The organism is Microbacterium sp. NPDC057944 (assembly GCF_042887445.1).
Classification (GTDB): domain Bacteria; phylum Actinomycetota; class Actinomycetes; order Actinomycetales; family Microbacteriaceae; genus Microbacterium; species Microbacterium natoriense.
Window position 1 is genome coordinate 788,452 of record NZ_JBHVPJ010000001.1, and the last position, 55,442, is coordinate 843,893.

Annotated in this window: 57 protein-coding genes and 1 tRNA gene (2 of these 58 only partly in view); 23 read left to right on the forward strand and 35 right to left on the reverse strand. The window is 69.5% G+C overall.

Annotated features, from left to right (window positions below):
- The 3 genes from ACFVRO_RS03505 to ACFVRO_RS03515 all read left to right on the forward strand — a co-directional run.
- Nucleotides 1-1,468, forward strand: partial view of a substrate-binding domain-containing protein gene (locus ACFVRO_RS03505; protein ID WP_386949305.1) — the 3' portion only. Its footprint begins 377 nt before the window's first position; 1,468 of the gene's 1,845 nt are visible here — the last part of the coding sequence; the start codon falls outside the window, past its left edge; it ends in the stop codon at nt 1,466-1,468.
- Between the two features lie 7 nt (nt 1,469-1,475).
- The gene (locus ACFVRO_RS03510; protein ID WP_386949308.1) at nt 1,476-2,480 is read left to right on the forward strand and encodes a hypothetical protein; all 1,005 of its coding nucleotides are present in this window, start codon (nt 1,476-1,478) and stop codon (nt 2,478-2,480) included.
- A gap of 73 nt (nt 2,481-2,553) precedes the next feature.
- A complete protein-coding gene (locus tag ACFVRO_RS03515; protein ID WP_386949311.1) occupies nt 2,554-2,943 on the forward strand; it encodes a hypothetical protein in 390 nt (129 codons plus the stop codon).
- 1 nt (nt 2,944) lies between these two features.
- Here ACFVRO_RS03515 and ACFVRO_RS03520 read toward each other — a convergent pair whose 3' ends face one another.
- The 3 genes from ACFVRO_RS03520 to ACFVRO_RS03530 form a co-directional block, all read right to left on the reverse strand.
- Nucleotides 2,945-3,379 carry a DUF3995 domain-containing protein gene (locus tag ACFVRO_RS03520; RefSeq protein ID WP_386949313.1) on the reverse strand — a complete coding sequence of 145 codons (435 nt, stop codon included), beginning with the start codon at nt 3,377-3,379 and terminating at the stop codon, nt 2,945-2,947.
- Nucleotides 3,376-4,056, reverse strand: a complete 681-nt coding sequence (locus ACFVRO_RS03525) for a YoaK family protein (RefSeq protein ID WP_386949315.1) — start codon at nt 4,054-4,056, stop codon at nt 3,376-3,378. Before ACFVRO_RS03525 ends, ACFVRO_RS03520 begins: the two co-directional genes overlap by 4 nt.
- Before the next feature lie 95 nt (nt 4,057-4,151).
- Nucleotides 4,152-4,991 (reverse strand): SGNH/GDSL hydrolase family protein, encoded by an 840-nt coding sequence (locus ACFVRO_RS03530; RefSeq protein WP_386949318.1) that lies wholly within the window; start codon nt 4,989-4,991, stop codon nt 4,152-4,154.
- 73 nt (nt 4,992-5,064) lie between these two features.
- Here ACFVRO_RS03530 and ACFVRO_RS03535 point away from each other — a divergent pair, with 73 nt between their 5' ends.
- Nucleotides 5,065-5,412, forward strand: a complete 348-nt coding sequence (locus ACFVRO_RS03535) for an iron chaperone (RefSeq protein ID WP_386949321.1) — start codon at nt 5,065-5,067, stop codon at nt 5,410-5,412.
- Here the strand turns inward: ACFVRO_RS03535 and ACFVRO_RS03540 are convergent.
- The 4 genes from ACFVRO_RS03540 to ACFVRO_RS03555 all read right to left on the reverse strand — a co-directional run bounded on the left by ACFVRO_RS03540 (nt 5,394) and on the right by ACFVRO_RS03555 (nt 9,659).
- Nucleotides 5,394-6,596 (reverse strand): Fic family protein, encoded by a 1,203-nt coding sequence (locus ACFVRO_RS03540; protein WP_386949323.1) that lies wholly within the window; start codon nt 6,594-6,596, stop codon nt 5,394-5,396. The genes ACFVRO_RS03535 and ACFVRO_RS03540 overlap by 19 nt on opposite strands.
- A 187-nt stretch (nt 6,597-6,783) precedes the next feature.
- On the reverse strand, nt 6,784-8,139 hold the full coding sequence (locus ACFVRO_RS03545) for a sensor histidine kinase (protein WP_386949326.1): 1,356 nt from the start codon (nt 8,137-8,139) through the stop codon (nt 6,784-6,786).
- Nucleotides 8,136-8,816, reverse strand: a complete 681-nt coding sequence (locus tag ACFVRO_RS03550) for a response regulator transcription factor (protein WP_386949328.1) — start codon at nt 8,814-8,816, stop codon at nt 8,136-8,138. The genes ACFVRO_RS03545 and ACFVRO_RS03550 overlap by 4 nt, the downstream gene beginning before the upstream one ends.
- 24 nt (nt 8,817-8,840) lie before the next feature.
- Entirely contained in the window at nt 8,841-9,659 is an 819-nt protein-coding gene (locus ACFVRO_RS03555) for a hypothetical protein (RefSeq protein WP_386949331.1), read from the reverse strand.
- Nucleotides 9,660-9,823: 164 nt separating this feature from the next.
- Between ACFVRO_RS03555 and ACFVRO_RS03560 the strand changes: the two genes are divergently transcribed.
- Complete coding sequence (locus ACFVRO_RS03560) at nt 9,824-10,498, forward strand: phosphatase PAP2 family protein (RefSeq protein WP_386949334.1); 675 nt, start codon at nt 9,824-9,826, stop codon at nt 10,496-10,498.
- Between the two features lie 56 nt (nt 10,499-10,554).
- On the opposite strand, the gene ACFVRO_RS03565 is transcribed toward ACFVRO_RS03560, so the two are convergent.
- From ACFVRO_RS03565 to ACFVRO_RS03605, 9 genes are all read right to left on the reverse strand, one after another.
- Nucleotides 10,555-10,812 carry a hypothetical protein gene (locus ACFVRO_RS03565; protein ID WP_386949337.1) on the reverse strand — a complete coding sequence of 86 codons (258 nt, stop codon included), beginning with the start codon at nt 10,810-10,812 and terminating at the stop codon, nt 10,555-10,557.
- A gap of 13 nt (nt 10,813-10,825) precedes the next feature.
- Nucleotides 10,826-11,581 (reverse strand): sensor histidine kinase, encoded by a 756-nt coding sequence (locus tag ACFVRO_RS03570; protein WP_386949339.1) that lies wholly within the window; start codon nt 11,579-11,581, stop codon nt 10,826-10,828.
- A 212-nt stretch (nt 11,582-11,793) separates the two neighbouring features.
- A complete protein-coding gene (locus ACFVRO_RS03575) occupies nt 11,794-12,459 on the reverse strand; it encodes a response regulator transcription factor (RefSeq protein WP_386949342.1) in 666 nt (221 codons plus the stop codon).
- A 132-nt stretch (nt 12,460-12,591) separates the two neighbouring features.
- Nucleotides 12,592-12,879, reverse strand: a complete 288-nt coding sequence (locus ACFVRO_RS03580; RefSeq protein ID WP_105673443.1) for a transcriptional regulator — start codon at nt 12,877-12,879, stop codon at nt 12,592-12,594.
- Nucleotides 12,879-13,433, reverse strand: coding sequence for a hypothetical protein (locus ACFVRO_RS03585; protein ID WP_105673442.1), 555 nt, complete (start codon nt 13,431-13,433; stop codon nt 12,879-12,881). The genes ACFVRO_RS03580 and ACFVRO_RS03585 overlap by 1 nt, the downstream gene beginning before the upstream one ends.
- 73 nt (nt 13,434-13,506) lie before the next feature.
- The gene (locus ACFVRO_RS03590) at nt 13,507-14,415 is read right to left on the reverse strand and encodes a carbohydrate ABC transporter permease (RefSeq protein ID WP_386949346.1); all 909 of its coding nucleotides are present in this window, start codon (nt 14,413-14,415) and stop codon (nt 13,507-13,509) included.
- Nucleotides 14,412-15,350: a sugar ABC transporter permease gene (locus tag ACFVRO_RS03595; RefSeq protein ID WP_341940751.1), complete on the reverse strand. Its 939-nt coding sequence runs from the start codon at nt 15,348-15,350 to the stop codon at nt 14,412-14,414. The genes ACFVRO_RS03590 and ACFVRO_RS03595 overlap by 4 nt, the downstream gene beginning before the upstream one ends.
- Nucleotides 15,347-16,636, reverse strand: coding sequence for an ABC transporter substrate-binding protein (locus ACFVRO_RS03600; protein WP_386949349.1), 1,290 nt, complete (start codon nt 16,634-16,636; stop codon nt 15,347-15,349). Before ACFVRO_RS03600 ends, ACFVRO_RS03595 begins: the two co-directional genes overlap by 4 nt.
- Nucleotides 16,637-16,679: 43 nt before the next feature.
- Complete coding sequence (locus ACFVRO_RS03605; RefSeq protein ID WP_386949352.1) at nt 16,680-18,848, reverse strand: alpha-galactosidase; 2,169 nt, start codon at nt 18,846-18,848, stop codon at nt 16,680-16,682.
- Nucleotides 18,849-18,945: 97 nt separating this feature from the next.
- On the opposite strand from ACFVRO_RS03605, the gene ACFVRO_RS03610 reads away from it, so the two are divergent.
- The gene (locus ACFVRO_RS03610; protein ID WP_386949355.1) at nt 18,946-20,049 is read left to right on the forward strand and encodes an ROK family protein; all 1,104 of its coding nucleotides are present in this window, start codon (nt 18,946-18,948) and stop codon (nt 20,047-20,049) included.
- 64 nt (nt 20,050-20,113) lie between these two features.
- Here ACFVRO_RS03610 and ACFVRO_RS03615 read toward each other — a convergent pair whose 3' ends face one another.
- A complete protein-coding gene (locus ACFVRO_RS03615) occupies nt 20,114-20,716 on the reverse strand; it encodes a TetR/AcrR family transcriptional regulator (protein WP_386949358.1) in 603 nt (200 codons plus the stop codon).
- Between the two features lie 98 nt (nt 20,717-20,814).
- On the opposite strand from ACFVRO_RS03615, the gene ACFVRO_RS03620 reads away from it, so the two are divergent.
- Nucleotides 20,815-21,615, forward strand: a complete 801-nt coding sequence (locus ACFVRO_RS03620) for an SDR family NAD(P)-dependent oxidoreductase (RefSeq protein ID WP_386949360.1) — start codon at nt 20,815-20,817, stop codon at nt 21,613-21,615.
- Nucleotides 21,616-21,715: 100 nt separating this feature from the next.
- Here the strand turns inward: ACFVRO_RS03620 and ACFVRO_RS03625 are convergent, their stop codons facing one another.
- The 4 genes from ACFVRO_RS03625 to ACFVRO_RS03640 all read right to left on the reverse strand — a co-directional run bounded on the left by ACFVRO_RS03625 (nt 21,716) and on the right by ACFVRO_RS03640 (nt 26,401).
- On the reverse strand, nt 21,716-23,257 hold the full coding sequence (locus ACFVRO_RS03625; protein ID WP_386949363.1) for a carboxylesterase/lipase family protein: 1,542 nt from the start codon (nt 23,255-23,257) through the stop codon (nt 21,716-21,718).
- 77 nt (nt 23,258-23,334) lie between these two features.
- The gene (locus ACFVRO_RS03630) at nt 23,335-24,006 is read right to left on the reverse strand and encodes a GAP family protein (RefSeq protein WP_386949366.1); all 672 of its coding nucleotides are present in this window, start codon (nt 24,004-24,006) and stop codon (nt 23,335-23,337) included.
- 32 nt (nt 24,007-24,038) lie between these two features.
- Nucleotides 24,039-25,763, reverse strand: coding sequence for a hypothetical protein (locus ACFVRO_RS03635; protein ID WP_386949368.1), 1,725 nt, complete (start codon nt 25,761-25,763; stop codon nt 24,039-24,041).
- Nucleotides 25,760-26,401, reverse strand: a complete 642-nt coding sequence (locus tag ACFVRO_RS03640) for a response regulator (RefSeq protein WP_386949371.1) — start codon at nt 26,399-26,401, stop codon at nt 25,760-25,762. Before ACFVRO_RS03640 ends, ACFVRO_RS03635 begins: the two co-directional genes overlap by 4 nt.
- Before the next feature lie 207 nt (nt 26,402-26,608).
- Here ACFVRO_RS03640 and ACFVRO_RS03645 point away from each other — a divergent pair, with 207 nt between their 5' ends.
- On the forward strand, nt 26,609-28,480 hold the full coding sequence (locus ACFVRO_RS03645) for a hypothetical protein (protein ID WP_386949374.1): 1,872 nt from the start codon (nt 26,609-26,611) through the stop codon (nt 28,478-28,480).
- A 101-nt stretch (nt 28,481-28,581) separates the two neighbouring features.
- On the opposite strand, the gene ACFVRO_RS03650 is transcribed toward ACFVRO_RS03645, so the two are convergent.
- The 4 genes from ACFVRO_RS03650 to ACFVRO_RS03665 all read right to left on the reverse strand — a co-directional run bounded on the left by ACFVRO_RS03650 (nt 28,582) and on the right by ACFVRO_RS03665 (nt 31,695).
- Nucleotides 28,582-29,808: a Dyp-type peroxidase gene (locus tag ACFVRO_RS03650; RefSeq protein ID WP_386949377.1), complete on the reverse strand. Its 1,227-nt coding sequence runs from the start codon at nt 29,806-29,808 to the stop codon at nt 28,582-28,584.
- Nucleotides 29,808-30,344 (reverse strand): copper chaperone PCu(A)C, encoded by a 537-nt coding sequence (locus ACFVRO_RS03655; protein WP_386949379.1) that lies wholly within the window; start codon nt 30,342-30,344, stop codon nt 29,808-29,810. The genes ACFVRO_RS03650 and ACFVRO_RS03655 overlap by 1 nt, the downstream gene beginning before the upstream one ends.
- An 11-nt stretch (nt 30,345-30,355) precedes the next feature.
- On the reverse strand, nt 30,356-30,967 hold the full coding sequence (locus ACFVRO_RS03660) for a copper resistance protein CopC (protein ID WP_386949382.1): 612 nt from the start codon (nt 30,965-30,967) through the stop codon (nt 30,356-30,358).
- 122 nt (nt 30,968-31,089) lie between these two features.
- Complete coding sequence (locus tag ACFVRO_RS03665) at nt 31,090-31,695, reverse strand: hypothetical protein (protein WP_386949384.1); 606 nt, start codon at nt 31,693-31,695, stop codon at nt 31,090-31,092.
- Nucleotides 31,696-31,913: 218 nt separating this feature from the next.
- Here ACFVRO_RS03665 and ACFVRO_RS03670 point away from each other — a divergent pair, with 218 nt between their 5' ends.
- Complete coding sequence (locus ACFVRO_RS03670; RefSeq protein ID WP_386949387.1) at nt 31,914-33,137, forward strand: peptidoglycan DD-metalloendopeptidase family protein; 1,224 nt, start codon at nt 31,914-31,916, stop codon at nt 33,135-33,137.
- A gap of 76 nt (nt 33,138-33,213) precedes the next feature.
- Nucleotides 33,214-33,771 (forward strand): dihydrofolate reductase family protein, encoded by a 558-nt coding sequence (locus tag ACFVRO_RS03675; RefSeq protein ID WP_386949390.1) that lies wholly within the window; start codon nt 33,214-33,216, stop codon nt 33,769-33,771.
- 12 nt (nt 33,772-33,783) lie between these two features.
- Here the strand turns inward: ACFVRO_RS03675 and ACFVRO_RS03680 are convergent, their stop codons facing one another.
- Together ACFVRO_RS03680 and ACFVRO_RS03685 are read right to left on the reverse strand one after the other, a co-directional pair.
- A complete protein-coding gene (locus ACFVRO_RS03680) occupies nt 33,784-34,485 on the reverse strand; it encodes a 4'-phosphopantetheinyl transferase (protein WP_386949393.1) in 702 nt (233 codons plus the stop codon).
- 96 nt (nt 34,486-34,581) lie between these two features.
- Nucleotides 34,582-34,664, reverse strand: a tRNA-Leu gene (locus ACFVRO_RS03685).
- Between the two features lie 343 nt (nt 34,665-35,007).
- Between ACFVRO_RS03685 and ACFVRO_RS03690 the strand changes: the two genes are divergently transcribed.
- From ACFVRO_RS03690 to pknB, 7 genes are read left to right on the forward strand one after another with little or no spacing between them, the layout of a single operon-like run.
- Nucleotides 35,008-35,736: an FhaA domain-containing protein gene (locus ACFVRO_RS03690; protein WP_386949396.1), complete on the forward strand. Its 729-nt coding sequence runs from the start codon at nt 35,008-35,010 to the stop codon at nt 35,734-35,736.
- A gap of 31 nt (nt 35,737-35,767) precedes the next feature.
- Nucleotides 35,768-36,283 carry an FHA domain-containing protein gene (locus tag ACFVRO_RS03695; protein ID WP_105673428.1) on the forward strand — a complete coding sequence of 172 codons (516 nt, stop codon included), beginning with the start codon at nt 35,768-35,770 and terminating at the stop codon, nt 36,281-36,283.
- Nucleotides 36,284-36,290: 7 nt separating this feature from the next.
- On the forward strand, nt 36,291-37,583 hold the full coding sequence (locus tag ACFVRO_RS03700) for a PP2C family protein-serine/threonine phosphatase (protein WP_386949399.1): 1,293 nt from the start codon (nt 36,291-36,293) through the stop codon (nt 37,581-37,583).
- Complete coding sequence (locus ACFVRO_RS03705) at nt 37,580-38,965, forward strand: FtsW/RodA/SpoVE family cell cycle protein (RefSeq protein WP_105673426.1); 1,386 nt, start codon at nt 37,580-37,582, stop codon at nt 38,963-38,965. The genes ACFVRO_RS03700 and ACFVRO_RS03705 overlap by 4 nt, the downstream gene beginning before the upstream one ends.
- Nucleotides 38,962-40,419 (forward strand): peptidoglycan D,D-transpeptidase FtsI family protein, encoded by a 1,458-nt coding sequence (locus ACFVRO_RS03710; RefSeq protein ID WP_386949402.1) that lies wholly within the window; start codon nt 38,962-38,964, stop codon nt 40,417-40,419. The genes ACFVRO_RS03705 and ACFVRO_RS03710 overlap by 4 nt, the downstream gene beginning before the upstream one ends.
- Nucleotides 40,416-42,155, forward strand: coding sequence for a protein kinase (locus tag ACFVRO_RS03715; protein WP_386949405.1), 1,740 nt, complete (start codon nt 40,416-40,418; stop codon nt 42,153-42,155). The genes ACFVRO_RS03710 and ACFVRO_RS03715 overlap by 4 nt, the downstream gene beginning before the upstream one ends.
- Nucleotides 42,156-42,213: 58 nt before the next feature.
- Nucleotides 42,214-43,905 carry a Stk1 family PASTA domain-containing Ser/Thr kinase gene (gene pknB, locus ACFVRO_RS03720; protein ID WP_341940769.1) on the forward strand — a complete coding sequence of 564 codons (1,692 nt, stop codon included), beginning with the start codon at nt 42,214-42,216 and terminating at the stop codon, nt 43,903-43,905.
- 50 nt (nt 43,906-43,955) lie between these two features.
- Here the strand turns inward: pknB and ACFVRO_RS03725 are convergent, their stop codons facing one another.
- Genes ACFVRO_RS03725 through ACFVRO_RS03735 form a run of 3 tightly spaced genes read right to left on the reverse strand, consistent with a single transcriptional unit; the run spans nt 43,956 to nt 45,553 of the window.
- Nucleotides 43,956-44,591, reverse strand: a complete 636-nt coding sequence (locus ACFVRO_RS03725) for an anthranilate synthase component II (protein WP_386949408.1) — start codon at nt 44,589-44,591, stop codon at nt 43,956-43,958.
- Entirely contained in the window at nt 44,588-44,743 is a 156-nt protein-coding gene (locus ACFVRO_RS03730) for a DUF4175 domain-containing protein (protein ID WP_146114275.1), read from the reverse strand. Before ACFVRO_RS03730 ends, ACFVRO_RS03725 begins: the two co-directional genes overlap by 4 nt.
- A gap of 15 nt (nt 44,744-44,758) precedes the next feature.
- Nucleotides 44,759-45,553, reverse strand: coding sequence for a class E sortase (locus ACFVRO_RS03735; protein WP_386949410.1), 795 nt, complete (start codon nt 45,551-45,553; stop codon nt 44,759-44,761).
- Between the two features lie 92 nt (nt 45,554-45,645).
- Between ACFVRO_RS03735 and ACFVRO_RS03740 the strand changes: the two genes are divergently transcribed.
- Nucleotides 45,646-45,885 (forward strand): cell division protein CrgA, encoded by a 240-nt coding sequence (locus tag ACFVRO_RS03740; RefSeq protein WP_105673420.1) that lies wholly within the window; start codon nt 45,646-45,648, stop codon nt 45,883-45,885.
- Nucleotides 45,886-46,235: 350 nt separating this feature from the next.
- Here ACFVRO_RS03740 and ACFVRO_RS03745 read toward each other — a convergent pair whose 3' ends face one another.
- Nucleotides 46,236-47,129 (reverse strand): rhomboid family intramembrane serine protease, encoded by an 894-nt coding sequence (locus ACFVRO_RS03745; protein ID WP_105673419.1) that lies wholly within the window; start codon nt 47,127-47,129, stop codon nt 46,236-46,238.
- A gap of 20 nt (nt 47,130-47,149) precedes the next feature.
- Nucleotides 47,150-47,707 (reverse strand): peptidylprolyl isomerase, encoded by a 558-nt coding sequence (locus ACFVRO_RS03750; RefSeq protein ID WP_105673418.1) that lies wholly within the window; start codon nt 47,705-47,707, stop codon nt 47,150-47,152.
- A gap of 106 nt (nt 47,708-47,813) precedes the next feature.
- Between ACFVRO_RS03750 and ACFVRO_RS03755 the strand changes: the two genes are divergently transcribed.
- The gene (locus ACFVRO_RS03755) at nt 47,814-48,317 is read left to right on the forward strand and encodes a DNA helicase (RefSeq protein ID WP_386949413.1); all 504 of its coding nucleotides are present in this window, start codon (nt 47,814-47,816) and stop codon (nt 48,315-48,317) included.
- A gap of 61 nt (nt 48,318-48,378) precedes the next feature.
- Complete coding sequence (locus tag ACFVRO_RS03760; protein ID WP_386951586.1) at nt 48,379-48,840, forward strand: aminoacyl-tRNA deacylase; 462 nt, start codon at nt 48,379-48,381, stop codon at nt 48,838-48,840.
- Between the two features lie 144 nt (nt 48,841-48,984).
- On the opposite strand, the gene ACFVRO_RS03765 is transcribed toward ACFVRO_RS03760, so the two are convergent.
- The gene (locus tag ACFVRO_RS03765; protein WP_105673417.1) at nt 48,985-49,407 is read right to left on the reverse strand and encodes an NUDIX hydrolase; all 423 of its coding nucleotides are present in this window, start codon (nt 49,405-49,407) and stop codon (nt 48,985-48,987) included.
- 187 nt (nt 49,408-49,594) lie between these two features.
- Here ACFVRO_RS03765 and ACFVRO_RS03770 point away from each other — a divergent pair, with 187 nt between their 5' ends.
- Together ACFVRO_RS03770 and ACFVRO_RS03775 are read left to right on the forward strand one after the other, a co-directional pair.
- The gene (locus ACFVRO_RS03770; protein WP_386949416.1) at nt 49,595-50,041 is read left to right on the forward strand and encodes a hypothetical protein; all 447 of its coding nucleotides are present in this window, start codon (nt 49,595-49,597) and stop codon (nt 50,039-50,041) included.
- A 191-nt stretch (nt 50,042-50,232) separates the two neighbouring features.
- Entirely contained in the window at nt 50,233-51,306 is a 1,074-nt protein-coding gene (locus tag ACFVRO_RS03775) for a 3-deoxy-7-phosphoheptulonate synthase (protein ID WP_386949419.1), read from the forward strand.
- 105 nt (nt 51,307-51,411) lie between these two features.
- Here the strand turns inward: ACFVRO_RS03775 and ACFVRO_RS03780 are convergent, their stop codons facing one another.
- Nucleotides 51,412-51,687, reverse strand: coding sequence for a hypothetical protein (locus tag ACFVRO_RS03780; protein ID WP_386949422.1), 276 nt, complete (start codon nt 51,685-51,687; stop codon nt 51,412-51,414).
- 88 nt (nt 51,688-51,775) lie between these two features.
- Nucleotides 51,776-53,845: an LPXTG cell wall anchor domain-containing protein gene (locus ACFVRO_RS03785; RefSeq protein ID WP_386949425.1), complete on the reverse strand. Its 2,070-nt coding sequence runs from the start codon at nt 53,843-53,845 to the stop codon at nt 51,776-51,778.
- A gap of 168 nt (nt 53,846-54,013) precedes the next feature.
- Here ACFVRO_RS03785 and ACFVRO_RS03790 point away from each other — a divergent pair, with 168 nt between their 5' ends.
- A protein-coding gene (locus tag ACFVRO_RS03790; RefSeq protein ID WP_386949427.1) for an AAA family ATPase crosses the window boundary here: on the forward strand, nt 54,014-55,442 show its 5' portion. 1,112 nt of this gene lie beyond the right edge of the window; the window shows 1,429 of its 2,541 coding nt (coding positions 1-1,429); its start codon is at nt 54,014-54,016; the stop codon falls past the right edge of the window.

A 55,442-nucleotide genomic window follows, 5' to 3' on the forward strand; every position in this document is an offset into this window, starting at 1 on the left:
ATCCACGGTGTGGACCGACCGCGTCGCCGCGGCCGCCTCCGCCAACCTCGTCGGCGACCCGAAGTCCTTCACGCGCACGCCCGTCGTGTTCGGCATGCCGGAGCCGATGGCCAAGGCGCTCGGCTGGCCGAACACGCCCATCAGCATCACCGACCTGTCGAAGCTCTGCCAGGATCCGGACGGCTGGGGCAGCGTCGGCAAGGACATCTGGGGCGCCTTCAAGATCTCCAAGACCAACCCGAACACCTCGACCACGGGGCTCTCGACGATCCTGATGCAGTCGTACGAGGCGTCCGGCAAGTCCGCCGACCTGACGTCCGCCGACGTGGATGCTGCGGCCGACTTCTCGCGCGTGTTCGAGGAGTGCGTGATCCACTACGGCGACACCACCGGCAACGTGCTGTCGACCCTCTATGACGAGACGCAGAACGGCTCCAACGGATCCGCCTATGTCTCGGCCGTCGCCCTCGAGGAGACGTCGCTGCTCAACTACAACCAGGGCAACCCCGACTCGCACACGGTGCAGCCCGGTGAGACCCTGGTCCCGCCGAAGACCAAGCTCGTCGCGGTCTACCCGGCCGGGGGCTCGATGTGGTCGGACAACCCGGTGACCGTGCTCGGCGCGGACTGGGTGACTCCGGAGCAGCGCACCGCGGGCGAGGCGTTCGCGGCGTTCCTGCAGACCACGGAGGCTCAGAAGATCCTGCCGACGTACGGCTTCCGCCCGCTCGACGAGTCGGTGCCGCTGGGCAAGCTCTTCACCGCCAACTACGGCGTCGACCCCGACCAGCCCGCGGTGACCCTCCCCAAGCCCGACGTCGACGTGATCTCCACCGCCATCGATCAGTGGACTCAGGTACGCAAGCCCTCGTCCGTCCTGGAGCTCATCGACATCTCGGGCTCGATGGACGATCCGATCGGCGACGGCCGCTCGCGGCTCGACGGCGCCATCCAGGGCGCGCAGACCACCCTCGACCACTTCCGTCCGACCGACGAGGTCGGCGTGTGGGCGTTCACGACCGGGGTCTCATCGGATGCCGGTGATGACATACAGGTGCTGCGCGACGTGATGGCTCTCGGTTCCGACGGCGAGAAGCTCGACTCCTCACTGGATGACCTGCACTACGCCCAGCGCAACGGCACCCCGCTGTACGACGCGATCCTCACGGCGTACGAGGCGATGAGCAAGCGCGCAGAACCCGGTCGCATCAACGCGATCGTCGTGCTCTCCGACGGCGAGGACACCGACTCCACCACGTCGCTCGACTCCCTGATCGCGAAGATCGGGAAGAGCACGAAGGAGGGCGGATCCGACGCTCCGGTTCGTATATTCCCGATCGCGTATGGAGAGGGCGCCGACACCTCTGCTCTGCAGCGGATCGCGGATGCCACGGGCGGACAGCTCTTCGACGCGTCGAACGCCGAGCGCATCGACCTCGTGTTCGCGTCCGTCATCAACAACTTCTGAGGTCGAGATGCACCAGCTCAGTGCGACCGGCAACCCCTGGCTCGACCCCGCGATCGATGCCATCGGATCGACGAACGTGTACGTCGACCACCAGGTGAAGGGCTGGCAGAGCCTGCAGGAGGAGCTCTCCGGTTCGGTGCCGTCGAACGTCGTGGTCGTGGTTCTCCCGGATGCAGCGCGCGAGAACATTCCGTATGACTCATACATCGTGGACAAGCTGTCGGACGCTGCGTCGCAGCCGACGGTGATCGTCGCGGTCGGCAAGGACCTCGCCGCGAAGTCCTCGGTCGTGGACGATGCGCTGAAGATCGCCAACGAGAACGATGCCAAAGCGGCCACCGACCTCAAGGGCGGCTTGCTCGAGACCGTGCAGGAGATCTCCGCAGAGATCCCGGCCGGAGGGGGCTCCCCCGGCACAGGCGGCGCCGACGTCCTCATGCCGGTCGTCATCGGGGGCGTCGTGCTGATCGCCGCCGCGGGGACGGCCATCGGGCTCCTCGCCCGCCGGCGGCGCCGCGCACCCGCATCGCCTCCGGTGAACACGGACCCCGTGCCCGCCGGCATCCGGCTGCGGGTGAGCCGCCTGCGCGAGCTCGCTCCTTCGTATGCGGCGGTCCCCGGCAATCCGGTCGCAGCGGAGACGGCTGCGAGCATCGACGCCCTCGCCTCGCACATCGAGCAGCTGTTCGCCCGCCTCGACGCCAAGGCCGGTGAGGACCAGAGCGCGATGGCGGAGGCCGAGTACTCCGACAAGCTCGCGCGACTGGTCGCTGCACTCGACCGGGACTACCTGCTCGACCTGCTCACCCGTCCCGATCTGTGGGACGACCCGGAGGAGCGCATCGGGGAGGTCCGCGAGGCGCTGAACGCCGTCACCACGCAGATCGTCGACAACATCAAGCAGGTCAACGCCCGCAAGGGTCTGCTCTTCCAGGTGTCGCTGGACTCGCTGATCGGCCGCAGCGAGCTGCGCGACTGGGAGCGTCAGTTCAAGCAGAGCTCTGGCGACTGACCTGCAAGAATGTGTCGGCGAGATCGTTCGAGCGACCTCGCCGATCCCGGACATGCAACGAGAGAGGACGGGCATGGACCTCAGTGCCGTCGCCGACGACCCCACCTTCTTCGCCATCGTGGGCGGTCACCTGCTGGTGCTCGTCCTCGCCGTGCTCTTCACGGTGCTGCGCAAGTACTCCGTCGGCGGCTTCTTCGCCTGGATCGCGACGGTCGTCTCGCTGCTCTTCGGGGTCTTCTGGTTCCTCGTGCTCGGCGGAGGCCGCGGCAACTCGCGGGCGAACGAGTCGGTGCAGTTCGCTCTCGACCCGCAGGGCGGCCTCTGGGTCACGCTGTACATCGTCGCCGCTCTGGTCATCGCCTACGTGCTGACCTGGATCTGCAAGAGGGGCAAGGCGCGCTCGTACGCGTCGACGGGCCCGTTGCCGCGACGCGACACGACGGACACCCCCGCCGCGGGCTGAGTCAGCGCCGCGACCGGCGAGAGCCGATCAGCGTCGCGATGCCGAGGACGGCGCAGAGCGGACGGTAGTACCGCTTGTCGAGCTCCCGGAACCGCTTGTCGGCGGGAGGAAGACCGAGCGCCTTCAGGGCGACCTCGCCTCCGACGATGGCGCGCGCGAGCAGAGCCGTCGCGATCAGCCGACGCACGACGACCGCCATGCGCCCCTCGCCCAGCGCTCCGGCCGAGACGGCACCGCCGGCGAGCGCGGCGCCTGCGACGACAGCCGTCGCGGCGGCATCCGGCATCGCGGCCGCGTTGCCGACGGTGGCGGAGGCGAGCCGTCTGCGGTTCTTCGCCGGCCAGCTCGATCCCGACGCCCAGATGAGATGCAGACCGCCGACCGCCGTCAATCCGGTCCAGCTCACGAGTCGTGCGGCACCCCTGATAACGCTCACCCGTCGAGCGTATCGCCGGGGGTGCTCAGAGGGCGGACGGACCGTTCCCTGACGGCTCCCACCGCGACGGCGAGGATGCCGAGAGCACCGGCCGCGACGAGGAGCGCCCACCCGTGGAGCAGTCGCTCCACGCCCGCGCCCACGACGGCGCCGGCGGCGAGGGAGCCCCACAGCAGGAGAGGCCGTCGCCATGCGGTCCGTGAACGCCCCGTGATCAGGTCGGCGAGTGCTACGCCGAGGCTGACGAGGGTGCCCGTGGCGTAGGTGATGGCGATGCGTGCACGGCCCTCCGACAGATACAGCGTGTTCAGCGCGCCCATGGCGGCGGCGAGCAGCGCGAACCTCCAGAAGGCGTCGGGCTGCAGGAGACCCACGATGCCGCAGATCGCCACGGCGCCCGCCGCCCCCGCGATCACGCGCCACCGCCTCGTGCGGACCGGTCCTCGTGACAGAGCTCCCGCCGCGACCCCGATGATGAACGCCGCGACGAGCCCGAGCGGCAGCAGTGCACTCGCTGCACCCTGCGCCCACAGCTCGGCGCCGGCCTGGGTCGAGTTGCCGCTCATGAATGAGACGAACAGCCCGCCGGTCTCGATGAAGCCGATCGCGTCGATGTACCCCGCGATGAGTCCGAGCAGCAGCGTGAGCGCCAGGCCGCGCCGCGAGACATCCTTCACCGACCGTCCCTCCGCCCTGCTGACCTCCTCATAGTGCTCACGATCATCGGTCGAGAGCAAGCCGGGCGGCCGAGTGCAGCAGAAGGAGGCCTCGGTCAGAGCCGCGGCGCCCCTCCCGCACCGAGCGTCCGCAGGACGTGCACGGCGATCTCGAACTGACCACCGGCGCTGGGGTGCACGCCGTCGTCGAGGAGGGCGATCGGCTGCTCGGCATCCGCCGGGTCGATCACCGGGTCGGATGCGGCGACGTCCGCGATCGCGCGGGCGGTGTCGCTCCTGTCGTGCTCGGTCCAGTGGATCCCCGCCCCGCCGAAGTACGGGTAGCGGGCGATCGCGTCCTCATCGACCGGGACGGGCGCCAGCCACACCCGCGGCGTTCCCGCAGCGGCATCGCGGATCAACGCGAGGTTGCGTCGGGTCTCCTCGGCGCTGACCAGGCGAGCAGCGTGGGAGCCTCCCGTGCGGCGGGCGTCGTTGGCGCCGATCATGCAGAACACGATCGACGGGTCCACCCGGCGGAGCATGCCGAGGCCGCCGAGGAGCTGGGTCGTCGTCGAGCCCGACACCGCGAGGTTCACGAAGCGGAGACCGAGATCGGGGCGCTCGGCGCCGAACAGTGCCCCGATCAGCTCGAACCACGACTCGCGGTCGGCCGTCGTGCTCTCGCCGATCGCGACGACGGTCTGCCCCGCGGCGAACGGAGGGTCGGCGAGGATCTCCCGCACGTCATCCCGCTGCGCGAGGCGCTGGACCGCAGCGTCGCGCCGCTGGGCGAGCTCCCCGACCGCCGTGTCGTACTCGTCGAGGGTCGCGCCGAAGACGGCGGCTCTGGTGGCGGCATCCATCCCGCCCGCATAGGGGAGGGACAGCTCGGGGCGCTCGAAGCGGACGAGCTTCGCGAGCACGGCGGCGCGGGAGGTGTGAGTCTGTGTCATGAATCATTCATAGCACAGAACTAATTACGGCGCTCATCCACCGGCCGCTCTGCCGGGGTGCCATCATGTGTCGATGGGAACCATCGACGACTACCTCGCGACCCTCGCCGACGCCGACAGGTCGGCGATCGCCCGGGTCTACCGCATCGCGACGGATGCCGTGCCCGACGCCGAGCAGGGCAGCGGATACCGGATGCCCGCGCTGCTGCTCGACGGCAAGGCGCTGCTCTCGGTGATGCGCACGAAGACCCACCTGGGCGTGTATCCCTTCAGCGCGGATGCCGTGGCCGCCGTGCGACCGCGACTGGACGGCTTCGACGTCAGCACCGGCACGATCCGCTTCACGCTCGAGCATCCTCTCCCCGACGACGTCGTTCGCGACCTCGTGCTGTTCCGACGCGATCAGATCATCCGACGCTGAATCCGACGGTCGAGATCGTCGAGCTCGGCGAGCAGATCCGCAGCGCCCCATACCCTGTCACGCTTGCGTCCCGTGATCTCTCGGATGACACCTGCCTCGGCGAGGCGATCGATCGCGGCGTATGCCTGCGCGGTCTTGGCGCCGGAGAGCCGCTCGATCTCGGCCGCGTTCAGGACCGGGTTGTCGAAGAACGCCAGCAAGAGTGTCGCAGCAGCAGACCCTCTTCGCGGCCTCACCCCGGCGCTCCACTCCTCCGGGAACGACTGGATCCTCTCGACAGATGCCGCCGTCTCTATGGCAGCCGCGTGCGCCGACCGGACGAACAGAGCGATGAGAGGCGCCGGATCTCCGCTGCGATACTCCCCGAGTGCGGCGAAATAGTCACCCTGCCTGGCAAGGATTCCTGAGGCCATGGGGATCACTCCGTTGCGAATAGCCCCTCGCCGCCGCAATGATGCCGAGACCAGCGCTCTCCCGATGCGTCCGTTCCCGTCAGTGAACGGGTGGATCGACTCGAACTGTGCATGGGCGATCGACGCCTGCACGAGGACCGGGACATCGTCGCGATTCAGATAAGCGAGAAGGTCGTCGAGCAGCGCGGAGACTCTCTCCGGCGCGGGCGGGATGTGCAGTGCGTCTCTGGGCGAGTGATCGGAACCGCCGACCCAGTTCTGCATGTCGCGAACTCGTCCGGCGTACCTCGCCTCGAGAGGATCATCCTGCATCAGCGAGTGGTGAGCATCGAGGAGGTCACCACTCTCGAAGACACCGCGCTCGCCCACCGCCGTCACCATCTGATGCAGCGCTCTGCTCGCTGCGACCATGCTCACGGCGGACGAGTTGCCCCGGTTTCCGGCGATGGCTCGTGCGAAATCCTCAGCGCTGGCAGTGATCCTCTCGATCTTGGACGACGCAACGGACTCTGTGCGGATCAGGAACCTGCTCAGGGCGGATGAACGTCTGGATGCTCCCGCGTCCGCTTGCGCGACGGCGAGGAGGGCCTCTTCCGAGGCCGTGATGATCTCGAGTGCCGGCTCGTAGTCGACGTCAGCGATGAGCGGAGGGACGGTGGCGTCCACGGTCTGCAGCATCCGGTCCTCGCGAGTCCCCCCTCGCATCTGCTGCCGCCACGGCAGGGTCTCGACGCCATGGGGTGGCCACCCACCGTCCGGAAAGAGGATCACGTCAGAATTGTCCGCTCACTACTCCGGTTTTGCAAGTGAAAACCGGAATAGTGATCCCGCTATTCCGGTTTATATGCAGTCTCGCGCTCGACACCGCCAGCTCTCCCCGACGATGTCGTGCGCGACCTCGTGCTGTTCCGACGCGATCAGATCATCCGACGCTGAATCCGGCGGTCGAGTCGAGCCGTCAGTGCCGCGGCGCCGCGTCGTGGGCCAGCGCCAGGTGCACGTCGACCCGCAGACCCTCACCAGGCGTGTTGACGAGAGACACCCGGCCTGAGGCGTTCGCCGCGATCCCAGCCACGATCGAGAGGCCGAGACCCGCCCCGCCTCGGGTGCGGGCGTCGCTCTGCCGGGCGAAGCGGTCGAGGGCAGACGGAGCGAACCCCGCATCCATGCCGCCGCCGTCGTCGGACACCGAGAGGACGACCCCGCCGCCGTCGTCCGAGAGGACCAGTTCGATGGCCCCTTCGCGCCCGATCGCGTTCACGGCGTTTCCGATGAGGTTGTCGCACAGGCGCCCGAAGTCCTCGACGCTCACCGCGACGAGCGCCGTGGGGCGCGCGGTCTCGTCCGCGTAGTCGACGCGGATGGCGCGGTCGGCCACCCGGAGGCGCCAGCGATCAGCGGCATCCGCCATCTCCTCCGCCAGGCGATCGACGCTCGCACTGCCCGCCGTCTGCTGCGCATCGATGCGGGAGAGCTCCAGAAGCGAGGTCGCGAGAGACGTGAGCCTCGCCACCGTCTGCTGCGCGGCGGCGACGTCGCGCCTCATGTCCTCCAGGCTCGTCGCCTCGCGCTGCGCGAGCTCCAGTCTCGTCTGGATGATCGCCAGCGGGGTGCGGAACTCGTGACTCGCGTCGGACACGATCTGCCGCTCCCGCTCGGCCGACGATCGCAGCTGCACGACCAGTTCGTTCAGCGTCTCGGCGAGCTCAGCGATCTCGTCTCTCGCGGGCCCGACGGGCAGCAGGTCGGCGCCGGGTTCGGCGATGAGCGCCGCCGCGCTGCGCCTCAGACGGGAGACCGGGCTGAGTGCCGCGGAGCCGATCAGCCAGGATGCCGCTCCGAAGGCGATGTTGATGACGGCGATGCTGGCGATGAGCAGCGCGGCCACCTCGTTCAGCACCTGCGCATTGCTGTCCGTCGCGGTGATGACGTGCCACTCGCCGGCCCCGGCGGTCACGGTGGTCGCGCGCACGACGTAGCTGCCGACGGTCGTGTGGCCATCCGGCCCTGCCGCGAACTCCTCCGCTCGACCGGAGAGCCCGTCGGGCAGGGTGTCGACTCCGACCGCCCCGGACGGGTCGATGACGGCGACGAACTGACCGGGCCCCGGGAGATCCATCTCCTCCGTGTCGCCCGTGGTGATGGCGGTGACGTACTGGCCCTCGACGCCCTCCAGCAGACGCACCTGACCCTCGCCGACGATCCGTGCGACCTGGGAGTAGACGATGATCCCGGCGACGACGGAGATGAGGATCGCGATCAGCAGACTGCCGCCGGTGATCCGGACGCGGATCGTCAGCCGTGAGAGGTTCACGTCTCACCCGCGATCAGCTGGAACCCGACGCCGCGCGCCGTCGCGATGCGCACGGGCGCACCGACCGCATCGAGCTTGCGGCGGATGTAGCTGACGTACTGATCGACGATGTTGGGATCGATGTAGTCGGTCGATCCCCAGATCGAGTCGAGGATCGCGGCCCGCGGCATCACCGCCCCGACGTTCGCGGCGAGCAGTCGGAGGAGGTCGAACTCGGTCCGGCTCAGGCTCAGCTCTCCCTGCTCCGTCGAGATCCGATGCCTCGTCATGTCGATGTGCAGGCCGCCGACCTCCATCCGGGTCGCCCCGATCGCGTCGCGACGGCGGAGCGCCCGCAGCCGAGCGGCCAGCTCGACGAACTCGAACGGCTTGGTGAGGTAGTCGTCGGCCCCGGCATCCAGCCCCTTCACCCTGTCGTCGACCGCGTCGCGCGCGGTGAGGAGGATGATCGCCAGTCCCTCATGCTGGCGACGCAGCCAACGGCACAGCTCGAAACCCGACATGCCGGGCAGCATCACATCGAGGATCGCGATGTCGTAACCGGCATCCTTCGCGAGGGCCATCGCGTGCACCCCGTCTTCGGCGACGTCGACGACGTATCCCTCGCCGCGGAGTCCGCGGGCGATGAGATCCGCCATCTCCGGTTCGTCTTCGACCGTGAGGATGCGCAGTGCCACCAGCTCGACCTCCCTGCGGCGATCCTATGCCGCGTCGACGAGCCGGGCGTCCTCGATCAGCGCGGTCGCCTCCCGCCGCTGCCGGTTCACCGTGCTGCCGAGATAGGCCGCGACCGCGACGATGACCGCCAGGAAGACGACGCTCGTGATCGTGGTGCCCACCCCCATGCCCCCGTCGGCCGGGGCCTGCGAGAGGAGATCGCCGATGGACGCGCCGAGCGGGCGGGTGAGGATGTACGCGGCCCAGAAGCAGAACACCACGTTGGCCTTGAACGCGAACCGCGCGATCGCGATGACGCCGATCAGGGCGCTGAACAGGATCGTCCCGAACAGGTAGCCGAGCCCCAGCCCCTCGGAGATGAGGTCGCCGGCGGCGGTGCCCAGCGCGAAGGTGAAGAGGATCGCGATCCAGTAGAAGGCCTCGCGGCGACGCGTGAAGATCGTGTGGATCGACAGCGTGTGCTCGCGGGCGAACCAGATGCCGAAGGTGATCCCGAGCACGAGGGTGAAGATGAGAGTGCTGACCCACAGCTCGACACCGAGGACATCGGTGAGGTTGTCGGTGAGCAGCGTGCCGACGATGCTGATCAGCACGACGACCGTCCAGTACACGCCGGAGTTGTAGCGCTTCGTGGCGAACTGGGCGATCAACGCCGCGACGAGCAGCGCGCCCATCACGGCCGTCGTGAGGCTGAGCCCCCACCCGAGATCGGCGTTGAGGTAGTCGGCGAAGGTCTCGCCTGTCGTGGTCGAGAGGATCTTGATCACCCAGAAGGCGAACGTGACCTCCGGCACCCTGTTGAACAGGATGGTGCGGACGTGCTCGGGGAGTGGATTCGTCATGGCCACAGACTCTCGGCGGATCCTTGACGTTCACCCCCTTGGAGAACACCGCGGGGTGAGCGTTCTTTCAGAGAAGGTGCGGACCTCGGTGATCCTGAGAGCATTTTCACGCGCTGACGGCCGATACCGGGATCGCTCGGATGTCGGGGGGCCAGTGTGAGGGGATGCTCCGCACCACAGATAACCCGCCGTCACCGACGCGGGCGACCTCCATCCGCAACCTCGGACTGCTGGGTCTGCTCGGCATCGCCGGGGTGCTCGCGCTGGGGATCGTCATCCGCAGCTCCGGCAACGGCCCATCTCCGCTCGACTCCTGGTGGCACGACCTCCAACGAGGCTGGCGGACGGATGCCGGGATCCGCGTCGCCGAGGCATTCGATCTCATCGGCGGCGTCGGCATCGTGATCGGGGTCACCGTCGTGCTCATCACCGCCCTCCTGATCGCCCGGCGGTTCCGCAGCGCGATCACTCTCGCGGTCGCGATGGCGGTCTCCGAGACCGTCACCGCAGCGATCAAGGTCGTGATCGCGCGTCCCCGCCCCGCGGACTCGCTCTCCGATGTCGACGTCACCTCGTTCCCCTCCGGGCACACCGCCGCGGCGGCCACGCTCGCCGTGACGCTCGCCCTCCTGATCGGACATCGGTTCTGGGCGCCCGCGATCACCTGGATCGTGCTGATGGCATGGAGCCGCACGTTCCTCGAGGCGCACTGGCTCAGCGACGTCATCGCCGGCGGGATCCTCGGCGCCTCGGTCGCCCTGCTCGCGCGATGGCTGGTGGTGACCGCGGAGGGCCGACTGCAGAAACGAAGAGAGGCACGCCTCCTTCCCGTCCACTGACACGGCTGGGTCGGAGAGCTCCGACCCAGCCGTGTCGGAGCTCTCCGCGCACGACGTCAGTCGTCGGCCGTCTCGCCGTCGTTCGTGCCGTCTTCGACACCCTGGTCGTCGGCCGTCTCGCCGTCGTTCGTGCCGTCTTCGACACCCTGGTCGTCGGCCGTCTCACCGTCGTTCGTCGCGACCTGTGTGGTGCCCCCGCTCGGTGACGGAGTCGACGCCTGCGCAAGAGCGGGCACGCCCACTCCGAGTGCTGCGGCGAGCGCGAGCACCGCGAGCCCTCCGCCGACGGTCATCTTGAGCTTCTTCTTCTCCATGTCCTGTTTCCTTTCACGTGGGGACTTCGGTCTCGCCGACGTTACGGAGGTCCGCGTGAGATGAGCGTGAGAGCGGAAGGCGCACTCGCACGTTCGTTCCCACGTCGGGCACCGACGTCAGGGACACACGCCCGCCCAGGGAGGTGACGATCTCTCTGACGATCGACAGGCCCAATCCGCTGCCCTCGCCCGCGCGCGAGGGATCCGCTTGCCAGAACCGGTCGAAAGCCCGACGCACCTGCGCGCGCGTCATGCCCTTCCCTGCATCCCGGACCACGACCTCGCCCCACCCGCCGGCAGCGCGAATGCGCACGTCGACATCCGTATCCGAGTACTTCTCCGCGTTGACCAGAAGGTTCAGCAGGACCCGCTCGACGGTCGACGGCAGACCCGCGACCACCACGCGGCGCTGTTGCGTCACCACGACTCGGTCAGGAGCCGCAAGAAGTCCTCGCACCCGGTGAAGCGCATCTCCCAGCTCAACGACGGCATCAGCCGTGCGATCATGACCGCCGTCTGCGGCGAGGATCAGATCGTCGGCGATGGACGCCAGCGAGTGCGCGGCCTCCAGCGCGGTCGCACACGCCTCCCGGTACTCGCTCACCGTCCGCGGTCGAGTGAGGATCAGCTCAAGCTGTCCCTGGATGGCGGTCAGGGGTGTGCGCAGTTCATGGGACGCGTCGTCGACGAAGCGTCGTTGCGCAGCCAGTGTCGATGCCACGGGCCGCATCGCGAGACCCGCGAGTAGCCAGCTCGTGAACGGCGCCACCACACACAGTCCGCTGAAAGCGACGATCAGAGCCGTCCGGAGCGTGGCGAAACCCGCCTCAGCCGTAGATGTCCCTCCCCCGTCTGCGACGCCGTCGAAATCGAACGCCGTGATCGCGAAGGCGTACACGCCCCAGGCGAACAGGGCGAAGGTGAGCAGCTGAACGGTGGTGAAGCCGATGGTGAGCCGCCATCGGGCCCTTCTGACGATCATCAGACGTCGCTCGGAACGCAGTAGCCTGCGCCACGGTGCGTGACGATCGGGTCGGGCGCGCCCTGCACCGCGAGCTTGCGACGCAGATACCGGATGTAGGTGGGCACCACGTTGCTGTAGCCCTCGTAGTTGCGGTCCCACGCGTGATCGATGAGCTCGCCGGTCGACACGATCGCGTCGGGGCGCCGCATCAGATACTCCAGGACCGAGAACTCCTTGGGGGTGAGGGGGATCGTGCGCCCGAGCCGCTCCACCGAATGCCGACTGGGGTCGAGGATCAGCGAGCCCACGCGCACCTGCGGGGGAAGCGCCGTGGGGGCGCGTCGCAGGAGCGCGCGGACCCGCGCGAGGAGCTCGTCGACGTGGAACGGCTTGACCAGGTAGTCGTCCGCACCCGCATCGAGGCATTCGACGATCGTCGCTCGAGCGGCGATCGCCGTGAGCATGAGGATCGGCACCTCTGTGGAGAGCGATCGGATGCTGCGGCACAACTCGACCCCGCCCCCGGCCAACCCGGGCAGCCGCACGTCGAGGATCGCCGCATCCACCGGTTCAAGTTCGAACGCGATGAGGCCGGCCGCGCCATCCGACTCGAGGTCGACTGCGTAGCCGGCCTCGCGCAGCAGCTGTACGACCGTACGACCGACGCGTTCGTCATCTTCCACGACCAGGATCCTCATCGCCACCTCCGTGTCGATGATCGCGGGTCTCTCTGGACACATCGCGGTCAGCCGGGCCCCGATCTCTGAGAGTCCCTTCAGTGTCGTCGGACCGATCGGCTCCGACGACGACCGCCGCTACTCGACTCCGGCGATCAGCTCCCGCAGCGCGGCGACATGCGCGCTCAGCGCCTTCCGCCCCTCCGTCGTGAGGGAGATCCAGGTGGTGCGGCGACTGTCGAGGACAGCCTTGCGGCTCTTCACGTACCTCTCGGCGGCGAGCGCGCTGATGTGCTTGGAGAGCACGGAGTCGCTCACGTCCAGGTGGTCCCGCAGCGTCACGAACTCGATCTCGCTCACGCCGGTGAGCATGGTCGTCAGCTTCAGTCGGATCGGCGACTGCAGCGCCGGGTTCAGCTCGACCATCAGTGGTTGAGGAAGAGGAGGGCGATGCCGCACGCTGCGAGGACGCCGAGGACGAGAAGGAACGCGACGGATTCGCCGCGGGCGTGCTCTGCGGGGTCGGCGCGGTACATGCGCACCCAGCGCGCCCCGCTGAGCGCGAAGCCGACGCCCCCGGCGAGCGCGCACACCGGCACCAGCCACCAGACTCCGGCGAATCCTGCCCACATCGCTCCGGCCAGCGCCAGGAGGTACGACATCGTCGCCTCGGTGGCCGTGCCTCCGACGACCCTGCTGGCGAAGCCGCCGACGGTCACGCCGTTCACCCGGCGGAAGCGGCGGAGCTGCAGGAGCGCGACGGCCACGTAGAGCAGCGCTCCGGCGATCGTGAACCAGTAGCCCCTGCTCGTCCACACCACGGCGGTCGAGGCGATCTGCACGGCGATCGCCGAACCGAGGGCGAGGAGGAGGAACGGGGGGAGCACGAGGCGGTTCGCCAACGCGGTGCGGGATGCCTCGGCATCCGCCAGCTGTCCGAGGGCCTGTTCCGGCGTCGGGTCGTCGCTTTTGCTTTCCATATTGGAAAGTATGCTCCGAACTTTCCATATCGTCAAGTAGTGGGCGCCCTCCCCCGCGGAGGGCGCCCGTCCGTCACTTGATCGATCCCCGCGTGACCCCGGAGATCACCCAGCGCTGCGAGAAGATGTACACGATCAGCAGCGGGGCCATCGCCATCAGATACGACGCGAACGCCACGGTGTAGTCGGTGTTGTACTGCCCCTGCAGCACGTACTGCGCGAGCGGCAGCGTGCGGGCGCCCGGGTCGGTGAGCACGACGAGCGGCAGGATGAAGTCGTTCCACGCCCACACGCAGGTGAGGATGCCGACCGTGGCGTTCATCGGAGTGAGCAGAGGGAAGATGACCTGCCAGAACACGCGCCAGGTCGACGCGCCGTCCATGCGGGCGGCCTCCTCGAGCTCGATCGGGATCGAGCGGATGTACGCCGAGTAGATGAACACGTTCAGCGACAGCCCGTAGACCGTGTAGAGGATGATGACGCCGACCTGGTTGTCGAGCCCGAACATCGCCGTCTGCTTCACGAGCGGCAGCATGATGATCGGGAACGGGATGAACAGAGCCGCGAGCAGGTAGTAGAACACGCCCTTGAAGAAGGGCCGGTGCATGTTGCGGGCCAGCGCATAGGCGACGACCGAGCTCGTGAACATCGTGAAGACGACCGAACCGACCGTGATCAGCGCGGTGTTCAGGAGCGCCTGCGGGAACTGCGTGCGCTCCCAGGCCTCGGCGAAGTTCTCCCAGCGCACCGGGTTCGGCCATTCGAAGCCGGTTCCGCTGACGAGCTGATCGGGCGTCTTCACCGCGACGACCACGGCAAGGTAGAGCGGGATCAGAACGGTCAGAGCGCACACGGCGATGACGGCGGTGGCCCACCAGTTGGTGCGGCGGGTGTCATCCTCCCGATCCGCGTCGCCTCGACGGCGTCCGCCGCCCGTGACGATGGACGTGGTGGATGTGGTGGGGGCTGCGACAGACATCATGCATCCACCTCTCGGCGCTGAAGGACTCGGAACTGCAGGAGGGAGACGATCGTGATCACGATGAAGAAGACCACCGCGTTGGCCGTCTGGTAGGCGAACTCGCCACCGCCGTAGCCGCCCTTGAAGATGAGCATCGTCACGGACTCGGTGGAGGTGCCGGGGCCGCCGTTGGTGAGGGCGACGATCGGGTCGAACACCTGCAGGTACCCCTTGAGGCTCAGCACCACGTTGATGGTGAAGAAGGCGCTGATCAGGGGGAACGTGATCGCCCAGAACTGCCGCCAGCTCGAGGCGCCGTCGAGCGACGCCGCCTCGTAGAGCTCCGACGGGATCGTCTGCAGACCGGACAGGTAGATGATGATCGTGAACGCGCAGCCCTGCCAGACCGCGAGGGAGACGATCGCCAGCCAGGCCCAGTCGGGATTCGACAGGATGTTGTCGGCGATCAGCGGGATGCCGGGGAAGAGCTTCGGCAGCGAGTTCGTGAACAGGTACTGGAAGACGTAGCCGATCACCAGCATCGCGAGCACGTAGGGCACGAAGTAGACGCCGCGGAAGAAGTTGCGCGCCTTGATCTTCGCGTTCAGCCCCATCGCGATCGCGAGCGAGATCGCGTTCGTGAGGATGGTCGCGACGATCGCGAACAGGAAGGAGAACCCGTACGCGCCCCAGACCCGGTCGTCCTTGAACAGGTTGAGGTAGTTCGAGATCCCGACGAAGTTCCAGTCGCCGTAGCCCGCGTAGTTCGTGAAGCTGAAGAACACGCCCACGAGCATGGGGACGGTGTGGAACAGAGCGAAGGCGATGACGGCCGGCCAGACCATCCAGTAATAGGCCGAGAGCGCACGCGGCGACGAGGAGCGGATGCGGTCGGCCCGCCCGCTGCGGGAGCCGCCGGATGCCGACGACCTGACCGCTTCGGTGAGTGTGCTCATGATCGGTCCTCCGTCACGGGGATGGTGCGGGCGGCGATCTTGCGCCACTCGTTGTCGAGGGTGGCGAGCGCGGCCCCCGCGTCGCCGGTGAAGATCGACTCCTGCACGAACTCCGCGAGCGGGATGCCCGGCGGGATCTGGTGATCGAGGAAGCCGGTGATGCGCCCGTCGTCGAAGAACGGCTTGACCGACTGCAGCGCGAGATCATCGCTGAGCTCGGCGCCCTCGACCGAGGGGATCATGTTCTGCGAGGCCGCGAACTCCTCGATGACGTCGGGGCGGAACATGAACTCGATGAACCGCAGCGCCTCCTCGCGATGCGGGCTGTTGCGGCCCATCGTCACCGTCACGTCGACGCCCGAGACGATCACGCGGTCCTTCTCGGCATCCGTCGGGTACGGGAAGATCGCCGCGTTGATGTCGGGGTTCACCTGTTTGATGCCGTTGACGGCCCAGATGCCCTGGAGCAGCATCGCGGCCTCGCCGCGAGCGAAGGCGGCGTTGCCCTCGTCGTAGGTCGCGCCCCGGTAGCCCTCCTGCGCGTAGCCGTACAGCTGCAGCTCGCGGTCGAGCGGCTCGGCGAAGTCCTGCTCGAACGAGGCCTTCGAGTCGGGGCCCACGTTCTCGCCCTCCGCGCGCATCTCGTCGAAGAAGCCGTCCTGCACCGCGTAGGCGCCGAGGCCGTTGAACGAGGGGACAGAGGTCCACGAGTCGGCGAGGGTGGCGTAGATCGGCTGGATGCCGGCATCCTTCAGCTTCTCGCAGGCGGCGATGAGCTCGTCCCACGTCTCGGGCACCTCGATGCCCTGCTCGGCGAAGATGTCGGCGTTGTAGATGATGCCGTTGGCGTTGTTGACGTAGCCGAGGCTGTTCACCTCGCCGTCCTTGTTGCCGAGGTCGGCGAGGATGTCCTGCACCGCGGGGTTGATCGTGTCGAGCACCGGCTCGTCGGAGAAGTCGTAGAAGACCCCTGCCTGTGCAAGACGGCCGAAGTTGCCGTTGCCGTTCAGGGTGATGACGTCGGGCGCCTTGTCCTTCACGAGCAGCGTGCGGATGATGGTGTCGGCATCCGCCACCTGGTTCTGCACGACGTGGATGTCGGGGTTCTCGGCCTCGAACTTCTCGATGATCCTGTCGAAGTCCTCGCGGGCCTCGCCCTTGAACTGGAAGAAGTTGAGCGTGGTGACGCCGGGGTCGGCTCCGGAGGAGCAGCCTCCCAGCGTTCCGGCGAGCGCGACGACGACGACGGCCGCCGCCGCTCCGCGGAGCGGATGGATCGATCTCATATCTGCGCCTCCTTGCGCGAGGGATCGGCGATGCCGATCAGGATCAGTGCTGTGCGGTGAGCTCCACGAGGGTCGTTCGCCCGGGATGCTGCACGGGGGGACGGATGCCGGTCGTCGCCAACTGTCGGCCGGTGAGGATGACCCCGTCCTGGATCCAGCGGAGCGGGGACTGCCCTGCATCCTCGTGGGCGCCACCGGGCGTCACGACGCGGAGACGGTACTCGCGCTCCGGGTCGAGTCCGGGGAACCGCACGCGCCCTGCGGGATAGGCGACCGAGGTCGCGGCCTGCGTGATCGTGAAGACGGCGCCGGCACGATCGGCCGAGACCATGCCGCGCACGTCGATGCCCGGTTCCACGCCGTCGACGTTCACGACGCGGCCGGTCGCGACGAGAGGACGCAGCGTCTTCGCGAGCGCCACCCAGGCGCGGATGCGCGCGAGGTCGGCCTCGGAATCTCCGCTGATGTCCCGCTCGATGCCGAAGTGCCCGAAGAGGGCGATCGCGGCGCTCAGGTCGAGGTCCGTCGCCCTGCCCGTCGAGTGGACGACGGCGCTGGTGAGGTGCGCGCCCATGAGCTCGGGCGGCACGACCAGGCCGGTGTAGCGCTGGATGTCGAGCCGTTCGAGCGGGTCGATGCAGTCGCTCGTCCAGATGCGATCGGTGCGATCCAGGATGCCGAGGTCGACCCGGGCACCGCCCGATGCGCAGCTCTCGATCTCGAGCCCCGGATGCTGCGCCTTGAGCTCGTCGAGAAGACGGTAGACGGCGAGGGTGTGCGCGTGCACGTGGGAGCCGCCGCCCGGGCCCGAGCCCGCGTCGACGAGATCGCGGTTGTGGTCCCACTTCAGATAGGCGATCGGATACTCGTCGAGCAGCGCGTGCAGGCGCGACGCGATGTACGCATACGCGTCGGGATGCGCGAGGTCGAGCACCTGCTGCTGCCGGGCGGCGGGCGGCAGATCGAGTCGAGAGCGCAGGATCCAGTCGGGATGCTCACGGGCGAGCTCGCTGTCGGGGTTCACCATCTCTGGCTCGACCCACAGCCCGAACTCCATGCCGCGCGAGCGCACGCGGTCGACGAGCGGGTGCAGCCCCTGCGTCCACACCTCCGTGTCCACCTGCCAGTCGCCGAGTCCGGCGGTGTCGTCGCGCCGACCGAGGAACCAGCCGTCGTCGAGCACGAACCGCTCGACGCCCGCATCGGCCGCGGCATCCGCGAGCGCGGTGAGCCGTTCGAGGTCGTGGTCGAAGTACACCGCCTCCCAGGTGTTGAGGGTGATGGGGCGGGGCCGATGCGGATGCTGCGGGCGCGCGCGGAGCTCGTCGTGGAACCGCGCCGAGAGCTCGTCGAGGCCGTCGCCCCAGGAGCCGATGACCCAGGGAGTGGTCACGGTCTCACCGGAGTCGAGGATGATCTCGCCGGGTCCGTACAGCTCTCCAGCCGCGAGGAAGGCCTCCCCGGCGATGGTCCGCTCGGCCAGGACGCTGTGGCTGCCGCTCCAGGCGACGTGGATGCCGTGCACCCGCCCCGACTCGAACCCGAACCCGGGGCGGCCGGCGCAGAGCAGCAGCGTGGCATCGGCGCCCGGACGCCCACGGCGGCTCTCCCGCACCGAGGTCCCGACGGTGAAGGCACGGCGCTGCGGCGAGCGCTCACGCAGATGACGACCCGTGGTGTCGAGGATCTCGGTCGCGTCCCACGGAACGGGGAAAGACGGCGCGAGACGTTGCACCGTGTACGCGCCCGTTCCGCTGTTGCGGAGCGTGATGCGCTGTCGGAGGAGACCCGCGACGCCGAGTTCGAGTTCGACGGTGGCGGCGAGACGCGACTCCTCGTCGACGAGCGAGATGCGGGCGCGCTGGGCGGTGGCGTCGACTCCAGCCAGGTGCCAGCGGACGCTGATGCCGTGCCCTGCCCTGTGCCCTTCGAGCCCCGGCGTGCCGAGCCAGCCGTGCGCGGGCGTCGGCAGGATGCTGAGGACGGGGGTGACGTCGAGTCCGCCCGAGACGCGCTGGGGCGCCGCGGCCAGTGCGAGGCCGCCGAGGGCCTGCGGCGAGAGGTGTCCGAGGTCTTCGCCCCAGTGCACGATGGCGGGCGGCGTCGACATCTCGACGACCACGCTGGTGCCGCCTCTGCGGAGGTGCAGAACCTCCGGGGAGAGCCCCTCGTCGATGGCGGACGCTTCGCTGCTCACATCACTGGAATGCATGAATTAGTTTTAGCATGAAAATAATCCAGACGTCAACGGCGTGATCTCGCCGGCCCGCCGCGCCTTTATATGCCAAGATGAAATCAATGGAGGAGTCATGAGCACGGAGGCCACCGTCGCGCGCACGGTCCTCATCCACGGCCCGATCTCCCGATCAGCCCTGGCCGTGCGGATGCGGATGTCTCCGGCGAGCCTGACCCGCCTCACGAAGCCGTTCGTCGACCGCGGCATCCTCGTCGAGCTCGACGACGTGGTCGACGGCGTCGGCCGCCCCTCTCGCCCCCTCGACGTCTCGCCCGCCGTCGGCACCTTCCTGGGAGTGAAGCTCACGGGCGGCGACGCCCACTGCGTGCTCACCGACGTCCGGGCGCAGCTGCTCGGCGAGGTGGTGCTGCCGCTGCGGTCGCACGCGCCCTCCGACGTGGTCGACACCATCGTCGATGCCATGACGCGGCTCGTCGGCGACAGCGACGCCCCCGTCGGCGTCGGCATCAGCGTCGGCGGGATCACCGACGGCAGCACCGTGGTCTGGGGGCCGTTCCTCGACTGGGAGGACGTTCCTCTCGGCGAGCTCGTCACCGCGGCCACCGGCCTGCCAACGCGCATCGAGAACGATCTGATCGCCCTGACCGAGGCCGAGCGCTGGTTCGGCGTCGTCCGCGGGCTCGACGGCTTCGCGGTGATCACGATCGGCGCCGGCGTCGGGTACGAGGTCGTCTCCGGCGGCGAGGTCGTGCGCAACGTGGACTCGGGGATCAGCCTCGCCGCTCACGTGCCGCTCGAACCGCACGGCCCCCTGTGCTCCGAAGGGCACCGGGGCTGCGCGCAGGCGATGCTCGGCTCAGCATCCATCGCCGCACAGGCGACGACCGCCCTCCAGCGACCGGTGGGCTACGACGAGGTCCTCGCTCTCGCCGCCGACGGCGACCCCGCGGCCGCGGCCATCGTCGACGCCAGCGCCCGAGCGCTCGGACGCCTCGTCGCCCTGGCCGCCAACCTCACGACCCACGCGGACATCGTTCTCGCCGGAGAGGGCATGGGGCTGTTCGCCGTGGCCGAGGGTGCCGTGCGCGCCGAGATCGCCGCTGGTCGTGACCCGCGGGCCTCACCGGTGCGGCTGCACGTGGACGACAGCGGTTTCACCGCGTGGGCGCGCGGAGCGGCAGCCGTCGCCGTGCAGGCGGCGTTCGAGCGGTTGTAGGACGCGGATCAGTCGGCGGAGGGGCCGCCGCCCTGACGCCGCAGCGCAGGGATCTCGCCGTGCCTCACTCCGCGCGGATGCCGGTCCACAGCAGGTCGCGCGCGTCGGCGACCAGCTCGGCGGCCTGTACGCCGTCGAGGAGCCCCCCGGAGGCGAGGGTCGCGATGCCGTGGAACGTCGCGAACGCCGTGAGCGCGATGCGATGGGGATCCCCCGCGCGGATGACCCCGCTCTCCTGCGCCGCGATCACGACCCGCACGGTGACCTCCATCGACGCCTGACCAGCCGCGATGAGCTCTGCACGAGCGTCGGGCGCGTGCTTCATCCCGAACATCAGGCCGAGCAGGATCGGCTGCTCGAGGGCGAAGTCGACGTAGGCCGCGGTGAGAGCGTCGAACCGGCCCCGCACGCTCTCCCCCGTCGTCGCCTCCATGCCGGCGGCCTCGTCCAGCACCGCCACGAGTCGGGTGAACCCGTCTTCGGCGAGGGCGTCGAGCAGGGCCTGCTTGTCACGGAAGTGCCGGCTGGGAGCCGCATGGCTGACCCCGGCCTCACGGGCGAGTTGCCGCAGCGACAGGGCCTCGACGCCGTCGCTCTCGATGCTCGACCTGGCGGCCTCGAGGAGCGTGCGGCGGAGATCGCCGTGGTGATAGGGCTGCGGGGGCACCCGTCGATCCTATCTCGATGTAGGCATTGACAACAAGAGAGAGCGCGTGCACAATGATGTCACTGCCTACATTGTCGACACGACCGAAGGACTGCACCATGACACTCGACCTCCGCGGTGGAACCACCCTCATCACCGGCGCCAGCGCCGGCCTCGGGGTCGAATTCGCCCGCCGATTCGCCTCCCGCGGCTCGAACCTCGTCCTCGTCGCCCGCCGCGTCGACCGCCTCGAGGCCCTCGCCGCCGAGCTGCGCGCATCCGCCGGAGTCGCGGTCGAGGTCGTCGCCGCCGACCTCGGCATCGCCGGAGCGGCAGCCGCCCTGCACGCGGAGCTCGACCGCCGCGGCATCCGCATCACCTCGCTGGTCAACAACGCCGGCTTCGGCACCCACGGCGCCTTCGACACGGTCGACCCCGAGCGGATGACGAGCGAGATCCAGCTGAACGTCGGCACGCTGGTCGAGCTCTCCCGCCTCTTCATGCCCCAGCTGCTCCGGGGCCGGGGCGCCCTCGTCACCGTCGCGAGCACCGCGGCGTACCAGCCGACGCCGGGCATGGCCGTGTACGGCGCGACCAAGGCCTTCGTGCTGAGCTTCACCGAGGCGCTCTGGGCCGAAGCACGGGGCACCGGACTGCGCGTCCTCGCGGTGAGCCCCGGATCGACGAAGACCGAGTTCTTCGACGTGGTCGGCACCGACGCCGCCTCCGTCGGCCGACAGCAGACCGCCGAGCAGGTGATCGACACCGCGTTCCGCGAGCTCGATCGCAGCAACGGCCGGCCCAGCGTCATCTCCGGCCGCATCAACCACCTCATGGCACTCGGCATCCGCCTGCTGTCCCGGCGGGCCACCGCGCTGACGAGCGCACGCGTGCTGCACGACGTCAGGATGCCGGGCTGACCCTCGCTCGGTGACGCGCGCACCGCGACGACATTCGCTGCGCGTCGACAGCCCGGGTCGAGGGACGCGGGACACGCGTCCCTCGCGAGCGGACGGATGCTCAGGGGAAGGCGAGCACGCGATCCCCCCACCCTGCTCGCAGTGCCGCATCGAGATCGGCGACGCAGCGGTCCTGCCTGTCGATCGCCAGCGTCTCCCGCCGCTCGGGGTCGTACGGCTCCCAGACCGCCGCCCCTTCGGCATCCGGCGCGAGGCCCCTCGCGAACGCCGTCCACCGTCGCTGCATGCGCGCCGAGATCCTGCGGGCGACCTTCCGGCCCCCGAGCCGGAAGGTCGGATCCTTGGGACCGCCGTCGAGGTTCCCCCAGAGGTACGGCAGCTCGGTCGCATGCGTCGCGCCCAGCCCGATGAGACGCAGGAAGGGGCTGGCGTGGTCGAAGCGGTAGAACCAGACCGGGGCGATGCGACTGTGCCCCTCAGCGACCCACAGACTCGGCATCCGGAACCCGATGTCTCGCGCGATGCCTAGCCCCAGAGCACGCTCGCGCGCCCCCTCGTAGGCCCCCAGCACCTGGTCGGGCGACGGCATCCGCGTCTCCGGAGCCTGCGCGTGCATGTCGGCGAACATCCGGTCGATCCGGTCGCGGGTGATCGGGATGAGCGGCGACTTCATGAAACGGAAGAGCGATGCCTCGTCGTGGTTCGTCCCGATGATGAGGGGCACCGCCAGCCCGCGCCCCTCATGGAGCACCGTGATCGGCGACTCGGGCACGAGAACACCGTCCACCACCGGAGCGAAGGCGAGCGTCCCCGGCGCCTCCCCCGGGACCGCCGCGTAGACGGCCATGCCCGCACGCACGATCTCGTCGACGGGAAGCACTCTCAGCCGCTCCGGATCGCCCTCCGGCACACCCACCTCCGCGAGGAACATCTCCGCCACCGTGCGGGCTCGCGACGCCCCGTAGACGCTGGACGCCGGTGACGACTGCGCGATGGCCCGGTGGAAGAGCCCCTCCGCCGACGGCGTCGCGAGCAGCGTCGTGACGAGTCCGCCCCCTGCGGACTCGCCGAACACCGTCACCCTCGTCGGGTCTCCTCCGAAGCCGGCGATGTTCCGCTGCACCCAGCGCAGGGCGAGCAGCACGTCCTTGAGTGCGAGGTTGCCGTCGAAGGATCCGGGGGCGACTCCCGAGAGGTCGAGGAACCCCAGTGCGCCCAGCCGGTAGTTGATCGTCACGAGCACGACGCCGCCGGCGCCGACGAGAGAGGATCCGTCGAAGAGAGGCTGCGACGACGCCCCGAACGTGTAGGCACCGCCGTGGATCCACACCATCACCGGCAGCGGGTCGCTCCCCGTGTCGACCGGCGCCCAGACGTTGAGCGAGAGGCAGTCCTCATCCATGACCGTCCCCGGTCCGAGCGGGACGGCCGGGTTGGGGAGCTGCGGCGCCGCCGGACCGAACGCCTCCGCGCGAAACGGATCCGAGCCGGGCACGAGATCGGATGCCGCGACAGGATCCCGCCAGCGCAGCTCGCCCGTCGGAGCGAGCGCATAGCGGATGCCGCGCCACACGTGCACCCCATCCTCCGCGAAGCCCGCGAAGGCTCCGGCCGGCGTGTCCGCGATCAGATCCTCTGTCATCCCGTTCCCTCTTCTCTTCCTCTCACCGGAACCGCTCTGCGGTCCCCGTCGGGCTCCGCGACCCCCACGACTGCGGCTCAGCCGTGCATCCGCAGGAGATGCGCGACCTCCGTCGCGGCCAGCACGGCGAACAGCACCGTCATGATGGCCGCGTTGTGCGCCACCATCTCGCTCTTCAACCGCTGCAGTGCAGCCTGCACGCCCGCCGACCCGACCGCGGCGAGCAGGGCGAGCAGCAGGATCCCGAGCGAAGCGCCGACCGCGAAGACCGCGCTGAGGCCGATCACGCTGAGAAGCGGCAGGTCATGCGCCCCGATGAGCGCTCCGGCCTTCACTTCGAGGGGGAGGTTCTTGGCGTTCGTGACCCCCATCAGCGCGCCGAGCCCCGCCGCCTTCAGCGGAGTGAGGGTGTCGACCGCGGCGAGCCACGACGGCATCTTCGGCTCCTGCCCTCGGCGTGGACGGGTGAGCCAGCTGGCGACCGCGAGCACGGCGAACCCCACGGCGAGCGCCGCGGTGATGATGAACACCACGACGTCGTCGCCGTCGGAGTGACCTCCACCGGCCCCCGCGGCGGTGAAGGCCCCGACGAGCGTGATCGCGAATGCCGTCGTCACCACGGCGCCGGCGAAAGCGGCGCCGTTCACCCGCCCGCGTGCCGACAACAGGATCGCGACCGTCGCCACGATCGGGAGAGGCGAGATCACGATCCCCACGGCCAGCGGGATCAGCTCTGCGATCTCGTTCACCTGGATGCCTCTCGTCTCGTCACGATGGCACGCTATCGAGAGGCCACTCCCTGAGCGGAGAAATGTGCGGTTGGCACGACAGCGGACGCCCGCAGACGCGCCGAGAGGACGACGTCTGCGCCGCGCTGCGTGAGAATCGCCCCGAGCAGCCCCGCCGGGGAGTCGGGCCTGAGCTCCGCGCCCGCATCGAGGGCGCCCGGAGCGCTCACCTCGACAGCCGTCACGGGCCCCGCGCCCGTGGCGAGCACACGCACGTCCACCGTGATCGGTCCTCCCACCCCGTGCTTCACGGCGTTCACCATGCCCTCCGCGACCACGTCGAGCACCTGGCGGGCGAGCGGCGGATCGGCGTCGAACACTGCGGTGCACGCGGGGTCGATGCGTTGACGCACCTCGACGACACGGCCCCACGCGGCGAGCACGTCCGCGAGCTCGGCGGGGGCATCGGCGTCCTCCCCGGCCCGCTCGAATACGAGTCGGAGTGCGGCCGAGGCGGCGCCGACCGACTCCCGCAGCACCCGGCTCGCGGCATCCCGGCCGGCCGGATCGGTCGCACTCGCCGCCCCGTAGAGCACGCACGCGCCCTGCACGTCCCGGTGCATGAGGCGTGACGCCTCCTCCAGGGCGCGCTTCCGCGCTCCCGCTCCCCCGACGAACGTGCGCCGGCGCTCTCCGATCGACGTCTCCAGCCTCCGCCCCTCCGCGCGCATCCCGTGCAGCAGACCGGCGCACCATCCGGTTCCGAGGGCTATCAGCGGAATCGTGACGGCCGGAACGCTCACGAACCTGGCGGGGACGGCGCCGGATGCCGCGAGGGCAGACGATGACACCGCGCCCGCGATGACGGAGAGGAGCAGGAAGACGGCCGAGCGCACCCTCATCGGCATCCGTGGTCGTGCCCGAGGGACGAGATCGATCATCGCACCGCAGAGCGCGGTGAGCACGACGGCGGCGAGCGCGACCTGCGGCCCCAGGGCACGCACCGTGTAGGGGAGCATGAGCACCAGGTACACGGCCGCGACCGCACCGATCGCGGGCAGACGGAACCGACGCAGTGACATCCCGTGCGGAGCATCGACCGCCGCCTCCACCTCCGGCGGCTGCTTCTGCGCGAGGGCCGCGAGACGGTGGGCGTTCTCCCGAACAGGTCCCGCGGCGAATCGGGCGATCGCCGCGGGGTCGCGCAACGGGCCATCGGCGAACACCCGCAGCTCCTCGGCGCATCGCGTGACCAGGGCACGCGCGTGCGCATCCTGGATTCGCTGCAGGTCGCCGTCGCGTCGCATCTGCTCCTCGACCGCAGCGAGGCGCGCATTGGTGAGACGGAGTGCGCGCACCGACGCCGATGCGACAGCGAGGGCCGACAGCACCACGGCCCACACCAGGATGTTGGTGACGACGCGGAACGGCATCCACTCGTTCGGCGCGGATACGCTCCCCCACTGCATGAGCATCGCGTCAAGGAGGAAGGGGCGGATCGCCGCGACCATCACGATGCCGCTGAGCACCACCGCGCCTCGCCCTGCCCGGCTCGGAATCCTGCGCTCCAGGATCGCCGGGATCAGGCAGAGCAGAACGCAGATCACCCAGGCCGCCGCGGACGCGACCGCCGCGGGCAGGAGCGAATCCGGTGCGAGGGGTCCCAGATAGGCGCCCATCGCGGTGAGGGCCAGGGGCAGGGTTCCGATCACGGACCACCGCCCGAAGAAGCGCCCTCCGGACACGGTCGCCCACCAGAAGCGCCGCAGACCGGTCACCGCACGGGCCCGAACTCCCCGATGTACCTCGCAGCGGCGGCGACGCGGGGGTTGATCGTCCTGTCCCCCGTCACGCCGAGCCGTTCGAAGATGCGGCTCACCGATCGCTCGACCGCCCTCACCGTGGCGCCGGACTGCTCGGCGATCTGCTCGTTGGACCAGCCGCGGGAGATCATCCCCAGCACGTCGAGCTGATGCCTGGTCAGAGCCCCGAGCCCGAGAGGCGGAGCGACATCGGATGCGGAGTCCTCACCCGTGGTCCGCAGCGCCCGTTCGACGGCGCCGACGAGCTCATCTGGAGACGCCAGCCCCGCCTTGCCGACGAAGACGGCACCGGGGATGCCGAAAGCGACGGCTCCGGCCGCACCCCGGGGGTAGCTCGAGAGGAAGACGACGGCGAGGTGCGGGGCCTTCGCGCGCAGCATCCCGGCGAGCTCGGCACCATCGGGGCGCGTTCCGAGGTCGACGTCGGCGACGAGCACATCCGGGTCGAAGTCGTCGAAGAGCCCCAGCGCCTCGAGCGCGGATCCTGCTCCGGCGGTGGCGAAACCCTGTCGGGCGAAGAGGTCCTGCACGAGGGTCCGCAGCGCGCCCTGGTCTTCGACGATCAGCACGCGTCGCGTCCATGCCGAATCCATGGCTTCAAGATACCGTCATTCCGGTTGACAACCGGGGTCGCCGAACCGACGCTCAACGCCTTCGTCGCCTGTCGCGCGTCACTTCCTGCCCGTCGCTGACTCCTTCACAGTGCGCGTGGGATCGGGGGGACCTCGTCGCCCCAGGGTCCGGGTCGGCCCCACCCAGGTTCACCCGACCGGCGCAGAGACGCCGACTCAGGAGGTTCGATGTCTTCCCGACGCACCCCTCGACGGATCGCGACGCTCGTCGCGACCGCAGCTCTCCTCTGGGGAGGTGCCACCGCGGCGAGCGCGGCGGTGACCGCTCCCACACCAGATCAGGGTCCGGTCGCCGGCGGCACGCTCGTGCGGGTCCCGCAGCCGGGCCCCACCTTCGTCGCCGCCTCCCAGAGCGCGCGACACGGACTCGCGGAGAGCTCCGACCACCAGGTCTACGCCTGGGGCGCGAACGACCAGGGCCAACTCGGTGACGGCACGCTGACGAACTCGACGACGCCGCACGTCGTCGTCTCGCCCGCGGGGGTTGCGCTCAGCGAACCGGATGCCGGATACGGCTGGTCCCTCGCGCTCGGCTCCGACGGCGGGGTGTACGCGTGGGGCACGAACGGACGCGGACAGCTCGGCAACGGGGTGACCACGAACAGCAGCATCCCCGTGAAGGCCGCGACACCCGCAGGCGTGACCTTCACCCAGCCGGAGACCGGGGAGTACACCTCGTCGGCGCTGGGCTCCGACGGCAGCATCTACGTGTGGGGTCGGCTCCCCGGAACCTCCGTCGATGCGACGGCGCCGGTCGCCACGCCCGCACCCGCCGGCGTCTCGTTCGTGCAGCTCAGCGGAGGCAACGGGCACATCCTCGCTCTCGGCTCCGACGGCGTCGTCTACGCCTGGGGATCCAACGGGTTCGGCCAGCTCGGCAACGGGTCGCTCGCATCGAGCGCCACGCCCGTGGCCGTCACGGCTCCCGCCGGCGTCACCTTCACCGCGGTCGCCGCAGGCGGGTACTTCTCGACCGCGCTCGGCTCTGACGGCGCCCTCTACTCCTGGGGCATGAACGACTCCGGCCAGCTCGGCGTCGGCGACACCGCGATGCGAACGGTCCCCACCGTCACGCCCGCACCCGCGGGGACCACGTTCACGACCGCGAGCGCCGGATACAACTTCGTGCTGGCCGGCACGGCCGACGGCAGAACGTTCGCGTGGGGGGACAACCTCTTCCGCACTCTCGGCGACGGCTCCAACACGAACCGGACGTCGCCGGTCCTCGTCCAAGCGCCCTCCGGCGTCTCGCTCGACGTCCTGGCCGCCGGAGACTCCCGATCCCTCGCGATCGGCGACGACGGCGCCCTCTACGCCTGGTCCATCATCTACGGCCCCGGCGTGCCGACCCTGTTCTGGCCGGACGTCACGGTCACGGCTGTCACCTTCGACGGCATCCCCGGTGCATCCCCCGCCGATGCGGGCGACGGCGACTGGAGCGTCGTGACCCCCGCCCACGCCGCGGGGCCGGTCGACGTCGTGGTCGAGTGGACCCTCGGCGGAGTCGCCCAGACTCCGGTGACCTACGCGGGAGGCTTCACGTACGTCGCGCCGCCGACCATCACCGACCCGGCGGATGCCACGACGACGGTCGGCGGTTCGACGGTCTTCACCGTCACCACGTCGGGTGGCCCGTCCTCGGCCGTGACCTGGGAGGTCTCGACCGACGGGGGCCTCACCTGGAGTCCGATCAGCGCCGATGACGATGCCGTCGTCTCGGCGGACGGCCTCTCGGTGACCGTCACTCCGACGACCACCGCTCACAGCGGGCACCTCTACCGCGCGACGGTCGCCGACGAGTTCGGCTCCGTCACGAGCGACCCTGCCGCGCTCACGGTGACCGCGGCGCCCGCCGCACCCGGTGGCGACCCGACGTCCACCCCGTCGACCGCTCCGTCATCGGGCGAAGGCTCCGCATCGGGCCTCGCGAGCACGGGCGGGGAGTCTCCCCTCATCGTGCTGGTCCTGGGAGCGACGGCCCTCCTCGCGGGCGCCGCGCTGCTGACGCTGCGTCGCATCGCGGGCCGCAGCGGCGACTGATCGCAAGGTGAGGGCCGGGCTCGCTGAACCCGGCCCTCACCGCAGCTGACCTCCCGCGAACGGCGCATCGCGCCCGGTCGGACGGAGCGACGGCGGGATCGTCACCGGAAGAGGCTCTCCCCGATGAAGCCGCCCTCCGCGCATCCGGGCGGGATGGCGAACACCGCGGACCCGATGGGCGTGGTCCACTCGTTGAGCAGGTCGAGCTCGGCGAGCCGCTGCTGCATGGGGGTGAACTGCCGCTCGACGTCGGCCTGGAACGAGACGAAGACGAGCCCCGACTCCGAGATGCCGCCGCCCGACGGCCTCTCGTCGTAGTTGTACGCACGACGGAAGATCTTCTCCCCGTCGTCTCCGCGGGCGCGGCGGATGTGCGCGAACTGCGGGATCACGGGGAATCCGATCGCGGTCTTCGCGTCGAAGTCGGGTTCGTCGTGCTCCGCGCTGCCGGTGAGCGGGGCGCCGTTCCCCAGCGTCCGGCCGACGGAGGCCTCACGGCCCCCGCGGTCGAGGCGGTCCCACTTGTCGAGGTCCATGCGGATGCGGCGGATGACGAGGCCGGTGCCCCCGGACAGCCAGCCGTCGTCCGCCCACACGACCCGGTCGAACTCCGCCGTCCCCGGCTCGGGGTTCGCCGTGCCGTCGACCTGACCGAAGAGGTTGCGCATGGTGGTGCCCGGTCGCTCGGTGCCGTACGCGCGGCGGAACCCGGCCTGGGTCCACCGCAGCGCAGCGAACGAACGCGAGTCCTTCAGCAGCATCCGCGCGGCGTGGGCGACCGTGAGCGGGTCGTCTCCGGCGACCTGGAGCAACAGGTCGCCGTCGGAGAACTCCGGCTGCAGCGCGTCGATCCCGAACGCGGGGAGCGGCGCGAGCCAGGTCGGCGCCGGGCCGGTGGCGTGCGCGACCAGCCGCGGGCCGAAGCCGAACGTCACGGTCAGACGGGCGGGGCTGGCGGCGAGCTCCGGCTCCGAGTCCGCGAGCGCCGGGGCGCCCTGGGTGAGCCGGGCCGCGTCGTCGGTGAGGATCCGCATCAGCCTGGTCACCCCCTCGCGGTCCGTGGTGTCGTGCAGGTCGAGGGCGAGGAACATGCCGTGGGCCTGCGCGGGCGTGTCGATGCCCGCCTGGTGGATGCCGTGGAACGGGACCTTCTCGTCGCCGTTCATCGGCGCGGACGGCGTGACGGCCGGAGCCGCCTTCTGATTCAGGGCGATGTCGATGCCGACCGCGGCAGCGGCGCCCACACCGGCGACAGCCCCTCCGAGGAGGAACTGCCGCCGGGTGGAGCCGGTGCGGCCGGCACGAGCGCCCTCAGCGGGCGCGCGCATCAGTGGTTCATGCTGCCGTCGTCGTCGCCGCCCTCGTAGTTCTCGTTCGCGCCGGTGTAGTCCTTCACGGGTGCGGTGAACTCGTAGGTCGACTTGTCGGAGAAGGTGAGGGTGAACGTCACCTCGTCACCCGCCTTCAGCGGCGCCGAGAGGCCCATGAGCATGATGTGGTTCGCGCCGGGCTCGAGCGTCAGCGTGCCGCCGGCGGGGATGACGAAGCCGCCGTCCTTCTCGCGCATCACCATCTCCCCCGACTCGTTCTCGACGGTCTCATGCAGCTCGACCATGCCTGAGGCCTCGGTCTTCGCCGAGACGACGGTCACGTCCTTCTCGCCGCTGTTGGAGAGCTCGCCGAAGGTCGCCGACATCCCCTCGTCGGCGGACTTGACCCAGGCGTCCTCGACCGTGACCGAGTCGCCGGCGAGCGCCGTCGACGACTCCGCCGAGGGCGCTGTCGAGGCGCAGCCGGTGAGAGCGAGGAGCGCGGCGGCGACCAGGGCGGTGAGACGGACGGTGGACTTCTGTGCGGTGTTCATGGAATGGCCTTTCACGGTTGCGTGTCCGCAGAGTCGCCGGATTCCGGCGCTGCGGCCGCCGCCCGGGGGCGACGGAGGAATCTGTAGAGGAGGAAGGCGGCAGCGGCGATGGCCGCTCCGCCGGCGCCGACGAGCAGCGTCCGCTGCATCCCGTCGGCCTCGTCGGCCGTCTGCGCCGCGTCATCCGCTGGTGCGTCGGTGGTCGCGGCATCCGTCTTCGCGGTCGCCATCGGAGACGCGTCCCCGACGGTGAACGGCACGACGCCGGAGATCGGATGCCCGTCCTCCGAGACGACCTGCCACCGCACCTGGTAGCCCGCGTCGGGCATGCCCTCTGCGACGGCGGCCGTGACGGTGTTCCCGTTCACGACCGGGTCGCCGGACACCCAGTTCTTCCCCTCGGCGTCGACGAGGAGCACGACGGCTCCCGTCGTCGAGTCGCCGAGCATCAGCAGCTCTCCGGAGAACGTCAGCGTGACGGACTCCGGAGGGGCGGCGAGACGCTCGTCGGTTCCGGGGGTGCTCTGGATGAGCTGGTCGTGGGCGGATGCGGGCAGGGCGGTCGCGAGGATCACGACGGCCGCCGCCAGTGCACCCGCCGCGAATCTGCGGACAGGGGACATGGATGACAGACCTCTCGACGGGCGTCGGTCGTCGACGCCGCGGACGCGGATCGCGTGCCCGGCGGGCCGGTGCGCACGCGACAGTGCCGCCGTCACGGACCCGAGAGGGCGGACGGCGCGGATCAGACGGCGGTGGGAGCCGGCGGGGCGCGTCCGTGGAGAGGAGAGCGGAGGGCGAGGTCGCGGAGCGCCTCGGGGGCAGCGGATTCCGGAGCGGCGAGCGGGCTCAGCGGCGCGGGCGCGGCGACGAGCGCGTCGACGCGACGGTGCAGCCAGCGGATGCTGAGCTCCGCCAGATCGCGCAGGCCCAGCAGGAGCCGTTCGCCCCGGTGCAGAGCGAGGATCGTGACGACCGCGGCGATCGAGTGACCGAACCACATGAGCCCGTCGGCGGCGACGGCGGCGGAGAGTCCGTCGGTGGGCGAGAGCTGCAGCGGAGCGCCGTGGACGTGGCCGCCGACCGCGCCGGTCGGCGTGATCGTGCCGAGCACGAACAGCACGTGGAACAGGAGCTGGCTGATCGCCACCGAGAGGCTCAGCCGCACGACCGAGAGCCGGCGCCCCGCGAGGAGCACGCACACCATGAGCGACAGCAGCCAGGGCACGAGGATGCCGAGGGGCCCCGGCATCGCACCACCGCCGGTCAGGTGACCGGCCAGAGCGGCGAAGATCGCCAGTGACGACGCGGCGAAGCCGCGCAGAACCGCCGGCTTCCTGGACTCGTGCACGGGTCCATTGTGTCAGGAAGCCGAGACGCCCGTCCGGGCGGGGTCGGTGGGCGCATACCCCGCGCATAGACGCTGCACAGCATCCGCACTCGATTTGAGACCTGCGGATTCTTCGCTTATGGTTACAACTTGATAACGGACGTGTCCGTCTCCCGAGGAGCTTCACCATCACTTCGCGATCACCCGAAACCGCGCTGTCTTTCACGCCTCTCACCGAGGTGTCTTCTGCAGACCCCGTCGTCTCGACGGGCATGCTGCGACGAGACCGACGCAGGGCCCAGGCGACGCCGGATGCCGCAGCCGTCGTGACGGAGCAGACCCCGATCGTCGAGCAGGCCGCCGCCGTGGAGCAGGCCGCCGCCGTCGTGACGCTGGCCGCGACCATCGCCGCCGAGTCCGCAGAGCCGCAGGAGACTCCCGCTCCCGCCGAGCAGGACGTCATCTCCGCTCCGACGGATGCTGTCGATGAGGCCCCGGCCGTGGATTCTCCCTCGATCGACGAGGTGCAGGCCGATGAAGCCCCTTCAGTCGACGAGGCTCCCGCCGACGAGGTCGCCGCAGACGACGAGGCCCCCTCGACCGACGAGGACGCCTCCTCCCCCGCTTCCGACACCGCCGAGCCGGCCGCCGCCCGCAGCCCCCGCGGCCGCAAGGCTCGTCCGCGCCGCGAGCGTGCGACGGCATCCGCTTCCCGTCCGGCATCCGCAGCTCCCGTCGCCGCGCGCACAGAGCGCAGTTCGTCTCGACGCCGGATCGGCCGGATGACCACGGCCGCACTGGCCGTCGCCACCCTGGTGTGCGGCGTCGCGCTGCCTGCCGTCGGCATGGCGCAGTCGGGCACCGCCTCCGCAGCCTCGTCGGTGATGGCCGACATCCGCGCCGAGGCCCAGACCTACACGGCCAGCGCCGACGTCATGCCCGACGTCGTGGTGAGCGGCGACTTCTCCGCGACCACCCCGGACGAGATCGAGAAGATCCGCGTCGCCAGCGCCGCCTCCGCGAAGAGCGGCATCGTCCCGATCGCGCAGCCCGGCCAGGTCATCATCCCCATGGCGGCCGGCTCGTACACGATGACCGACGGCTTCGGCGCGAGCCGCCCCGGTCGCAGCCACATGGGCCAGGACTACGCCGCCCCCGTCGGAACCCCGATCTACGCGGCCGCCGACGGCGTCGTCACGATGTCGCAGGACAGCTACGGCGGCTACGGCGTGACCGTCCAGGTGCAGCACGAGTTCGGCGGCAGCTCCGCCGTGTCCACCCTCTACGGCCACATGGACTACGGCACCCGGGCAGTCCAGTCGGGCGACCGCGTCGTGGCCGGCCAGTTCCTGGGCCGAGTCGGCACCACCGGCTACACCATCGGCTCGTGCCTGCACTTCGAGGTGCACATCAACGGCACCCCGATCAACCCCGTCCCCTGGCTCGACGCGAACGTCCGCTGAGCACGCCGGCTGCGGCTCTGTCGCGGCTCTCGAGAACCCCTCGCACAGCGGGGATCGCACGGCCTAGAGTCGTCGCATGGGCCTCCTGACCTTCAGTCTCAACATCACCTTGGACGGCTGCGTCGACCATCGGGAGGGCATCGCCGACGACGAGACGCACGCCTACTTCACACACCTCATGGACGAGGGCGGCGCCATGCTCTGGGGTCGAACGACCTACGAGATGATGGAGAGCTACTGGCCGGCGGTCGCCCGCGGCGAGGAGGATGCTCCTCCGGCGCTGCGCGAGTGGGCGATCAAGCTGAACGCCAAGCCGAAGTACGTGGTGTCGTCGACGCGCAGCGACTTCCCCTGGGCCAACAGCCATCACCTCACCGGTGACCTGCGGACCGCCGTGCAGGAGCTCAAGGATGCGACCCCCGACGGCGTGCTCCTCGGCAGCGGTGCGCTCGCGACGCAGCTCGACCGGCTGGACCTGATCGACGAGTACGTGTTCCTGCTGCACCCCATGATCGCGGGGCATGGCCCCACGCTGTTCCAGGACGGGCTGCCGCAGACTCGACGACTCGAGCTGATCTCGGCGCAGCCGCTCAGCAACGGCTCCGTCGCGATGCGCTATCGACGGAGCGAATGAGAGCGCGCCCCCTCAGCGAGGGATGACGACGGCGGTGAACAGCAGTCCATTGCTCCGCGTCCACCGCCCGGCGATCTCCGAGACGATCCGGCCCTGCAGCCGCCACGGCTCCCGCAGCAGGCGCGCCAGGAAGACTCCGGAAGACGGATCGATCTCGACGCTCACCTCCTCGAAGCCGAGCCACTCGTCGGTGATCGGCGACCAGGCCTTGTAGACGGACTCCTTCGCGCTGAAGAGCAGCCGGTCCCAGTGCACGTCCGACGGGGCCGAGGGCAGTCGCCTGAGCGCGTCCTGCTCGCCTGGGGATGACACCAGGTCGAGCACGTCCTCCGGAAGCGGCGCGTCCGGCTCGGCGTCGATGCCCAGAGTGAGGATGTCCGTCGTCCGGGCGACGGCGGCCGCGCGATACCCCTCGCAGTGCGTGATGCTGCCGACGAACCCCTCCGGCCACACGGGTCGTCGCCCCACGCGGCCGATCGGCGCATCGGGCACCCCGAACTCCCCCAGCGCGCGGTGTGCGCACTCGCGTCCGGAGAAGAACTCCGACCGACGGCTCGGCACGGCATCCGCGACGAGCATCTCCTCCTCCGCGAACCGCGCGAGGACCGTCTCATCGCCGCTCTCCGCGCAGACCACCCCGTCGGGGAGGATCGCGGCCATCGTCGGGGTCATCGGAGCCTCACGACCGAGCGGGTCCGATTCGTCGTGCGGCATAGCTCCCTTGATAGCAGATGCCCTGCCCAGACCCGACGCGCCCGGGCTACAACGCGAAGAGCCCCGATCGTTTCGATCGAGGCTCTTCATCTCGCGTGCGCGAGGGGGGACTTGAACCCCCACGTCCATACGGACACTGGCACCTGAAGCCAGCGCGTCTACCATTCCGCCACTCGCGCGAGTCGTCTCATTCCGAAGAATTCAACTCCGCAAGGCTATCACGGCATCCACCCCGCGAAGAAACCGGCCCGACCGAGCCCGTCCGCAGAGTCCGTCCTGGTCCGTTCTGTCGGCGCAGATCACGGATGCCTGCGGAAACAAGCCGGTGCGCGCCGACATCCGTGCACCGGCGCCGACGAAACGAGCCTGGCTCCGCAGCACACCGCGGCCGCACCCGCGCACCGCGCACCGCCGCCGCACCCGCAAACCCCCGCAACATCCCTGCGAATCCGCCATACAACGGCGTTCACTCAGCACACCTGGCTACGATGTCCCTACCGGTCGGCATGCCAGAGGAGCCCAGTGGGACTACTTGACAGCTTTGAGAAGGGTCTCGAGCGCGCTGTGAACAGCGCCTTCGCGAAGACCTTCCGCAGCGGCATCCAGCCCGTGGAGATCGCCTCCGCCCTGCGGCGCGAGGCCGACACCAACGCGGCTGTGGTGAGCCGCGACCGCATCATCGCGCCCAACAGCTATGTGGCGCGGCTCAGCCCCGACGATGCGGAGCGGATGCTCGGTCTCGGCGGCGCCCTGACCGATGAACTGCACGCGCTGCTCACGGCGCACGCGAAGTCACAGGGCTACAGCTTCGCCGGCCCGCTCGCGATCACGCTGGAGGCCGACGAGAAGGTCGCGACCGGCACGGTCCGCGTCGGCTCGGGCACGGTCGAGGGCCGCGTCAGCTGGCAGGCCGTCGTCGACGTCGACGGGCGCCGCCACTCGATCACCCGCGCGCGCACCGTGATCGGACGCGGATCGGATGCCGACATCACCATCGCCGACGCCGGATCCAGCCGCAAGCACGTGGAGATCCTGTGGGACGGCGAGCGCGCCATGATGCGCGATCTCGGCTCGACCAACGGCACGAAGGTCAACGGCACGAAGGTCCGCGAGGCCGCGCTTCCGACCGACACGACGATCACGATCGGCCGCACCGACCTCGTCTTCCGCATCATCCCCGTCGCCGCCCCGTCCCGCCCCGCGCGGCCGCGTGACGACGACGCCACCCGCGCGTTCGGGGCACTCGGATGAGCGCCCGCTTCCTGTCGGGAGGGACGATCTGATGGCAGAGCTCCCTCTCCTCCTCCTGCGCCTGGGGTTCCTCCTCCTTCTGTGGTTCTTCGTGTTCGCCGTGGTCTACTCGCTGCGCGCCGATCTCTTCGGCGTGAAGGTGCGCAAGCTCCCCGCCGAGCAGGCCGCAGCCGCGGCATCCGCTGCTCCGGCGCCCGCACCCGCGGCGAAGCCGGCATCCGCGAAGCCCTCGACCGGCCCCGCGACGATCGCCACCGCCAAGCGCCTCGTGATCACGTCGGGTCCCAAGACCGGGCTCGAGCTCCCGCTGAACGGCGAGAGCCTGTCGATCGGCCGCTCCAGCGAGTCGTCTCTCGTGATCCGCGACGACTACACGTCGAGCCATCATGCGCGCCTCCTGCTGCGCGGAGACAACTGGGCGATCCAGGACCTCGACTCCACCAACGGCACCTTCGTCGGCGGCACACGCGTGACCGGCTCCTCGGTGCCGCTGTCGCTCGGCACCCCCGTCAAGGTGGGCGCCACGACCTTCGAGCTGCGGGCCTGACGCGCGTATGGTCTTCGAGGGCTCGAGCGCCGCGATCTCCCACACCGGGAAGGTCCGCTCCAACAACCAGGACTCCGGATACTCCGGAGCCAACCTGTTCGTCGTCGCCGACGGCATGGGCGGCCACGCGGGCGGCGACGTCGCCTCCAGCATCGCGATCCAGCGCATGGAGCCCCTCGACCAGGCGTACGCCTCGACCGACGACGCGCAGGCGTCGCTGCAGGCTGCGGCCACGACGGCCGCCGGCGACCTGATCCGCGCCGCGAAGGACCGCCCTGAGCTCGCCGGACTCGGCACCACGCTCAGCGCGATCATCATGGTCGATGACTACGCCGTCATCGGCCACATCGGTGACTCGCGCATCTATCTCTTCCGCGACGACGCGCTGACGCAGATCACGGCCGACCACACCTTCGTGCAGCGGCTCGTCGACTCGGGTCGCATCACGCCGGAAGAGGCCCGCTACCACCCGCGGCGCTCGGTGCTCATGCGCGTGCTCAGCGACATGGACGCCGACCCCGAGCTCGACATGTTCGTCATGCACACCCTGCCGGGAGACCGCTGGCTGCTGTGCTCCGACGGGCTCTCCGGCGTCGTCGACGAGACCCACATCCTCAAGGCGATGCGCCTCGGCATGGCTCCGGGCCGCACGGCCGACAGCCTCCTCAAGCAGGCGCTCGACGGCGGCGCCCCTGACAACGTCACGATGGTGCTCGTCGACGTGGGCGGACAGCACGCGCTCTCGTCCGGCACGCCGACCATCGTCGGATCGGCCTCCAATCCGTCGAACATCGCGATCCCGGCCGCCCGCTCCGCGCTCAGCAACTGGCTGCACCCGGTGCGCCAGGCGGCGAACGAGCCGAGCCACTTCGAACCGGCCCCCGAGTACCTCGAGGAGCTGATCCAGGAAGACCGTCGGCGCGCACGTCGTCGCCGGTTCGGCTGGATCGCCGGGATGCTTCTGGTGCTCGTCATGCTGGGCATCGCCGCTTTCGCCGCCTACAGCTGGACCCAGACGCGCTACTTCATCGGCGCCGACGAGGACAGCGTCGTGATCTTCCAGGGCGTGCAGCAGAACATCGGGCCGATCACGCTGTCGACGCCGGTGCGCGACACCGACATCCTGCTCGCCGACCTGCCCGAGTACCAGCGCGCTTCGGTGGAGCGCACGATCAACGCCCGCTCCCTGTCGGATGCCGACGCCATCGTCGCGCGTCTCCAGGCGGGAGCCGACGCGAACGCGATCCAGCAGACTCCCCTGCCGACGCCGATACCCACGCCGACGGAGGGCGCAGGATGAGCGTCGACGTCGCCGCTGATACCAGCGTCATCAAGGCGCTGCGCGGGATCCGGATGCCGCAGACGCAGCGCAACCGGGAGTTCTGGCTGCTGCTGTTCGCCATCGTCATCAGCGGCGCATCGCTGACCCTCGTGCAGCTCGGCGCCCTCGGCACGGTCGACCCGATGATCCTCGCGATCGGCGGCGGGCTCGCCGTGCTCGCGTTCGCCCTGCACTTCGTGCTGCGCGCCGTGGCCCGCGACGCCGATCCGTTCGTGCTCCCGATCGCCACGCTGCTGACCGGGCTCGGCATCGCGATGATCTACCGGATCGACATCGCCAAGGCCTACACGGGCTGGGGCGCGTTCTCCACGAAGCAGCTCGCCTGGGCGGCGATCTCCCTCGCGGGGGCGATTGCCACCGTCATCCTGCTCCGCAACTACCGCGTGCTCTTCCGGTACACGTACATCTTCGGCCTCACCGGCATCGTGCTGCTGCTGCTGCCGTTCGTCCCCGGCCTGCGCATCCCCGACGCGAACGCGGCGGTGTGGGTGTCGCTGGGCGGCAACTTCGCCTTCCAGCCCGGAGAGCTCGCCAAGATCTGCCTCGCGATCTTCTTCGCCGGCTACCTCGTGCGCACGCGGGAGAGCCTGACCTCGGTCGGCACGCGCGTCCTCGGCATCACCTGGCCCCGCATGCGCGAACTCGGACCGGTGCTCGTGGTGTGGGTGATCTCGCTCGGCATCATCGTGTTCCAGCGCGACCTCGGCACCGGAACCCTCATCTTCGGCATGTTCGTGGCCATGCTCTACGTCGCCACGGGGAAGACCAGCTGGGTGCTGATCGGCCTCGGCCTGGTGCTCGCCGGAGCCGTCGTCGCCACCCAGGTGCTCAGCTATGTGCACGGCCGGTTCATCAACTGGCTGTTCCTGTTCGATCCGAGCCAGGTGAACCCCGAGAAGGAGGGGTACCAGCCGATGCAGGGGCTGTTCGGCCTCGCCCACGGCGGGCTCATCGGCACCGGCTGGGGCCAGGGCCGCCCCGAGGTGACCCCGCTCGCGCACAGCGACTACATCATCACCAGTCTCGGCGAGGAGATCGGTCTGATCGGGCTGTTCGCGATCCTCTGCCTGTACATGGTGTTCGTGAGCCGCGGCATCCGCATCGGCCTCGCCGGTCAGGACGACTTCGGCAAGCTGCTCGCCACCGGGCTGTCGTTCACGATCGCGCTGCAGGTGTTCATCATGGTCGGCGGCGTGACCCGCGTCATCCCGCTCACCGGACTCACCACTCCGTTCCTCGCCGCCGGCGGCTCCTCGCTGGTCGCGAACTGGCTGATCGTCGCGCTGCTGCTGCGGATCTCGGATGCCGTGCGCTCCCAGCCGAGGACGGTGATCGGATGACCAAGGAACTGCGCCGCCTCAGCATCGTCATGCTGTTCATGTTCATCTCGCTGTTCGCCGCGACCAGCTGGATCCAGGTCATCGACGCCGACGCGCTCTCCCAGAACGGCAACAACAAGCGCACGCGTCTGGACAGCTACGAGATCCAGCGCGGTTCGATCATCGTCGACGGGGTCGCCATCGCGTCGTCCGTGCCGAGCGACGACATGTACCAGTTCCAGCGCGTGTACACGGATGCCGCCATGTGGGAGCCCGTGACCGGCTACTTCAGCGCACCGCTGGACTCCCGCACCGGCATCGAGAAGGCCCTCAACACCGACCTCTCCGGCACGGGCTCGAACGCGTTCTTCTCGGAGATCGAGCGGATCGTCAGCGGTCAGCCGCAGACCGGCTACAGCGTGAAGCTCTCGCTGAACACGGCAGCGCAGCGCGCCGCCTACGAGGGACTGCAGGGACTCAAGGGGGCCGTCGTCGCCATCGAGCCCAAGAGCGGACGCATCCTCGCGATGGTGTCGACGCCCGGCTTCGACACGAACCTCCTCGCCACGCACGATGCGGATGCCGCGAACGCCGCCTTCGCGCAGCTCGAACAGGACCCGTCGAAGCCCCTGTCGAACCGCGCGATCGCGGGAGACCTCAACCCTCCCGGGTCGACGTTCAAGATCGTCGTGGCCGCGGCGGCCTTCGCGAGCGGCGACTGGACGCCGGAGTCGACGCTGCCGAACCCCGCGCGCTATCAGCTGCCCGGCTCGGACAACACGGTCTCGAACGCGTGGGGCGGCACGTGTGGCGGCGACGGCCCGACGGTGACGATCGCGGAGGCCGTGCGTCTCAGCTGCAACATCCCGATGGCGGAGCTCGCCGTCGCCCTCGGCGATGACAGGATCCGCGAGATGGCCGAGAAGTTCGGCTTCAACCAGAGCTTCGACACCCCGCTCACCTCCACCCCGTCCAGCTACCCCCGGGGACTCAACGACCCGCAGACCGCGCTCAGCGGTTTCGGTCAGGGTCAGGTCACCGCCACCCCGTTGCAGATCGCCATGGTGGCGGCTGGGCTCGCGAACGACGGAGTGGTCATGAACCCCCACATGGTGGATGCCGTGATCGGAAACGACCTGTCGGTCATCCGGTCGTACGACGACAGCGAGTTCGGCCGAGCAGTCGACGCGAGCGTGGCCGATCAGGTCACCGCCGCCATGGTGGCGAGCGTCGCTACGGGAGCGGCACAGGGTGCAAGAATAGACGGGATCGACGTGGCCGGTAAGACCGGTACCGCAGAGAACGGAAACAAGCCGCACACGTTGTGGTTCACCGGCTTCGCGCCGGCGGACGACCCCGCGGTGGCAGTTGCGGTCGTCGTCGAAGACGGCGGCGGAAAAGGGCAGTCCGGAAGCGGTGACACCATCGCCGCTCCGATTGCGAAGAAGGTCATAGAGGCGGTGCTGGGCAGATGAGACCGACGCAGGGTGTGTCGTTCGGTGGTCGCTACGAGCTGCAGTCGCGTATTGCGATCGGCGGCATGGGCGAGGTGTGGGAGGCGACGGATCACGTCATCGGACGCACCGTCGCGATCAAGATCCTCAAGGACGAGTACATGGGGGACCCCGGGTTCCTCGAGCGGTTCCGCGCGGAGGCGCGCCACGCCGCTCTCGTCAACCACGAGGGCATCGCGAGCGTCTTCGACTACGGCGAGGAGAACGGCAGCGCCTACCTCGTCATGGAGCTCGTGCCCGGCGAGGCACTGTCGACCATCCTCGAACGCGACGGCGCGCTGAGCGCCGACAAGACGCTCGACATCGTCGCGCAGACGGCATCCGCTCTGCAGGCCGCGCACGCCGCCGGCCTCGTGCACCGCGACATCAAGCCGGGAAACCTGCTGATCACGCCAGACGGCCGTGTCAAGATCACCGACTTCGGCATCGCGCGCATCGCTGACCAGGTGCCGCTCACCGCCACGGGCCAGGTCATGGGCACCGTGCAGTACCTCTCTCCGGAGCAGGCCTCCGGTCACCCGGCGTCTCCGGCGACCGACACCTACTCGCTCGGCATCGTCGCGTACGAGTGCCTCGCGGGCAAGCGTCCCTTCACGGGCGAGTCGCAGGTCGCGATCGCGATGGCGCAGATCAACGAGCAGCCCCCGCCGCTGCCGCCGACCGTGCCGATCCCGGTGCAGAACCTCGTCATGGCGATGATCGCCAAGAAGCCGGCGGATCGCCCGTCGTCCTCCGCGACCGTCGCCCGCGCCGCACAGGCGCTGCGACGGGGCGACCTGAACTCGGCCGCCATCGCCGTTCCCGCCATCGCGAACGGCGGCATCGCGGACGACGCGACCCGGATGCTGACGGCATCCGGAGACGACGGCGCGACGCGCATCCTGCCCACCACGGCGACCCTGCCCACCGGCGACGAGGTCGCCGAGGAGGAGGAGGGGAAGAAGAAGCGCAGCCCCTGGACGTGGCCGCTGATCGCGCTCATCGCGCTGCTCGTCATCGTCCTCGGCGGTGGACTCTGGGCGCTGTTCGGCCCGAAGGGCGGCGGAGACGCCGACCCGTCGAAGACGCCTTCGACCTCGGCGAGCCAGACGCCGAAGCCCACGAAGTCCGAGACTCCAGAGCCCACGACGGCCCCGGTCGACGTCGCCTCTCTGGGCCTCATCGGTCTGAGTTGCGACGAGGCGATCGGGATCGCCACACAAGCGGGACTCGTCCCGTCGTGCGACGTGGGGACGACCCCCGCTCCCACTGCTGAACAGGTCGGCACTGTCGAGCGTGTCAGCCCGACAGGTCTGCTCGAGCCCGGATCCGCGATCAGCATGACCTCCTTCGCAGGCCAGACGCCGATCGGCCAGCCCAAGAACGCTCCGACGTTCTCGGCCGCGACGACGATCATCGAGGGCGGCACGGCCACGCTGAACTGGACGAACTTCACGTGCCCGTCCGGCACCCCGAACCTGTCGTCCTACGAGGTCACCCTCACGAACGGCACGTTCACGGGCGGCAAGACGACCAGCAGCTTCGACCAGAACACGCGCAGCACCACGTTCACGGTCGACACCGGCAAGGCCGGTCAGGTCGTGACCGCGACGTACCGCGCGTTCTGCGGAGACCGTCCCTCCGACGTCTCGCCGCAGGGCCAGTCCACCGTGATCCTGCCCGCGGCTGAGACCGGCGGCAGCGATTCAGCAGGTTGACGGCTAGCGCATCGTAGGCTGAGAGCAGTTTCATCAGGTCGTATCAGGGGGTCAGTACGTGTCCACAGAGCCACGTGTTCTCGCGGGTCGGTACCGCGTCGACGAGCTCATCGGGCACGGCGGCATGGCCAAGGTGTACCGCGGCTATGACCTGACGCTCGGTCGCGACGTCGCCATCAAGATCCTCGACCCCGAGCTGGCACGCGACACGGCGTTCCGCACGCGGTTCCGGCTCGAAGCCCAGGCCGCATCGCGCATGTCGCACCCGTCGATCGTGCGCGTGTACGACGCCGGAGACGAGACCGAGGGCGACGGCTCGCTCGTCGTGCCGTACATCGTCATGGAGCTCATCAGCGGCACGCTGCTGAAGGACATCATCTCCGCAGGCCCTGTGCCCGTGGACGACGCGGTGCGCTACGCCGACGGCATCCTCGAGGCGCTGGACTACTCGCACCGCGCCGGCGTGGTGCACCGCGACATCAAGCCGGGCAACGTCATGGTCACCGACAAGGGCCAGGTCAAGGTCATGGACTTCGGCATCGCGAGGGCCGTGTCCGACTCCTCGTCGACCGTCGCCGAGACCACGCAGATCATCGGCACCGCCGCCTACTTCTCGCCGGAGCAGGCCAAGGGCGAGCCCGTCGACGCCCGTGCCGACCTGTACTCGACCGGCGTCGTGCTCTACGAGCTGCTCACCGGACGTCAGCCGTTCCGCGGTGAGTCCCCCGTGGCCGTCGCCTATCAGCACGTCAGCGAGACCCCCGTGCCGCCGACCGAGGTGAACGAGGACTCCCCCGGCGCCCTCGACCCGATCGTGCTCCGCGCCCTCGCGAAGGACCCGTATCAGCGCTACCCGGATGCCGCGCACTTCCGTGCCGCGCTCGACGCCGCCGTCGCGGGCCGTGCCCCGAGCCGCAAGGAGCTCGGCGCGCTCACCAGCGAGCTGTACGGACCGAGTCCGAAGCAGGCGCAGGAGACCGCGCGGTCGCTCCGCCAGCTCAGCACCGACACCACGATGGCCCGCACGCAGTCCGGACCGCCGGTCGCGTGGATCTGGGCAGGGGTCGCGCTGCTCGCCGTGCTCCTGGCATCCATCCTGTTCTGGGTGATCACGATCAGCCGTACCGACGACACACCTGTGACGGCGCGCACCGTGCCGAACCTCATCGATGTGGCCTCGGAGCGCGCTCAGGATGCGCTGAGCGATCTCGATCTGACAGCCAAGGTCGTGCTCGAATCGAGTTCCGAGATCGCCGAGGGCAACGTCATCCGCACCGATCCCAAGGCGGGGGTGGCCGTCGCCGAGGGCGACGAGATCACGCTCTACGTCTCGTCCGGCAAGGAGACGGTCGTCGTGCCGACCCTGAAGGGCCTGTCGCTCGCGGCCGCGAAAGACGCCCTGTCCGCGGCCGGCCTGCAACTCGGCACGGTGATCCAGCGCAACGACAAGAGCCTCGCCGCCGACACGGTGATGGAGGCCAGCGAGAAGGCCGAGTCCGAGGTGGCGCCCAAGACCGTCGTGAACCTCGTGGTCGCGAGCGGTCGGGTCACGCTCACCGATGTCACCGGCTGGACCCTGGATGCCGCGAAGACGCAGCTCGAGCAGATCGGACTGACCCCGACGGGCGTCGAGCTCTCCGACTGCCCCGCGACGGATCCGCCGACGGTCGTCTCGATGTCCTCCGCGCCCGGTGACGTGGCCGTCGGCTCGCCGATCGAACTGCGCTACTGCACGGGCTCCGCGGGCTGATCGCGCTGCCGTGACCGGTCGCTGAGCACGCTTGCGGGCACTGCAGCGTCTCAGCGCGAGGACTGCGGATGCAGCAGTTCGGCTCTGGCGACGGCATCCGCATCGCCGATCGAGGAGAGCCAGTTCGCGAGCAGCCGGTAGCCGCCCTCGGTGAGCACGCTCTCGGGGTGGAACTGCACGCCGACGATCGGCAGACCGACATGGGCGATCGCCATGACCGTCCCCGTATCGGCGTGCGCCGTTGCGCGCAGTTCATGGGGCAGTGCAGACTCCGCCACGGCGAGCGAGTGATAGCGCCCGACGTCGAACGGAGAGCGGATGCCGTCGAACAGCGCCGAGCCGTCGTGCACGACCGGCGACACCATGCCGTGCATGAGCTCCGGGGCCTCCGTGACCGGCGCACAAAAGGCCTCGGCGATGCACTGGTGCCCGAGGCAGACGCCGAGCAGCGGCATCCCCGTCTTCGCGGCGATGCGCACGGCGTCGATCGAGGCGCCGGCGTCGGAGGGCGCCCCCGGCCCAGGGGAGAGCATCACCCCGTCGAACGCGGGCATGAGCGACTCGAGTCCTACCGCGTCGACCGCGTCGGCCTCGATCATCTCGACGTCGGCGCCGAGCTCTCGCAGGTAGCCGACGAGGGTGTGCACGAAGCTGTCGTGGTTGTCCACGACGAGCACGCGCGTCATTCGACGTCGACCTCGCCCGGGGTGATGAAGGGGCTGACCCACGGGAACACGAACCAGAACAGCGCGTACAGGACGGCCGCGACGAGCACGAGCAGGATGAAGAGCCTCAGCCACCACGGACCGGGCAGCAGGCGCCAGAGTGCGGCGTACATGATTCCTCTCGTTCCCTACACCGACGGCGCGGCCGGGGGCGGCGGCGGATCGGTCAGAGCCTTGGGCGGACCCTCGGCGCGCGGCTGGAAGCTCTCGAAGACACCGTAGGCGACGATGCGCTCGGCGAGCGAGTACAGAGGGGAGCAGGCTGTCAGCGTGATGTACTGCTCTCCGGTCTCGACGCCGGGCACCTGCGGCACGTCGAGCAGCACGTCCGTCTGCGTCGGCTTGACGTACTCGAGCGTGCGGAAGCGGTAGGTGAACCAGCCGTCGGGCGTCTCGACGACGATCGCGTCGTTCAGCTGCAGCTTGTCGAGCTGATTGAACGGCTTGCCCCACGTGGTGCGGTGCGCGGCCATCGCGAAGTTGCCGATCTCGCCCGGCATCTTCGAGTCGGTGTAGACGCCGATGCCGAGCTTGTCGAGGGTTCCCGCGCGGGTGGTGCCGCCGTAGATGCCCTTGTTGTAGTCGGCGCCGAAGCGCGGGATGTGCATCTGACCGAGCTGCTCGGTGTTCGCAGGCTTCGCGGGCACGACAGGCGCGTAGACGGTCGTGCCGTCGTCCTTCTCGACGAGCGGCGGAAGCTCGGGAGTCGGCGCCTCCGCCCACTCCTTGGAGATCGCCGCGCCCTGGTCGTTCTTCTCCGCGCTGATGATGATGTCGCCGATCCACATCTGCCAGGCGACGAAGAGCAGCACGAGCACGCCTGCGGTGAGCAGAAGCTCACCGAGCACGCTCGTGAATGTGGCGCGCGAGCGGGGACGGCGATGACGCCTGCGTCGCTCCCCCGAGACGACGGATGCACTCATGCCGCTGATACTATCCATGATTCCTGTGCGGATGCCGCGCTCTCGACCCCCGGATTCTCGGCGCTGCGAGGAGTCGTGGGTAGAATGACGGCATGGCACGAGACCGCAAGACAGAAGAACCCGAAGTGACGCGCGCCGAAGGCGACGCTGCGCCCAACGCGGTGTGGTTCAAGCCCGTGATGATCGGCTTCATGCTGCTGGGTCTGGCCTGGATCCTCGTCTTCTACATCTCCGGCATGGCGTTCCCGATCCCCGGTCTCGGCAACTGGAACCTGGCCATCGGCCTCGGCATCGCGCTGATCGGCTTCCTCATGACCACGCGGTGGCGCTGACCGCATCCTCTTCCTGAGAAGAAGGCCCCCTCGATGACGAGGGGGCCTTCTTCGTTTCCGCCCGCCCGCCCGCCCGAGCGAGCGCAGCGTTGCGATGCGACGCAACCGCCTCCTTCTCCTGCCTGAGCGAGTGCGGCGATGCGACACAAGGGCGCAGGGATGTTCCCGGAGCGAGCATCGGGAGGGGCCCGCGAAGCGGGAGGGATCCCGCTCTGCGGGCGAAGGGAACATCCCTGCGCCCGTCCCCCGTAAAACTCAAGAGTGAGAGTTATCCACAGATCTCTCCACAGCTGGGGAGAATTACACCGGTGTTATTCACAGGGGTTAACAACCCTGTTAACAACTCTCGATCAGGCCAAAAGCACGAGCGGCGGAACGACGAACACCACAACGATCAACAGAATGGTGATAACTGCGAGCAGAACGATCTGCCATACGCGCTGCTCGCGGCGGCGCGTGCGCGTGTACACGAACGCGACGAGAGCGCCCGTGATGATGCCGCCGAGATGCGCCTGCCACGAGATGCCGCCGGCGAAGAGCCCGAAGGCGAAGTTCACGCCGAGGATGATCAGGATGCCGGTGACGTTGCCGCCGAGGTGGCGCCCGATGATGAGCAGCGCGGCCATCAGACCGAAGATCGCGCCGGACGCCCCGACGAGCCCGTTGAGAGGAGCGAGGCACGCGGCGACCACCGAGCCGCCGAGGCCGCTGATCAGATACAGGGCGAGGAAGCGGCTCCTACCCAGCATGGGCTCGACGATCTGCCCCAGCATCCACAGCGCGAGCATGTTCAGCGCGAGGTGGATGAAGCTGCCGTGCACGAACAGCGCGGTGAGCAGACGCCAGGGTTCGAAGGGGAAGACCGAGAGGTTCGGGTACAGATAGACGGAACGGAAGTAGAGCAGGTCGGTGATCTGGTCGCCGAAGCCGCCCGGGATGAGCTGCAGCAGCCCGATGAACGACGTGACCGCGAGGAGCGCGTAGGTCACGACCGGCCTGCCGCTGCGGGTGGCGGTCGCGATCGCGCCGCCTCCGCCCCAGCGCCGCGCGGCCTTCTTCTGCGCGGGGGTGCGGTTCTTGCGATCCTCTTTCATGCACTCGGGGCAGATGACCCCGACCGCGGCCTGGGTCTGACACTCGGGGCAGACCGTGCGCATGCACCGCTGGCAGAGCACGAAGCTCTGCCGATCCGGATGCCGATAGCAGTAGTTGTCGCGATTGCTCGTGAACTCGGAGCTCGTCATCCGGATCGGCTCGCTCGGCGTCAGGCCGCGACGATGTCGATCGACTGCAGCACGACCGGCTCGATCGGGCGGTCGCCCGCTGCGGTCGGCACGGCGGCGATCGCGTCGACGACGGCCTTGGAGGCGTCATCGGCGACCTCGCCGAAGATCGTGTGCTTGCCCTGCAGCCACGGCGTCGGGTCGGTGGTGATGAAGAACTGCGAGCCGTTGGTGCCCTCGACCTCGCCGGTGATGGCGTTGCGGCGCAGGCCGGCGTTGGCCATCGCGAGGATGTAGGGCTCGTTGAAGTTGAGCTCGCCGTTGATCTCGTCGTTGAAGTTGTAACCGGGACCGCCGACGCCCTGACCGAGCGGGTCGCCGCCCTGGATCATGAAGTTCGGGATGATGCGGTGGAAGATGACGTCCTTGTAGAGGGGACCCTCGCCCGGCTTGCCGGTGGCGGGGTGCGTCCAGTCCTGGGTGCCGTCGGCGAGGCCGACGAAGTTCTTGACCGTCTTCGGAGCGTGGTCGCCGAAGAGGTTGATGACGATGTCACCGTGGTTGGTGTGGAGGGTTGCGACATGAGAAGCGTGAGCCATGCCCACATTCTCGCAGAGCTTCCGGTGAGTTTGCCCGGGTTTCATGCCGCTTCCAGCATGGCGTGGCAAGATGGTGAACCCGTACTCCAAACGACAGGAGAGCATCGTGAGCCTCAGCCGCAAGCGGAAGAAGGAACTGCGTCGTCTTCAGAACGACGCGAACCAGCTCTGGGAGAACCAGCAGGTGCTCGTCGGCCACGCCGCCGATGTCGCCCGTGAGGCCGGTCGTCAGCTCGGCAACTTCAATCGCGAGCAGGTGGTCCCCGTCGTCCAGGACACGTACAACCGTCGCGTCGCACCGGTCGTCGACCAGGGTGTGCGCTTCGGCAAGCACGTCGTCGACGAGAAGGTCGTCCCGATCGTCGGCGGAGTCGTCGGCACCGCTCTGAGCGCCTGGGATGTCGCGAACGCGAAGCGTCACGGCCTGAGCGCCCCGCGCGGCCGCGCCGTCGTCGTCACCGAGAAGAAGGGCCCGGGTCTCGGCTCGGTCGTCGCCCTGATCCTCGGCGCCGCGGCAGCCGTCGGCGTGCTCTACGCCGCATGGCAGGCGCTGCGCGCAGACGACGAGCTGTGGGTCGCCGACGACCCGCTGTCCGCTCCCGACGCGTGACTCGGACCGGTCGTTGAGCGAGGACGCCGCAGGCGACCGAGACGAAACGCCCCATTCCCGGGTGCGGGATGCCGCGGCATCCCGCGGTCTCGACATCGAGATCCGTGAGCGCCCGCAGGCGAAGAGCCTGTTCGAGGCTGCCGAGCTGCTCGGACTCGACCCTTCGGGGATCGTGAAGACGCTGGTCGTGAAGCGGTCGGACGACACCTACCTCTTCGCCCTGGTGCCCGGCGGCCGGTCGATCTCATGGCCGAAGCTGCGCGCCGTCGTGGGCGTCAACAAGCTGCGCCTGCCGGAGCCCGAACTGGCTCTGGCCGCCACCGGATACGAGCGCGGCACCATCGTGCCCATCGGCAGCACCACGGACTGGCCGATCTACGCGGACGAGTCGATCGTCGGCCGACGCATCGCGATGGGTGCGGGCGCCCATGGCTACAGCCTGTTCGTCGACGCCGATGACCTCATCTCCGCGTACGACGCGACGGTCGCCGACATCACCGTGCCGGAGGAGCCGCGCGGCTGATCGGCGCGCGGAGTGCGTGTCGTCTCGCTGCGGTCGCTCAACGACCGGGGAAGGCACCACCGGTCGTTGAGCGAGAGAGCGCCAGCGACCGAGACGAAACGCCTCACCCGTCCGCGCGACCTCGGAGGACGCCCAACGACGGGGTCAGAGGATGCCGGCCATTCTCAGCGCGATGTCGACGAGCTTCACCCGTTGGAGCCCTGCGACGGCGTCGCGGGGGAACCACTCCGCCATGTCGGTCGACCCCTCGGTCTCGAAGCGCAGCTTGCCGCCGGTGACGCTCGCGCGGTAGACGATGCGCAGGGTGTGCAGCGGCGAGTCCGACTTCTGCACACGCTGGGTGGCGGGGATCACGCGGGAGTGGATGCCGAGCAGCTCGCCGACCTTGACGGAGTACCCGGTCTCCTCGCGGAGCTCGCGGCGCACGGCCGCCTCGGGGTCCTCTCCGGCTTCGAGTCCGCCGCCGGGCATGGTCCACGCGACGCGGCGTCCGTCGATCCAGCGCGCCAGAAGGATCCGGTCATCGTCATCGGTGACGACCGCGTATGCCGCGACGCGCATGTCCATGGCTCACACGATATCGTCCTCGTCATCGACGACGACGCTCCCGTCGCGAAAGGTCCCGGAAAGACGGGATCTGAGCGGGACCTTTTGCGACGGGAGCCCCGGCCTGCGCGATCGATCAGGAATCGAGAAGCGGCACGCTCGTCGGCGTACGTACGCTGAGGTCATCACCGATCGAGAGGACACTCCCATGGCCGACAACGAGAAGAACTTCACCGCCGAGGAACGCGACGCCATGAAGGCGGCCGCCGCCGAGAAGAAGACCGCGCGCTCCCGCGCGAAGAAGACGCCGGAAGAGGCCCGGGCCGAGGGGGAGGCCGACCTCAAGGCGGCGATCGCGAAGCTCTCCGACGACGACCGGGTGATCGCAGAGGGCCTGCACGCCCTGGTGTTCGAAGCCGCCCCTCACCTCGTCCCGCGGACGTACTACGGCATGCCCGCGTGGGGCAAGGATGGCAAGGTGCTGTGCTTCTTCCAGCCCGCGAGCAAGTTCAAGACCCGCTACGGCACGTTCGGGTTCGAGCAGCCCGCACAGCTCGACGAAGGCACGATGTGGCCGGTGGCCTACGCCGTCCTCGAGCTCGACGAGGCGAACCGCTCGTTCCTCGCCGAGCGGATCCGCCTCGCGGCCGGATGACCTCTCCGCATGGGGTAGGGTCTTCTCCATGACCAATTGGTATGCGTATTTCGAGTCGGCTCTGGAGGGGCCGTCGCGACACTGACGCGTACCGACACCTTCAGAGCCGACAGGGTAGAGCATCCGCTCTGCCCTTCGCCGTTTCGGCGGGCTCTGCATCGGGTCCGCCCTTAGTGGACAGGACCCACCCCGTGAACGACACCGCCACCGTCGACGCCACCGCCGACCTGCACGTCGCGAGCTTCACCACCATCCCCGCGCCCGGCGAGATCGCCGCGGAGCTGCCGGTAGGAGACGAGCGCTCCGCCCTCGTCTCGCGCACTCGCGACGAGGTTCGCCGCATCATGACGGGGGAGGACGACCGTCTGCTCGTCGTCGTCGGCCCGTGCTCGATCCACGACCCCGACGCGGGGCTGGAGTACGCCGGACGTCTGGTGCGCGAGGCCGAGAAGCACAGCGGGGAACTGCTCATCGTGATGCGCACGTACTTCGAGAAGCCGCGCACCACAGTCGGATGGAAGGGTCTGATCAACGACCCGCACCTCGACGGCAGCCACGACATCGAGGCCGGACTGCGGATGGCACGGGCGTTCCTGCGCGATGTCACGGCATTGGGGATGCCGTGCGCCACCGAGTTCCTGGAGCCGATCAGCCCGCAGTACACCGCGGACCTGGTGACCTGGGGGGCGATCGGTGCACGGACCACCGAGAGCCAGATCCACCGCCAGCTGGCATCCGGGCTGTCGATGCCGATCGGGTTCAAGAACGGCACGGACGGCGGGCTTCAGGTCGCCCTGGATGCTGCTGCCGCGGCATCCGCTCCGCAGGCCTTCCTCGGGATCGGCGCCGACGGACGCGCGAGCCTCGTCACCACCACGGGCAACCCCGACACCTCGGTGATCCTCCGCGGCGGGGCGGACGGACCGAACTACGGGGTGGAGCACGTGCGGCGCGCGGCGGAGCGGCTGGCGGCATCCGGACTCACCGACAGGCTCGTGATCGACGCCAGCCACGGCAACAGCGGCAAGGACCACCTGCGCCAGGCCGAGGTCGTGACCGAGCTCGCCGCACAGATCGCCGCCGACGGGCGGGCGATCGCCGGAGTCATGCTGGAGAGCAACCTCGTCGCGGGCGCCCAGAAGCTCGACGTCGCCGCCGGTCCTGCCACGCTGGTACGCGGTCAGAGCGTGACGGATGCGTGCATGGGCTGGGACGCCACCGTCACCGCCCTCGCCGAGCTGGCCGCCGGGGTGCGAGCGCGCTGATCGGGTGCTCCCGTCGGCCTGTTCCGGTCGCAGACCCGGTCGCGAACTGCGCAGATTCGGGACCCGGTTCGCGACCGGAGCAGCCTGCGAGTCGAAGGAGAGGCGTCAGGCGACGCGGACGTTCAGGAGCTGCCAGCCCTCGGGCACCTTCGCGTGCAGGCCGTCGAGGTCGTCGGCCTGCACTTCGGTGACCTGGTCGCGGCGAGCGAACGTCCCGACGGACTTGAGCACCGCCGCCCCCTTGATCATCTCGACAGGGGAGGAGATCAGATCGAAGCCGGCGGGCCGGTGCGCCTCGAGCAGAGTCTGAATCTCGGCGAGGTCGGCGCCCTCCACCCGGACGGAGGTGGTTTCGACGGGACGCATCAGACCGATCAGCACCCTCTGATCCTACGTCGCGAGAACCACGGGGCCGCACCCGCCGCGCACCGTGAGGAGTGCGCGGCCGGGTACGGCCCCGAGCCTCCCGCTACGCGCGCCGGCGTCGGACGACGATGAGCGCTCCCGCGGCCATCAGCGTCAGAGCGGCACCGGCGACGCCGGTCCAGAGACCGGCATCCGTCCCGGTAGCGGCGAGGCCGCCTGAGGTCCCGCCCGCCTGACCCGGCGTCCCGGGGTTCGACGTGCCAGGGCCTGGGGTGCCCGGCTGCGCGGCGGCGGTGACCGTCAGGACGGCCTCGGATCGGAGATCGCCCTGGGTGAGCGCGATCGGATGCTCGCCGGGCGCGACGCCCGCGCGGCGGAGGGTGAACGAGACAGAGCCGCTGGCATCCGCGAGCGCGGCGCCGACCTCCTGACCGTCGAAGAGGACCGCGACCGCCTGACCGGGGGTGAATCCGGTGCCCGCGAGCTGAACACCCGTGGCGGCCAGCGAATCGGTCGCGATGCGCGAGACGCTCAGCACGAGTCCGGGGGTTGCCGGATCAGCGGTGACCTGCAGCTCGGCCTCGCCGAGGACGTCTCCCGGTGCGAAAGCGGCGAGCGCCTCGCCCCGCGGTGCGAAGCCCGGCCCCTGCGCGAGCTGCACGGTGTGCCTGCCCGGTGCGACATCGGGCACCGTGAACGACGCCGAGCCCGTGCCCGTGGCGGATGCGGTGAACGTCGCGACCTGGGTGCCGTCGAACAGGACGCGGACCGGGACCTCAGCCGGCAGGCCCTCGGCCGTGAGCGCGATCCCGTCGGCCTCCAGCGCACCGGTCGCGATCTCCGACGGGGTGAGGGTGACGTCGGCCGGATCGATCGGGTCGGCCGTGACGACGACCGTGTCGGATGCCTGCCACTGACCGCTGCGCACGAGCACCGTCGATGTGCCGGCCGCGACGCCGGAGCGGAGGACGGACGTCGCGACCGCTCCGGTGTCGCTGGTGATCGCGGTCGTGACCACGGCGCCGTCGAAGAGCACCTCGACCGGCGCGTTCTCGGGGAAGCCGCTGCCCTGCACCTGGATGCCCGCCGACGCGAGCTCCGACTGCGAGATCGTGTCGGGGGTGACGAGCACCGTCGGGTGGTAGACGACCGGGTCGGCCTCGACGGTCAGCGCGGCGGATGCCGACCACTGCCCGCTGGTCAGTGTGATCGTGTGCGCCCCCGGTGCGACGGCTGCGCGGGAGAGCGAGTAGCCGACAGTGCCGTCTGCGCCGCTGTCGACGGTGGTGACGGTGGTCCCGTCGAACGCGATGGTGACGGCCGCGGACGGCGGGAACCCCGCGCCCGTGACGGAGACGCCGGCGCCGGCGAGCGCGGAGACCGTCGTGGTCGACGGGCTCACCGCCGCCGTCGGCGTGTAGGTCGGGTCTGCCACGACGATGAACGTCGTCTGGGCCATACGCGCTCCGCTCGTGAATCTCACGACGTGGTCGCCGACCGTGGCGTTCGGCCAGTGCAGGATGACCTCGACGGACCCGTCGGCGCCCGCCGTGCGCGTCGCCGCCTGCTGGCCGTCCACGAGGAGAGCGACCGAGCTGTCCGGTGCGAAGCCGGTGCCCGTGAACCGCACGACACCGGCCGGATCGGTGATCTGCGACAGCGTCGCGGGGTTCGGGTTCACCGTGATCTGCGGCGCAGGGGTGCCGTCGACGGCCGCGTCGTAGGTGAACTGCGTGCCCGTGCACTGCAGGCCTGCGCCGACCATGTCGGCGGCGTTCGATCCGGAGCTCGTGACCGTGCCGTCGTCGTGGAAGGTCCCGCCCAGCCAGTACTCGGCGTGATAGTCGGCATCGATCTGATAGGTCCAGTTGGCCTGGAAGGTGCCGTCCGCACCGATCACCGTGTCGGGGATGTCGTTGAACGAGAGGGGAGAGGGGATCGGAGGGTTGAGTCCGCAGAAGATCGTGGAGGTGGTGGCGACGTCCGTCACCTTGCCGTCCGACACCGTGATCGTGATGTCGTACCCGTGGCTGTTCTCCCCGACGTAGACGCCGTCCTGTGTGGCGGCCTGGGCTGGCGCCGCGATCACGACGGCGCTGAGGCCGACGGCGAGGGCGATGCCGGTGCCCGCGCCGAGGAGGCGCCTGAGGCGTGTGCGTAGCTGCGATGTCATCGAGTGGTTCCTGTACTGGGGGTCGGCGGACACAATCATGCACAGGCTATGAATCGGGCTGAAGAGCGCGCATCCGTAGAAACACGGCAATTGATCGAATGGTTCGAGAAAAGCCCCGTGGGAAGCGATATCCCACTATTCTCATTCTGTGCGCGGAGGGGAGAGCACATGTTCATCGGACGTCGAGACGAGCTCGATCGCCTGATCACGCACGCCGAGACGTCCGCCGACGCTCCCCACCGGATCATCCTCATCGAGGGACCGATCGGGATCGGCAAGACCGCTCTCGTCGGAGAGTTCCTGCGTTCGGGTCCTCCTCAGCGCACGCTCTTCGCCCGCCCTGATGAGATCGCGACGAACATCCCCCTCGGCGGCATCCGACCGATCGTCGAGGATCTCCTGCAGGCCGACCTCGCCCTGCTCCTCGCCCGGCGCGCACCGCGTGCCCTGCAGCGCGATGTCCGCGACGCGCTGTCGAGCTCACCGACCGTGCTGGTGATCGACGACGCCCACTGGCTGGACGACCCGGCCGCGGAGCTGATCGAAGGGCTGCTGGCCGACCCCACCACGACGGGTCTCGTCCTGGTGTTGTGCTTCCGAACCGGCACCGTACCCGACACGCTGCTGCACGCGGTCGCTCGCGGAGGCGCCCAGGTGCACCGGATCGACCTCGCACCGCTCGCCGACGACGAGGCCGCTGACCTCCTCCGTCAGCACGGCGCCGATGACGATGCCCTCGTCGAGCTCGCCGGCGGGAACCCGCTGTTCCTCCGCCTGCTCGCCGATGCGGCGCGGGATGCGCCGGCGGCCCGGGCCGACGCGCGCGAACCGCTCGAGATCGGCGACGCTCTGCGCGGGGAGTTCAGCACACTGGACGCGCCCGCGCTGACACTGCTGCATGCCCTTTCGCTCACCCCGGCGGTCGCCCCCGCCGCGCTCGCACGACTCGTCCGGATGGATGGCGCCTTCTCCGGCGACTCCCCGACCGATGACGCCCTCGCCGACGCGGCCGACCGCCTGGCCCGCCGCGGCCTCATCGACGCGGACGAGCTGAGGATCGTCCATCCGTTCATCCGTGCGGCCGCCTATCGCCACATGCGGGCCGGTGCTCGGCGGCGAGCGCACCGCCTCGCCGCCGAGAGCGCGTCGGACCTGCTGGAACGCGCCTCCCATCTGCAGCAGCTCGGCTCGCATCTGACCGCGGACGAGATCCAGACGATCGTGGATGCCGCGGAGATCGTGACCTCGACGTCTCCGCGCAGCAGCATCGCGATGCTCACGCGAACGACGAGGATCCCTCATCGCGCACGGGACCTGGGGCTGGCGCGTGCGCTGCTGCTCGACGGGCGGCCCGTCGAGGCCGAGCGGGTGCTGCGCGAGGCGCATGTCTCCGAGCAGCCGACGGGGGAGGCCCTCTCCCTTCTGATGCAGTCGCTGCGCATCCAGGGCCGACCCGACGAGGCGTTCGAGCTCGCGCGGGACATCGGAGCGGCGACGCTCGCCCCCGAGGTGATCGTCGAGCTGGCGACCCTGGCCGTCATGCACGACGGCGACTACGAGATCGATGCCAGGGCCTGGCTCAGAGAAGACGACGAGC

What these genes read in the sequence shown, in the direction of transcription:
- ACFVRO_RS03555 (WP_386949331.1), bottom strand. Translation starts at nt 9,659, where the DNA reads ATGACGAATCCACTCCCCGAGCACGTCCGCACCATCCTGTTCAACAGG.
- ACFVRO_RS03515 (WP_386949311.1), top strand. Translation starts at nt 2,554, where the DNA reads ATGGACCTCAGTGCCGTCGCCGACGACCCCACCTTCTTCGCCATCGTG.
- ACFVRO_RS03680 (WP_386949393.1), bottom strand. Translation starts at nt 34,485, where the DNA reads ATGCCGCACGACGAATCGGACCCGCTCGGTCGTGAGGCTCCGATGACC.
- ACFVRO_RS03725 (WP_386949408.1), bottom strand. Translation starts at nt 44,591, where the DNA reads ATGACGCGCGTGCTCGTCGTGGACAACCACGACAGCTTCGTGCACACC.
- ACFVRO_RS03675 (WP_386949390.1), top strand. Translation starts at nt 33,214, where the DNA reads ATGGGCCTCCTGACCTTCAGTCTCAACATCACCTTGGACGGCTGCGTC.
- ACFVRO_RS03745 (WP_105673419.1), bottom strand. Translation starts at nt 47,129, where the DNA reads ATGACGAGCTCCGAGTTCACGAGCAATCGCGACAACTACTGCTATCGG.
- ACFVRO_RS03600 (WP_386949349.1), bottom strand. Translation starts at nt 16,636, where the DNA reads ATGAGATCGATCCATCCGCTCCGCGGAGCGGCGGCGGCCGTCGTCGTC.
- ACFVRO_RS03620 (WP_386949360.1), top strand. Translation starts at nt 20,815, where the DNA reads ATGACACTCGACCTCCGCGGTGGAACCACCCTCATCACCGGCGCCAGC.
- ACFVRO_RS03785 (WP_386949425.1), bottom strand. Translation starts at nt 53,845, where the DNA reads ATGACATCGCAGCTACGCACACGCCTCAGGCGCCTCCTCGGCGCGGGC.
- ACFVRO_RS03535 (WP_386949321.1), top strand. Translation starts at nt 5,065, where the DNA reads ATGGGAACCATCGACGACTACCTCGCGACCCTCGCCGACGCCGACAGG.
- ACFVRO_RS03595 (WP_341940751.1), bottom strand. Translation starts at nt 15,350, where the DNA reads ATGAGCACACTCACCGAAGCGGTCAGGTCGTCGGCATCCGGCGGCTCC.
- ACFVRO_RS03565 (WP_386949337.1), bottom strand. Translation starts at nt 10,812, where the DNA reads ATGGAGAAGAAGAAGCTCAAGATGACCGTCGGCGGAGGGCTCGCGGTG.
- ACFVRO_RS03740 (WP_105673420.1), top strand. Translation starts at nt 45,646, where the DNA reads ATGGCACGAGACCGCAAGACAGAAGAACCCGAAGTGACGCGCGCCGAA.
- ACFVRO_RS03765 (WP_105673417.1), bottom strand. Translation starts at nt 49,407, where the DNA reads ATGGACATGCGCGTCGCGGCATACGCGGTCGTCACCGATGACGATGAC.
- ACFVRO_RS03580 (WP_105673443.1), bottom strand. Translation starts at nt 12,879, where the DNA reads ATGGTCGAGCTGAACCCGGCGCTGCAGTCGCCGATCCGACTGAAGCTG.
- ACFVRO_RS03700 (WP_386949399.1), top strand. Translation starts at nt 36,291, where the DNA reads ATGGTCTTCGAGGGCTCGAGCGCCGCGATCTCCCACACCGGGAAGGTC.
- ACFVRO_RS03730 (WP_146114275.1), bottom strand. Translation starts at nt 44,743, where the DNA reads ATGTACGCCGCACTCTGGCGCCTGCTGCCCGGTCCGTGGTGGCTGAGG.
- ACFVRO_RS03645 (WP_386949374.1), top strand. Translation starts at nt 26,609, where the DNA reads ATGTCTTCCCGACGCACCCCTCGACGGATCGCGACGCTCGTCGCGACC.
- ACFVRO_RS03590 (WP_386949346.1), bottom strand. Translation starts at nt 14,415, where the DNA reads ATGATGTCTGTCGCAGCCCCCACCACATCCACCACGTCCATCGTCACG.
- ACFVRO_RS03640 (WP_386949371.1), bottom strand. Translation starts at nt 26,401, where the DNA reads ATGGATTCGGCATGGACGCGACGCGTGCTGATCGTCGAAGACCAGGGC.
- ACFVRO_RS03530 (WP_386949318.1), bottom strand. Translation starts at nt 4,991, where the DNA reads ATGACACAGACTCACACCTCCCGCGCCGCCGTGCTCGCGAAGCTCGTC.
- ACFVRO_RS03510 (WP_386949308.1), top strand. Translation starts at nt 1,476, where the DNA reads ATGCACCAGCTCAGTGCGACCGGCAACCCCTGGCTCGACCCCGCGATC.
- ACFVRO_RS03750 (WP_105673418.1), bottom strand. Translation starts at nt 47,707, where the DNA reads ATGGCTCACGCTTCTCATGTCGCAACCCTCCACACCAACCACGGTGAC.
- ACFVRO_RS03710 (WP_386949402.1), top strand. Translation starts at nt 38,962, where the DNA reads ATGACCAAGGAACTGCGCCGCCTCAGCATCGTCATGCTGTTCATGTTC.
- ACFVRO_RS03625 (WP_386949363.1), bottom strand. Translation starts at nt 23,257, where the DNA reads ATGACAGAGGATCTGATCGCGGACACGCCGGCCGGAGCCTTCGCGGGC.
- ACFVRO_RS03660 (WP_386949382.1), bottom strand. Translation starts at nt 30,967, where the DNA reads ATGTCCCCTGTCCGCAGATTCGCGGCGGGTGCACTGGCGGCGGCCGTC.
- ACFVRO_RS03735 (WP_386949410.1), bottom strand. Translation starts at nt 45,553, where the DNA reads ATGAGTGCATCCGTCGTCTCGGGGGAGCGACGCAGGCGTCATCGCCGT.
- ACFVRO_RS03650 (WP_386949377.1), bottom strand. Translation starts at nt 29,808, where the DNA reads ATGCGCGCGCCCGCTGAGGGCGCTCGTGCCGGCCGCACCGGCTCCACC.
- ACFVRO_RS03655 (WP_386949379.1), bottom strand. Translation starts at nt 30,344, where the DNA reads ATGAACACCGCACAGAAGTCCACCGTCCGTCTCACCGCCCTGGTCGCC.
- ACFVRO_RS03705 (WP_105673426.1), top strand. Translation starts at nt 37,580, where the DNA reads ATGAGCGTCGACGTCGCCGCTGATACCAGCGTCATCAAGGCGCTGCGC.
- ACFVRO_RS03560 (WP_386949334.1), top strand. Translation starts at nt 9,824, where the DNA reads ATGCTCCGCACCACAGATAACCCGCCGTCACCGACGCGGGCGACCTCC.
- ACFVRO_RS03695 (WP_105673428.1), top strand. Translation starts at nt 35,768, where the DNA reads ATGGCAGAGCTCCCTCTCCTCCTCCTGCGCCTGGGGTTCCTCCTCCTT.
- ACFVRO_RS03605 (WP_386949352.1), bottom strand. Translation starts at nt 18,848, where the DNA reads ATGCATTCCAGTGATGTGAGCAGCGAAGCGTCCGCCATCGACGAGGGG.
- ACFVRO_RS03610 (WP_386949355.1), top strand. Translation starts at nt 18,946, where the DNA reads ATGAGCACGGAGGCCACCGTCGCGCGCACGGTCCTCATCCACGGCCCG.
- ACFVRO_RS03715 (WP_386949405.1), top strand. Translation starts at nt 40,416, where the DNA reads ATGAGACCGACGCAGGGTGTGTCGTTCGGTGGTCGCTACGAGCTGCAG.
- ACFVRO_RS03770 (WP_386949416.1), top strand. Translation starts at nt 49,595, where the DNA reads ATGGCCGACAACGAGAAGAACTTCACCGCCGAGGAACGCGACGCCATG.
- ACFVRO_RS03585 (WP_105673442.1), bottom strand. Translation starts at nt 13,433, where the DNA reads ATGGAAAGCAAAAGCGACGACCCGACGCCGGAACAGGCCCTCGGACAG.